The 51106-nt window shown below is 74.2% G+C and carries 51 protein-coding genes and 2 pseudogenes; 32 read left to right on the top strand and 21 right to left on the bottom strand.

Annotated features, from left to right (window positions below; all coding sequences use genetic code 11):
• Positions 1-93: 93 nt before the first annotated feature.
• The gene (locus ACFT41_RS21840) at positions 94-1512 is read right to left on the bottom strand and encodes a glycosyltransferase family 4 protein (RefSeq protein ID WP_377613963.1); all 1419 of its coding nucleotides are present in this window, start codon (positions 1510-1512) and stop codon (positions 94-96) included.
• Between the two features lie 219 nt (positions 1513-1731).
• On the opposite strand from ACFT41_RS21840, the gene ACFT41_RS21835 reads away from it, so the two are divergent.
• Both ACFT41_RS21835 and treZ read left to right on the top strand, forming a co-directional pair.
• Complete coding sequence (locus tag ACFT41_RS21835; protein WP_377589546.1) at positions 1732-1908, top strand: hypothetical protein; 177 nt, start codon at positions 1732-1734, stop codon at positions 1906-1908.
• Positions 1905-3638: a malto-oligosyltrehalose trehalohydrolase gene (gene treZ / locus ACFT41_RS21830; RefSeq protein ID WP_377589545.1), complete on the top strand. Its 1734-nt coding sequence runs from the start codon at positions 1905-1907 to the stop codon at positions 3636-3638. Before ACFT41_RS21835 ends, treZ begins: the two co-directional genes overlap by 4 nt.
• Positions 3639-4010: 372 nt before the next feature.
• On the opposite strand, the gene ACFT41_RS21825 is transcribed toward treZ, so the two are convergent.
• Together ACFT41_RS21825 and ACFT41_RS21820 are read right to left on the bottom strand one after the other, a co-directional pair.
• Entirely contained in the window at positions 4011-4361 is a 351-nt protein-coding gene (locus tag ACFT41_RS21825; protein ID WP_377589544.1) for a hypothetical protein, read from the bottom strand.
• Between the two features lie 175 nt (positions 4362-4536).
• Positions 4537-4773: a GntR family transcriptional regulator gene (locus ACFT41_RS21820; protein WP_377589543.1), complete on the bottom strand. Its 237-nt coding sequence runs from the start codon at positions 4771-4773 to the stop codon at positions 4537-4539.
• A gap of 317 nt (positions 4774-5090) precedes the next feature.
• Here ACFT41_RS21820 and ACFT41_RS21815 point away from each other — a divergent pair, with 317 nt between their 5' ends.
• The 6 genes and pseudogenes from ACFT41_RS21815 (at position 5091) to ACFT41_RS21790 (ending at position 9638) form a co-directional block, all read left to right on the top strand.
• Entirely contained in the window at positions 5091-5255 is a 165-nt protein-coding gene (locus tag ACFT41_RS21815) for a hypothetical protein (RefSeq protein ID WP_377589542.1), read from the top strand.
• A complete protein-coding gene (locus ACFT41_RS21810; protein WP_377589541.1) occupies positions 5242-6456 on the top strand; it encodes a helix-turn-helix domain-containing protein in 1215 nt (404 codons plus the stop codon). The genes ACFT41_RS21815 and ACFT41_RS21810 overlap by 14 nt, the downstream gene beginning before the upstream one ends.
• Positions 6453-7378, top strand: a pseudogene (gene bla / locus ACFT41_RS21805) (class A beta-lactamase). Before ACFT41_RS21810 ends, bla begins: the two are co-directional and overlap by 4 nt.
• Positions 7379-7496: 118 nt before the next feature.
• Complete coding sequence (locus tag ACFT41_RS21800; RefSeq protein ID WP_377589540.1) at positions 7497-7877, top strand: VOC family protein; 381 nt, start codon at positions 7497-7499, stop codon at positions 7875-7877.
• Between the two features lie 10 nt (positions 7878-7887).
• Positions 7888-8634, top strand: coding sequence for an alpha-L-fucosidase (locus ACFT41_RS21795; RefSeq protein ID WP_377589539.1), 747 nt, complete (start codon positions 7888-7890; stop codon positions 8632-8634).
• Entirely contained in the window at positions 8601-9638 is a 1038-nt protein-coding gene (locus ACFT41_RS21790; RefSeq protein ID WP_377589538.1) for an RICIN domain-containing protein, read from the top strand. The genes ACFT41_RS21795 and ACFT41_RS21790 overlap by 34 nt, the downstream gene beginning before the upstream one ends.
• Positions 9639-9693: 55 nt before the next feature.
• Here the strand turns inward: ACFT41_RS21790 and ACFT41_RS21785 are convergent, their stop codons facing one another.
• Entirely contained in the window at positions 9694-11172 is a 1479-nt protein-coding gene (locus tag ACFT41_RS21785; RefSeq protein WP_377589537.1) for a glutamate--cysteine ligase, read from the bottom strand.
• Between the two features lie 182 nt (positions 11173-11354).
• Here ACFT41_RS21785 and ACFT41_RS21780 point away from each other — a divergent pair, with 182 nt between their 5' ends.
• Entirely contained in the window at positions 11355-11693 is a 339-nt protein-coding gene (locus ACFT41_RS21780; protein ID WP_377589536.1) for a DUF3817 domain-containing protein, read from the top strand.
• Positions 11694-11729: 36 nt separating this feature from the next.
• Here the strand turns inward: ACFT41_RS21780 and ACFT41_RS21775 are convergent, their stop codons facing one another.
• On the bottom strand, positions 11730-12266 hold the full coding sequence (locus ACFT41_RS21775) for a hypothetical protein (protein WP_377589535.1): 537 nt from the start codon (positions 12264-12266) through the stop codon (positions 11730-11732).
• 212 nt (positions 12267-12478) lie between these two features.
• On the opposite strand from ACFT41_RS21775, the gene ACFT41_RS21770 reads away from it, so the two are divergent.
• The 4 genes from ACFT41_RS21770 (at position 12479) to ACFT41_RS21755 (ending at position 18087) form a co-directional block, all read left to right on the top strand.
• Positions 12479-13603 carry a Vms1/Ankzf1 family peptidyl-tRNA hydrolase gene (locus ACFT41_RS21770; protein ID WP_377589534.1) on the top strand — a complete coding sequence of 375 codons (1125 nt, stop codon included), beginning with the start codon at positions 12479-12481 and terminating at the stop codon, positions 13601-13603.
• Positions 13596-15356 carry a thiamine pyrophosphate-binding protein gene (locus ACFT41_RS21765; RefSeq protein ID WP_377589533.1) on the top strand — a complete coding sequence of 587 codons (1761 nt, stop codon included), beginning with the start codon at positions 13596-13598 and terminating at the stop codon, positions 15354-15356. Before ACFT41_RS21770 ends, ACFT41_RS21765 begins: the two co-directional genes overlap by 8 nt.
• A 242-nt stretch (positions 15357-15598) precedes the next feature.
• Entirely contained in the window at positions 15599-16951 is a 1353-nt protein-coding gene (locus ACFT41_RS21760; RefSeq protein ID WP_377588605.1) for a hypothetical protein, read from the top strand.
• 278 nt (positions 16952-17229) lie between these two features.
• Entirely contained in the window at positions 17230-18087 is an 858-nt protein-coding gene (locus ACFT41_RS21755; RefSeq protein ID WP_377588601.1) for a SigB/SigF/SigG family RNA polymerase sigma factor, read from the top strand.
• A gap of 18 nt (positions 18088-18105) precedes the next feature.
• Here ACFT41_RS21755 and ctaD read toward each other — a convergent pair whose 3' ends face one another.
• The 4 genes from ctaD to ACFT41_RS21735 all read right to left on the bottom strand — a co-directional run bounded on the left by ctaD (position 18106) and on the right by ACFT41_RS21735 (position 23217).
• A complete protein-coding gene (gene ctaD, locus ACFT41_RS21750; protein WP_377588600.1) occupies positions 18106-20112 on the bottom strand; it encodes a cytochrome c oxidase subunit I in 2007 nt (668 codons plus the stop codon).
• A gap of 283 nt (positions 20113-20395) precedes the next feature.
• On the bottom strand, positions 20396-20860 hold the full coding sequence (locus ACFT41_RS21745; protein WP_377588599.1) for a DUF4383 domain-containing protein: 465 nt from the start codon (positions 20858-20860) through the stop codon (positions 20396-20398).
• A 94-nt stretch (positions 20861-20954) separates the two neighbouring features.
• A complete protein-coding gene (locus ACFT41_RS21740; protein ID WP_377588598.1) occupies positions 20955-22184 on the bottom strand; it encodes a glycosyltransferase in 1230 nt (409 codons plus the stop codon).
• Between the two features lie 52 nt (positions 22185-22236).
• A complete protein-coding gene (locus ACFT41_RS21735; RefSeq protein WP_377588604.1) occupies positions 22237-23217 on the bottom strand; it encodes a glucosyl-3-phosphoglycerate synthase in 981 nt (326 codons plus the stop codon).
• A 419-nt stretch (positions 23218-23636) separates the two neighbouring features.
• Here ACFT41_RS21735 and secA2 point away from each other — a divergent pair, with 419 nt between their 5' ends.
• The 4 genes from secA2 (at position 23637) to ACFT41_RS21715 (ending at position 28236) form a co-directional block, all read left to right on the top strand.
• Entirely contained in the window at positions 23637-25931 is a 2295-nt protein-coding gene (secA2, locus tag ACFT41_RS21730) for an accessory Sec system translocase SecA2 (protein WP_377588597.1), read from the top strand.
• A gap of 203 nt (positions 25932-26134) precedes the next feature.
• Positions 26135-26815, top strand: coding sequence for an ANTAR domain-containing protein (locus tag ACFT41_RS21725; protein ID WP_377588603.1), 681 nt, complete (start codon positions 26135-26137; stop codon positions 26813-26815).
• A gap of 115 nt (positions 26816-26930) precedes the next feature.
• Positions 26931-27431 (top strand): DUF2231 domain-containing protein, encoded by a 501-nt coding sequence (locus ACFT41_RS21720; protein WP_377588596.1) that lies wholly within the window; start codon positions 26931-26933, stop codon positions 27429-27431.
• Between the two features lie 43 nt (positions 27432-27474).
• A complete protein-coding gene (locus ACFT41_RS21715) occupies positions 27475-28236 on the top strand; it encodes a class I SAM-dependent methyltransferase (RefSeq protein ID WP_377588595.1) in 762 nt (253 codons plus the stop codon).
• Positions 28237-28445: 209 nt separating this feature from the next.
• On the opposite strand, the gene ACFT41_RS21710 is transcribed toward ACFT41_RS21715, so the two are convergent.
• Complete coding sequence (locus ACFT41_RS21710) at positions 28446-29396, bottom strand: DUF3500 domain-containing protein (protein WP_377588594.1); 951 nt, start codon at positions 29394-29396, stop codon at positions 28446-28448.
• A 100-nt stretch (positions 29397-29496) separates the two neighbouring features.
• On the opposite strand from ACFT41_RS21710, the gene ACFT41_RS21705 reads away from it, so the two are divergent.
• The 8 genes and pseudogenes from ACFT41_RS21705 to ACFT41_RS21670 all read left to right on the top strand — a co-directional run.
• Positions 29497-29880: a signal peptidase I gene (locus tag ACFT41_RS21705; protein WP_377588593.1), complete on the top strand. Its 384-nt coding sequence runs from the start codon at positions 29497-29499 to the stop codon at positions 29878-29880.
• Between the two features lie 111 nt (positions 29881-29991).
• Positions 29992-30354, top strand: a complete 363-nt coding sequence (locus ACFT41_RS21700; protein ID WP_377588592.1) for a cysteine dioxygenase — start codon at positions 29992-29994, stop codon at positions 30352-30354.
• An 86-nt stretch (positions 30355-30440) separates the two neighbouring features.
• Positions 30441-30938, top strand: a complete 498-nt coding sequence (locus ACFT41_RS21695) for a rhodanese-like domain-containing protein (protein ID WP_377588591.1) — start codon at positions 30441-30443, stop codon at positions 30936-30938.
• A gap of 191 nt (positions 30939-31129) precedes the next feature.
• A complete protein-coding gene (locus tag ACFT41_RS21690; RefSeq protein ID WP_377588602.1) occupies positions 31130-31687 on the top strand; it encodes a winged helix-turn-helix domain-containing protein in 558 nt (185 codons plus the stop codon).
• Positions 31688-32009: 322 nt separating this feature from the next.
• The gene (locus ACFT41_RS21685; RefSeq protein ID WP_043968732.1) at positions 32010-32615 is read left to right on the top strand and encodes a winged helix-turn-helix domain-containing protein; all 606 of its coding nucleotides are present in this window, start codon (positions 32010-32012) and stop codon (positions 32613-32615) included.
• Positions 32616-32638: 23 nt separating this feature from the next.
• On the top strand, positions 32639-33277 hold the full coding sequence (locus ACFT41_RS21680) for a uridine kinase (protein ID WP_377588590.1): 639 nt from the start codon (positions 32639-32641) through the stop codon (positions 33275-33277).
• A gap of 187 nt (positions 33278-33464) precedes the next feature.
• Positions 33465-33863 carry a TraR/DksA family transcriptional regulator gene (locus ACFT41_RS21675; RefSeq protein ID WP_377588589.1) on the top strand — a complete coding sequence of 133 codons (399 nt, stop codon included), beginning with the start codon at positions 33465-33467 and terminating at the stop codon, positions 33861-33863.
• Positions 33864-33913: 50 nt separating this feature from the next.
• Positions 33914-34271 (top strand): annotated as a pseudogene (locus ACFT41_RS21670) (DUF72 domain-containing protein); the annotation flags it as partial.
• Here the strand turns inward: ACFT41_RS21670 and ACFT41_RS21665 are convergent.
• Positions 34258-34512 (bottom strand): hypothetical protein, encoded by a 255-nt coding sequence (locus ACFT41_RS21665; RefSeq protein ID WP_377588588.1) that lies wholly within the window; start codon positions 34510-34512, stop codon positions 34258-34260. The pseudogene ACFT41_RS21670 and the gene ACFT41_RS21665 overlap by 14 nt on opposite strands.
• Positions 34513-34548: 36 nt before the next feature.
• Between ACFT41_RS21665 and ACFT41_RS21660 the strand changes: the two genes are divergently transcribed.
• A complete protein-coding gene (locus tag ACFT41_RS21660; protein ID WP_377588587.1) occupies positions 34549-34953 on the top strand; it encodes a hypothetical protein in 405 nt (134 codons plus the stop codon).
• A gap of 10 nt (positions 34954-34963) precedes the next feature.
• On the opposite strand, the gene ACFT41_RS21655 is transcribed toward ACFT41_RS21660, so the two are convergent.
• From ACFT41_RS21655 to ACFT41_RS21640, 4 genes are read right to left on the bottom strand one after another with little or no spacing between them, the layout of a single operon-like run.
• Positions 34964-35674 (bottom strand): ABC transporter permease subunit, encoded by a 711-nt coding sequence (locus ACFT41_RS21655; RefSeq protein ID WP_377588586.1) that lies wholly within the window; start codon positions 35672-35674, stop codon positions 34964-34966.
• 5 nt (positions 35675-35679) lie between these two features.
• Positions 35680-36639, bottom strand: coding sequence for an ABC transporter ATP-binding protein (locus ACFT41_RS21650; RefSeq protein ID WP_377588585.1), 960 nt, complete (start codon positions 36637-36639; stop codon positions 35680-35682).
• Positions 36636-37514, bottom strand: a complete 879-nt coding sequence (locus tag ACFT41_RS21645) for an ABC transporter permease subunit (protein ID WP_377588584.1) — start codon at positions 37512-37514, stop codon at positions 36636-36638. Before ACFT41_RS21645 ends, ACFT41_RS21650 begins: the two co-directional genes overlap by 4 nt.
• Positions 37507-38421: an ABC transporter ATP-binding protein gene (locus tag ACFT41_RS21640; RefSeq protein ID WP_377588583.1), complete on the bottom strand. Its 915-nt coding sequence runs from the start codon at positions 38419-38421 to the stop codon at positions 37507-37509. Before ACFT41_RS21640 ends, ACFT41_RS21645 begins: the two co-directional genes overlap by 8 nt.
• A gap of 185 nt (positions 38422-38606) precedes the next feature.
• On the opposite strand from ACFT41_RS21640, the gene ACFT41_RS21635 reads away from it, so the two are divergent.
• The gene (locus ACFT41_RS21635; RefSeq protein WP_377588582.1) at positions 38607-39284 is read left to right on the top strand and encodes a hypothetical protein; all 678 of its coding nucleotides are present in this window, start codon (positions 38607-38609) and stop codon (positions 39282-39284) included.
• Between the two features lie 458 nt (positions 39285-39742).
• Entirely contained in the window at positions 39743-40171 is a 429-nt protein-coding gene (locus tag ACFT41_RS21630; RefSeq protein WP_377613962.1) for a DUF2267 domain-containing protein, read from the top strand.
• Here ACFT41_RS21630 and ACFT41_RS21625 read toward each other — a convergent pair.
• Positions 40156-41478 (bottom strand): MFS transporter, encoded by a 1323-nt coding sequence (locus ACFT41_RS21625; protein WP_377613961.1) that lies wholly within the window; start codon positions 41476-41478, stop codon positions 40156-40158. The two genes, ACFT41_RS21630 and ACFT41_RS21625, sit on opposite strands and share 16 nt — an antisense overlap.
• Before the next feature lie 223 nt (positions 41479-41701).
• On the opposite strand from ACFT41_RS21625, the gene ACFT41_RS21620 reads away from it, so the two are divergent.
• From ACFT41_RS21620 to ACFT41_RS21605, 4 genes are all read left to right on the top strand, one after another.
• Positions 41702-43168, top strand: a complete 1467-nt coding sequence (locus tag ACFT41_RS21620) for an endo-1,4-beta-xylanase (protein ID WP_377589454.1) — start codon at positions 41702-41704, stop codon at positions 43166-43168.
• Positions 43169-43323: 155 nt separating this feature from the next.
• Entirely contained in the window at positions 43324-43566 is a 243-nt protein-coding gene (locus ACFT41_RS21615) for a hypothetical protein (protein ID WP_377613960.1), read from the top strand.
• 9 nt (positions 43567-43575) lie between these two features.
• Positions 43576-44868 (top strand): cupin domain-containing protein, encoded by a 1293-nt coding sequence (locus ACFT41_RS21610; RefSeq protein ID WP_377589455.1) that lies wholly within the window; start codon positions 43576-43578, stop codon positions 44866-44868.
• A gap of 54 nt (positions 44869-44922) precedes the next feature.
• Positions 44923-45756 (top strand): hypothetical protein, encoded by an 834-nt coding sequence (locus ACFT41_RS21605; protein WP_377589456.1) that lies wholly within the window; start codon positions 44923-44925, stop codon positions 45754-45756.
• Between the two features lie 37 nt (positions 45757-45793).
• On the opposite strand, the gene ACFT41_RS21600 is transcribed toward ACFT41_RS21605, so the two are convergent.
• The 5 genes from ACFT41_RS21600 to ACFT41_RS21580 form a co-directional block, all read right to left on the bottom strand.
• Complete coding sequence (locus ACFT41_RS21600) at positions 45794-46459, bottom strand: hypothetical protein (RefSeq protein WP_377589457.1); 666 nt, start codon at positions 46457-46459, stop codon at positions 45794-45796.
• Positions 46456-49140 carry an FtsK/SpoIIIE domain-containing protein gene (locus ACFT41_RS21595; RefSeq protein WP_377589458.1) on the bottom strand — a complete coding sequence of 895 codons (2685 nt, stop codon included), beginning with the start codon at positions 49138-49140 and terminating at the stop codon, positions 46456-46458. The genes ACFT41_RS21600 and ACFT41_RS21595 overlap by 4 nt, the downstream gene beginning before the upstream one ends.
• The gene (locus tag ACFT41_RS21590; protein WP_377589459.1) at positions 49133-50179 is read right to left on the bottom strand and encodes a hypothetical protein; all 1047 of its coding nucleotides are present in this window, start codon (positions 50177-50179) and stop codon (positions 49133-49135) included. The genes ACFT41_RS21595 and ACFT41_RS21590 overlap by 8 nt, the downstream gene beginning before the upstream one ends.
• Before the next feature lie 9 nt (positions 50180-50188).
• Entirely contained in the window at positions 50189-50449 is a 261-nt protein-coding gene (locus ACFT41_RS21585) for a hypothetical protein (protein WP_007076395.1), read from the bottom strand.
• A gap of 204 nt (positions 50450-50653) precedes the next feature.
• Positions 50654-51031, bottom strand: a complete 378-nt coding sequence (locus ACFT41_RS21580) for a hypothetical protein (RefSeq protein WP_377589460.1) — start codon at positions 51029-51031, stop codon at positions 50654-50656.
• Positions 51032-51106 lie beyond the last annotated feature (75 nt).

The raw sequence follows: 51106 nt of genomic DNA, 5'->3' as shown, positions 1-51106 counted from the left end.
TGTTTACGCATTCGGTAGAGCAGGGGCCCCTTCTTGACAACGGCTGACGTGCGGCCGGGCGCAGCGGCACGGGCCGTCCCGAGCGGGAGGGGGTCAGCGCAGGCCGGCGGCGGCGAGCAGGTTGCCCTCGGCGACCCGCAGCGGGCCGCCGCCTCCGCTCATCCGCCGCTCGGCGCGCTCGGCGGTGAACGCCGGGGCCTTGGCGATCGCCGAGGCGTACGCGCCGGCCGTGCGGCGCGCGATGGCCGCCCAGCCGTACTGCTCGTGCACCATGGTCCGCGCCCGGCGGGCGAGCGCCCGGGCGCGCTCGGTGTCCGACAGCAGGGCGTGCACCGCCTCGGTCAGCGCGTCCGGGTCGTGTGGCCGGAAGGTCATCCCGGTGACGCCCGGCTCGACGATCTCGGCCAGGCCGCCCGTCGAGGCGACCGCCAGGGGCGCGCCGGCCGCGGCGGCCTCCAGGGCGACCATGCCGAACGGCTCGTAGATGCTCGGCACCGCGAAGCAGTCCGAGGCGGCCATCACCGCCGGCAGGTCGGTGCCGCCGAGGAAGCCCGGCATGCTGACCGTGCCGCCGAGGCCGAGCCGGTGCACCTCGGCCTCCAGGGCCGACTTGTACGGACCGTCGCCGACGATCACCGCGCGCAGCCCGGGGTGCCGCTCCCGCAGCCGGGGCAGCCCGGCGAGCAGGTGCTGCACGCCCTTCTCGTAGACCAGCCGGCCGGCGAAGGTGACCAGCGGACCGTCGCCGGCGAACCGGGCCCGTGCCGAGGCGACCGCCGACGTCGGCACCTTCCAACGGTGCGGCTCCACCCCGTTGGGCACCACGTCGACCCGGGCGGCCGGCACGTCGAACAGCGCGCCGATCTCGTCGCGCATGTATCCCGAGCAGACGATCACCCGGTTGGACTCGGCGCTGATCCAGTGCTCGACGCCGTGGATGGTGCGGTTCATCTCCTCGGGCAGCCAGCCCTGGTGCCGGCCGGCCTCCGTGGCGTGGATCGTGCTGACCAGCGGGATGTCGAGGTGGTCCCGCAGGGTGATCGCGGTGTGCGCGACGAGCCAGTCGTGGGCGTGGATGACGTCGTAGGTGCCGGATTCGGTGGCGCGTAGGGCGGCGCGGGTGAGGGTGTGGTTGAAGGCCATGGTCCAGGCGAGGAGGCTGCCGGTGGACAGGGGGAAGGTGACGGGGTCCTCGGCGGCGCGCAGGATGCGGACGCCGTCGGCGTACTCCTCCAGGGGTGCGCCCTCGGTGTGGCGGGTGACGACGGTGACCTCGTGGCCGGCGGCGGCGAGGGCGACGGAGAGGGCGTGTACGTGGCGGCCGAGGCCGCCGACGAGCACCGGCGGATACTCCCAGGAGAGCATGAGGATGCGGCGGGTCTGCGGGGGCACCCCGGACCCGGCGGGCTGCGGGAGCTGAGGCTGCGGGGTCTGGGACCGTGAGGTGGTGCTGGGCCGGCAGGGCCGGTCCGTGGCGGTGGCGGTCTGCTCGCCGGCCCGCAGGGTCGTCACATCGAACTCCGTCCGTGCAGGGTGGAACGCGCCGGCGACGATGGCGGCGTGACAGGGCATGGTGGGGTGGCCGAGGGCCGAGCGGGAACGCGTGCTTGCGCACGCCCCCGCATCAAGGAAAGGGCATCCGGGCCCGAACCGCATCCTGAGAGGGCCCAAGGTGACGGACACCACCCAAAGGTCCAGTCGGTATCAGGTGGGTGGGAACGGCGGCTGCCGGTGCGGCTGGCCCGCGCCGGCGGCTGGCGCACCCGGCTGGCGCTGCCCGGCAACAGTGTTACCGACGTGTTCACCGGGCAGGTCTACAGTGGGGCTGAGCTGCTGTTGGACGATCTGCTCGACACTCTTCCCGTCGCCCTCCTCGCACCCACCGCCCCCGTGGAGGCTGCCGCATGACCGAGTTCACCGTGTGGGCACCCGAGGCCGCCCGGGTCCGGCTGCGGCTGGCCGGCGACACCGACCACGAGATGCGCCCCGGGACGGGCGGCTGGTGGCGGGTCGAGGTGCCCGGCGCCGGCCCCGGCACCGACTACGCGTTCGTCCTCGGCGACGACGGCCGGGCCCTGCCCGACCCCCGCTCGGCGTGGCAGCCCGCCGGGGTGCACGGGCCGAGCCGGCGCTACGACCACGCCGCCCACCGCTGGGGCGACGCCGGCTGGACCGGCCGGCAGCTGCCCGGCAGCATCCTCTACGAGCTGCACATCGGCACGTTCACCCCCGAGGGCACCTTCGACGCGGCGATCGAGCGCCTCGACCACCTCGTCGACCTCGGCGTCGACCTGGTCGAGCTGCTGCCGGTCAACGCCTTCAACGGCGAACACAACTGGGGGTACGACGGGGTCTGCTGGTTCGCCCCGCACGAACCGTACGGCGGCCCCGACGGGCTGAAACGGTTCGTCGACGCCGCCCACGCCAAGGGCCTGGGGGTGATCCTCGACGTCGTCCACCACCATTTCGGGCCCTCCGGGGCCTACGCGCCGATGTTCGCGCCGTACCTGACCGAGCGGAGCAACACCTGGGGCCGCGCCGTCAACCTCGACGGCCCGCACTCCGACGAGGTACGCCGCTACATCGTCGACAGCATCGTGATGTGGCTGCGCGACTACCACGTCGACGGCCTGCGCCTCGACGCCGTGCACGCCATGCCCGACACCCGCGCCACCCACCTGCTGGAGGAGATCGCGGTGGCGGTGGAGGCCCTGTCGACCCGCCTGGGCCGGCCGCTGTCGCTGATCGCCGAGTCCGACCTCAACGACCCGAGGCTGGTCACGCCCCGCGAGGCCGGCGGCTACGGCCTGCACGCCCAGTGGAACGACGACGCCCACCACGCCCTGCACACCCTGCTCACCGGGGAACGGCAGGGCTACTACGCCGACTTCGGCTCCCTGGAGTGCCTGGCGCAGGTGCTGACCGGCGCGTTCTTCCACGCCGGCACCTGGTCCAGCTTCCGCGAACGCAGCCACGGCCGACCCGTCGACCGGCAGCGCGTGCCGGGGCACCGCTTCGTGGCGTACCTGCAAAATCATGACCAGATCGGCAACCGGGCCACCGGCGACCGGATCTCCGCGACGCTCACCCCGGCACTGCTGCGGGTCGGCGCGACGCTGCTGCTCACCGGCCCGTTCACCCCGATGCTGTTCATGGGGGAGGAGTGGGCGGCCAGCACCCCGTGGCAGTTCTTCACCAGCCACCCGGAGCCGGAGTTGGCCACCGCCGTGGCCACCGGGCGCAGGCGCGAGTTCGCGGCGCACGGCTGGCCGCCCGGCGACGTCCCGGACCCGCAGGACCGGCAGACGTTCGTCCGCTCCCGGCTCGACTGGGCCGAGCTGGACAAACCCGAACACCGCCGGATGTACGACTTCCACCGGCGGCTCATCGCCCTGCGCAAGAGCGACCCCGACCTGTCCGACCCCCGGCTGGACGCCGTGGACGTCCGGCACGGCGACCAGTTCCTGGTGATGCGCCGGGGCGAGCGGATGGTGGTGGCGAACCTGGCCGGCAGGCCGCAGCGGATCACCCTGCCCGGGGTGGCGCGGCGGGTGCTGCTGGCGACGGGCCAGGGCGTCTCGGTGACCCGCGACCGCATCGAACTCCCGCCGGAATCGGCGGCGGTGGTGGCGCTGTGACGGGAGCGGGCCGGTGCTCCATCCCGGTGGAGCTGGGCGCTCGGTGCTTCACCGGTCGGCACCTCGGCCTGTCCGGACCGAGGTGACGATGTGCTGGCTGAGCGTGATCGCTTGATGATCTGTGAGACGACACGCCGGGCGGGTTTTCCATAAACAGCACACGATCACGGATGCCAACCCGGAACGCTTCGGGACCCAGTAGATCTTGGTACCAAATGGCCCTTCTGGGGGCCTAAATCTACCAAGATCTACTGGGTCTCCGTTTATCGTCAGGACGGCAGTCGGTTCTGCGTCGGTGGCGATCACGTTCGCCTGCCGCCAGGCACGTTGCCGTGCGTCTCCCGCACTTCGACACATGGCTCAAATCGGGCATTAGGCGGCGGTCGCGACCTGACGCAGCACCGGATGGTGGTCCTCCCATGCGCGGCGTACACCGCGCGGCAGGTAGAGATCGTTCCACACCCGGATCAGGGTTGGACCGTCCAGCCAGGCGCACAGCTCGTCAACGTGCACCGCCTCGGTCAGCACGGTCTCGTACATCGCGGTGAGCGCCCACTCGTGATCAAGGTCGACCTGTCGGTCGGGGCGCCAGAGTAGACGGTGGGGCAGCTCCACGACGCCGTGGGTCGGCCCGCTCAGGGCGGCGAGGTCATCGGCGACCAGGGCGCTGCGTCCCGGTCGGCTCTGATGCCGCCGGGCGGCGCGGATCGGCGTGCCTCCCACGCGCTCAGCCTAGCCCTTTGAACGCAGACTGCCAGGCAGGACACCCGCAGGGTGGCCTGGTGATACTTGGCTACGAGGACCCCTGCGCCCGGAAGCGTCTCGGGCATGCCCTTGATCCGTAGCACCTGCATCGTACGGTCGATCACCGGCTCGGTGACCCCGTAGTGCTCGAAAGTCAGGAGCCCTCCGGCAGTTTTCCGGTTACGTAGGTTCCTTTACCTTGTCGACCCTGAAGCTCTCCGGTGATTTGAAGATGTTCGATCGCACGTCTTACTGTTCCGATGGAACAATCGTACTTTTCCGCTAGTTCCGGCAGGGAGGGGAGCTTGTCTCCCTCTTTGAGTTGCCCCGAAGCTATCGACTTCCTGATGTCGTTGATGACGACTCGGAAGGTCGGGATGTAGCCGCTCATCAGCCTAGTAGATCAGTCTGCACCGATAGCCATGTCCAGTATGTCACTTCTTTCAACAGTGCTCACTCTGCTTACTTTGTCAGTAGAGTGAGCTGCGCCAGGGATGGATGCTCAACAAGGAGCGGCATGTCCAGATGGAAGTGGTACCAGCGTCCGGGTAGGCCCGTTGACTACGTGGCAGGTGAACCGAGTGCCAAAGGGCAGTCGGGCGACCCCCGACCGGCGCGACGAGGCCAGCCCCTGCCGCGTGCTCAGGCACGTGAGGGCCGCAACCAGAGGTGGGCCGTGGTGCCGCCCTTCTGTCGATGGAGGCACCTATGCGCGGTGACGAACCAGCGGTGAGCCGGGGCGAACAGGCCGAGGAGGCGGAGCGGGAGGCGGCCAGGCAGCGGCTGCTCGCCATGGCCGAGGCGGAACGCGTACCCGTGGAGGACTCCACGCGGGCGGTCCCGGACCGGCGGTGGCGGCGTGACCAGCGTTGACGAGCCGATCGGTCGTCGGGTCGCCCGCTGGCGGGTGCGGCGGCGGCTTACCCAGCAGATGTTCGCCGACCGGCTCGGCCGGTCGAAGAGTTGGGTTGACAAGGTTGAGCGGGGCGTGCGCGCGCTGGACCGGTACGCGGTGATCCAGCAGGTCGCCGAGGTGTTGCGGGTCGATCCGCTGGTGCTGCTCGGCGAGCGCCGCACGCCGCAGTCGACCAGGGTGGGCCGGCTGGACGGGGTGGACGGGATCCGGGCGGCTCTCGCCCGCTACGACGTGCCGCACCCGATGGCGTCGGCGGCGGAGACGGGCCGGCACGTGGCGCACGCCTGGCTGACCTACCAGCACGGGCACTACGCGCAGGTGGTGCGGCTGCTGCCGGGGCTGCTGTCCGCCGCGCAGGGCGTGCGGGCGGCGGAGCCGGGGCTGCTGGTGCAGGCGTACCGGATCGCGTCGTCGGTGCTGGTGAAGCTCGGCGAGGCCGACCTCGGCTGGCTGGCCGCCGACCGGGCGGTGGCCGTGGCCGGCGGCGACCGCGTGCTGGCCGGGGCGGCGACCGTCTCGGCCGCCCAGGCGCTGCGCGCGCTGGGCTACGACCGGTTGGCGCTGGTGGCGGCGGTGGCCGCCGTGCACCGCATCGCACCCGCACCCGGGCCGGAGGCGGCGTCGGCGGGGTCGGCGGTGTCGGAGGCGGCGACGGCGGTCCACGGGGCGCTGCTGCTCCAGGCCGCACTCGCCGCCGCCGGCTGCGGCGACGCCCACCGGGCCGGGGAGCTGACCGACCGGGCCGACGGCGTCGCCGCCCGGGTCGCCGCCGACGACCCGCACCGCACCGGCTTCGGGCCGGTCGCCGTCGAGTTTGCTCGGGTGGTGACGGCGGTCGAGCTGGGCGACGCCCGGGCGGCCGTGGCCCGGCACGAGCAGGTGGTACGGCGGGACGCGTGGCTGTTGCTGCCCGCCGAGCACCGCGCAGCGTACCTGGTGGACGCCGCGCGGGCGTACCTTCAGGTTGGCGATCAGGGTGGGGCCGGGCGGGCGCTGGTCGACGCGGACCGCGTCGCGCCGGCCGAGGTCCGGTGCCGGCCGGCGGCGCGTACGGTGCTCGCCGAGGTCGCGTCGGCGCACCCGGCACCGGCCGGCGTGGCCCGCCTGGCGACGCTGGTCGGCCTGTCCCGCGAGGGAGATGGGGGGAGCGGTTCGTGATCGGGTTCTTCCGGCGGTCGGTCGTGGTGGCGGTGCTCGTGCTTGCACCCGGGCCCCTGGCGGGCTGCCCGGCGGGCGAGGTTCCTGCCGCCGACGGGCCGACCTCCCCCGCGCCGTCCACCCCGACGGAGTCCACCCCGACCTCGGCGTTCGCCGCCCTGGAGCGGCGGTTCGACGCGCGGCTCGGCGTGTACGCGGTCGACACGGGCACCGGGCGCACGCTCGCCCACCGGGCCGACGAGCGGTTCGCGTACGCGTCGACGTTCAAGGCCCTCGCGGCCGGCGCGCTGCTCGCCGCCACGTGGACGCGGAGCTGGACCGTGTTGTCCGCTACGCGCGGGCCGACCTGGTGCCGCACTCCCCGGTCACGCAGCGGCACGTCACGGGCGGGATGACCCTGCGCGCGGTCGCCGACGCGGCGGTGCGCCACAGCGACAACACCGCCGCCAACCTGATGCTCGCCGAACTCGGCGGCCCCGCCGGGTTCGCGCGGGCGCTGCGCGGCATCGGCGACACCGTCACCGACCCGGCGCGCACCGAGCCGAGCCTCAACGAGGCCGCGCCGGGCGACGTCCGCGACACCAGCACGCCCCGCGCCATGGCCACCTCCCTGCGGGCGTACGCGCTAGGCGACGCGCTGTCCGCCGCCGACCGGAGCGTGCTGGTCGACTGGCTCCGGCGCAACACCACCGGGGCGACGCTGATCCGGGCCGGCGTGCCGGCCGGCTGGCGGGTCGGCGACAAGACCGGGGCTGGCGGGTACGGCATCCGCAACGACATCGCCGTGCTGTGGCCACCCGACGGTGCCCCGATCGTGCTCGCCGTCATGTCCCGCCGCGACGCGAAGGACGCGGAGCCCGACGACGCGCTGATCGCCGAGGCAACCCGGGTGACGGTCGGCGCGCTGCGCGGTGCCGGCTGAAACTGCTTCGCCCGCGCCCACCTCGCCCCGGTACGATCGCCGGATCGTTTCGCCGCCCGGGCCTTGAGATCCGCGGTGGCCTCCCCGGCAGGTCCCCGGCTGAGAGAAGGTCTCGTCAATGGCATGTCGTATCGGTGAGCTCGTGCTCGGGTGCCGCGACCCGGAGCTGCTGGCGCGGTTCTGGTGCGAGGTCCTGGACTTCGTCGTGCTCGATCGCCAGGACGGCGACTACGTGGAGATCGGGCCGCGTGAAGGTTTCGGCGGTCCACAGCCGACGCTCTTCCTCGTTCGCAGGGACGAGCCGGAGCGGGGGAAGTCCCGGCTGCACATCGACGTCAACCCCACCGACCGCGATCAGGCTGCCGAACTCGAACGCCTGCTGAAGCTCGGTGCCCGCCCGGCCGACATCGGCCAGCCGGGCGAGGCGCAGTGGCATGTCCTGGCCGACCCCGAAGGCAACGAGTTCTGCCTGCTCAAGGCCCGCCTCGACCCACTCTGATCCGGAACTCGTGCTGTCTGCGGCGGGAGTCACGGCGGCGACCGCGGCGACCGTGGCGTTGCCCGGGGCGGCGGAACAGGCGGCGTGGGCGGGGTCCCCGGGCCGGGAGTCGACCGACGCCGCGCAGCGGCGCCTGCGGGACGTGGCGCGGCTGCGGTTCGGCATGTTCAACCACATCAGCCTGGGCACCTTCACCGACGAGGAGTGGGCGCGGCCGCACCAGTCCCCGGCCCTGTTCGTGCCGCCGCAGGTCGACTGCGAGCAGTGGGTGGACGCCGCCGTGGCGGCGAAGATGAGCTACGGCGTGCTGACCACCAAGCACCACGACGGGTTCTGCCTGTGGCCGTCGAAGTTCACCGACAACACCGTCGCCAACAGCGGCTACCGGCACGACATCGTGGACCAGTACGTGACGGCGTTCCGCTCGCGCGGGCTCAAGGTGGGGATCTACTTCTCCATCTGGGACCGCAGCCACGGCGTGGAGGCGTACGACACCCGGCACGGCGTCGGGGCAGGCGAGGTGATCCAGCCCGGCGACGTCACCTACATCCTCGGCCAGATCCGGGAGCTGCTGACCGGCTACGGGCCGATCGACATGTTCATCACCGACGGGTACGCCTGGCAGATGGGCCAGCAGGCGGTGTCGTACCAGCAGGTCCGGAACCTGGTGAAGTCCCTGCAACCGAACATCGTCATGATCGACCACGGCGGGCTGTCCCAGCCGTGGCGGACCTGGAACCCAAGTGGACGTCGCTGATCCTCAACTGCCCGCCCAACCGCGACGGTCGCCTCGACGACAACATCGTCGCCCGGCTCGCCGAGGTGGGCGCGGCCTGGCGGCCCAAGGACCGCCCGAGCCTGCCGGCGCAGCCGAGGCGCTGCGAGCACCCGGTCACCCCGGTCAACGCGTACGCCACCGGCTCCTTCGGCAACGAGGGGCCGCTGCGCGCCATCGACGGGCTCAGCGACAAGGGATTCGAGACCTGCTGGTCGACGTGGCGCCTGCCGCTGCCGCAGGCCGTCACCGTCGACCTCGGCGGAGTGTGGAGCAACGTCTCCACCCTGGAGTACCTGCCCAAGCAGTGGAACCGCAACTATCTGACCGACGGTGACATCACCTCGTACACGATCTCCACCAGTGTCGACGGGATCACCTTCACCGAGGCGGCCCGCGGCACCTGGGCCGGCGACCTGCCCACCAAGATCGCCGAGTGGTCGCCGCGCAAGGTCGGCTTCGTGCGGCTGGAGGCACACTCCGGCACCGACGACTACGTGAACGTCAGCGGCCTGCACATCGGCGGCCGGCGTAACCGGCCCGCCCTGATCTCCCGGCTGCCGCTGACCACGGGGACCTACCGGATCGAGGCCCGGCACAGCGGCCGGGTCGCCGAGGTCGCCGGCACGGGCGACGGCGCGAACATCGCACAGGCCACCTGGCGTGATGCGGACAGCCAGCGGTGGACCTTCACCGCCACCGGCGACGGCTACTTCAAGATTCGCAGCGTGGCCGCCGACAAGCTCATGGAGGTGGCGGGGCTGTCGCGCGCAGACGGAGGCAACGTCGCACTGTGGGCGGACGACGACGTCTTCCAGCAGCACTGGGCGATCACCCCGGTCGCCACCGGCACGTACCTGGTGACCAACCGGCTCAGCGCCCTCGCCCTCGGCGTCGCCGCCGCCGGCACGGCCGACGGGGCGAACATCGTCCAGGGGGCGTACGCCGCGGCGGCCCACCAACAGTGGCTGATCACCGCGTCGTGACGCTTGCGTGGGCCGGTGCCCGGCCGAGGCAGGGCCGGGCGCCGGGCCCGCGAGGTCAGGGGATCGGCCACTCGTGGACCGGCCGGTTGCTGTGCATCAGCTCCACGTAGTGCCGGACGACCTCGCGCAGCGCCTCCGGCCGGTCCAGGTGGTCGGCGGACTCCAGCCGGTGCAGCGTCTCCACCTGCCAGGTCGCGCCGTTTCGGCCGGTCAGGCAGCGCTGCTCGATGATCCCGAGCAGCCGGTCCCGCTCGGCCGGGTCCAGCCCCCAGCGGTCCAGGCCGTGATGGGCCAGCGGGAGCAGCCGGCGCAGCACCAGCTCGGTGACCGGCAGGTAGCCGAGGCCGGGCCAGTACACCTGGGCGTCGATGCCGTGCCGGGCGCAGCTGGTGAAGTTCTCCTCGGCGGCGCTGAACGACATCTGCGACCACAGCGGCCGGTCCGACTCGGCGAGGGCCCGGACCAGCCCGAAGTAGAACGCGCCGTTGGCGACGGTGTCGAGCACGGTCGGGCCGGCGGGCAGCACCCGGTTTTCCACCCGCAGGTGGGGGCGGCCCTTGTACACGTCGTACACCGGTCGGTTCCAGCGGTAGACGGTGCCGTTGTGCAGCCGCAACTCGGCGAGCTTCGGCACGTCGCCCCGGGCCAGCGCCTCCGCCGGGTCCTCCGGGTCACACACCGGCAACAGCGCCGGGAAGTAGCGCACGTTCTCCTCGAACAGGTCGAACACGCTGGTGATCCAGCGCTCGCCGAACCACACCCGGGGGCGTACCCCCTGGGCCTTGATCTCCTCCGCCCGGGTGTCGGTGGCCTGCTGGAACAGCGGGATGCGGGTCTCGCGCCACAGCTCCCGGCCGAACAGCAGCGGCGAGTTCGCGCCGAGGGCGACCTGGATGCCGGCGACCGCCTGGGCGGCGTTCCAGTGGTCGGCGAACTGCGCCGGGCTGACCTGGAGGTGGAACTGGGTGCTGGTGCAGGCCGCCTCCGGGGTGATGGTGTCGGCGGTGACCGCGAGCCGCTCCACCCCGCTGATGGAGATCCGCAGGTCCTCGCCCCGCGCGGCGAAGATCTGCTCGTTGAGCAGTTGGTAGCGCGGGTTGGCCGACAGCGTCTCGGCGGTCAGGTGCTCAGGGCGCAGCGTCGGCAGGATGCCGATCATGACCATGTGCGCGCCGACGCCCCGGGCCTTGGTCTCGGCGGCGTTGAGGCTGGCCCGCACATGTTCCTCGAACGCGGCGGTGCCCGCGCCGGCCAGCCGGCGCGGCGCGACGTTGATCTCCACGTTGAACTGCCCCAGCTCGGTCTGGAAGCTGGGGTCGGCGATGGCGGCGAGCACGTCGGCGTTGCGCATCGCCGGCATGGACTCCTCGTCGACGAGGTTCAGCTCGATCTCCAGCCCGGTCATCGGCCGCTCGACGTCGAACCGGGACTCCCGGAGCATCTCGGCGAAGACGTCCAGGCACCGGTGCACCTTCTCCCGGTAGCGGGCCCGGTCCTCCCGACTGAAGGTGCGCGCCCCGACTTCCTCGCCCATGGTCACCGCCCTGTCACCGTTGGTTCCCCCAACCTCGCACGCCTCGGCGGCCCGGGGGAAGACCCGAAGGTCCTGCTACGTACCCACCTGCGGCCCGCGTGATCCCCGTCGCCTCGGCCTCCCGCCCCGCTGGGGCACGGGCGGGCTGGCTAGCATGGCCGGCAACCGGTGGGGGAGTGGCGATGCGCGAGAAGATCACGAAGTTGTTCGTCGCGGCGGCGATCGCCGAGGCGTGCTCCTGGCTGGCGCTGCTGGTCGGCATGGCCGTCAAGTACGGGCCGCCGGGCAACGAGATCGGCGTGCAGATCTTCGGCCCGATCCACGGCGGCCTCTTCGTCGCGTACGGCGTGCTGGTGCTGGTCGTGGCCCGGCTGCACCGGTGGCGGACGTGGCCGACCCTCGTGGCGCTGGCCTGTTCCGTGCCGCCGTTCGCCACCCTGGTCTTCGAGCGCTGGGCCGCGAGGCGGGGCATGCTGCGCACCGCGCCCGAAACCGACCGCCCCCTCACCCCGGTCGGCTGACCGGCGCCGGCGCTTCGTGCCGGCTGCCGCAGAGCCTCAGGTGAGCAGGACGACCGCGCCGACCACAAGGACCAGCAGCGCGCCCAGCACCGCCTGGAGCAGCAGTGGCGGCCCGAGGTGGGTCCACACGGTGGCGTGGCGGGGGCGCAGCAGTTGCCCGGTGGTGAGGTTGACGATCTGCTCGACCCGGGGCGGCAGGTCGGGATCCTGTGGCTTCAGCGTGATCTGCACCCAGTCGGCCGGGTGCAGCGCGCTCTGCGGCAGGTGACCGTGCAGCTCCACCTCGCACAGCTGCTCGTTGGAGTCGCGCAATCGCAGCGGGGTGACCAGGAACTCCGGCCCCTTGCGCAGCTCCTTCCAGGTGCGCCGGGCACCGCCACCGCCGCTGGACAGCAGCGAGCGGAACGCCAACAGCAGCAGCCCCATCACGCTGGCGGCTGTCACCACGGCGACGAGCACGGGCTGGCCGATCTTCAGCTCACGCGGGTAGCCGTCGAGCAACCGGACGACGCGGCCGGTGACGATCCGCTGCGTCGGGCGAGCGATCCGCCGATAGTCGAGGTCGCTGTCCATTGTCCACCACCGAGAGTCGTTCACCACGGAGAGTCCGATTTCCTACACCGATCGTATCGGGAGATGCCGCCGAACGACATGAATGAACGCGAGTCACGTCCGTGGCGAGTCCGGCGGAGAGGCGGGGCCGCCGGCAGGAGCAGGGCCGCCGGGTCAGGTGACAAGGCGACCGGCGCGGGTAAGCGGGGGGCCGAGTCGGAAAGGGGTCGAGCATGCAGCTGTCCTTCCTGCGCCCGCTCTACGACCGTCCCGGGCCGTGGTGCTCGGTCTACCTGGACGCCTCCCGGGACACCCACGACGCCCGCCCCGCGCTGGACCTGCGCTGGCGGGCCCTCAGGGGGCGACTGCTGGAGCAGGGCGCCGACGCGCCGACCGTGGACGCCGTCGAACGGGTCGTCCGCGGTCACGACCCGATGCCGGGCGACTACGGCATCGCCGTGTTCGCCACCCGGGGCCGGGCGGTGCTCACCGAATACCTGACCGCGCCGCCGCTGCGGGACCTGGCGGCCGTGACGGAGCTGCCGCACACCATGCCGCTGCTCGCCCAGCGCGGCGAACAGGTCGCCTGGGTGCGGGTGCTGGCCGACCGTAGCGGCGCCGACGCCGTGGCCGTCAGCGCCGGCGGGGTGCCCCGCCGCGCCCACGTCACCGGCCGGGAGGACTTCCTGCTGCGCCGCGTCAACTCGGGCGGCTGGTCGCAGTCGCGCTACCAGCGGGCCGCCGTGGAGGCCTGGCACCACAACGCCGGTGACGCGGCGGCGGCCACCGTGGAACTGGCCGAGAAGGTCGGCGCGGAGGTGGTGGTGGTCGCCGGTGACGTGCGGGCCACCGGCATGATCGCCGCCCAGCTGCCGGAGCGCTGGCAGGACGTGCTGGTGCGCACGGACGCCGGGTCGCGGCACGCCGGGGCGGACCAGGCGTTGATGGACGACATCACCGTGCAGACCATCGCCGAGGTGGCCGACCAGCGGGTCACCGCCACGCTGGACCGCTTCGGCGTGCAGACCGACGTCGGGGCGGGCCTCGACGCCGTCGTGTCGGCGCTGCGCCGCAACCAGGTCGACACGATGCTGATCGTGGACGACCCGTCGTCGACGGCGCAGCTGTGGATCGGCCCCGAACCGACCGACATCGCCACCGACCCGGGCCAGCTCACCGCCGTGTCGGTGGCCGACCCCCAGCGGGTACGCGCCGACGCGGCCCTGGTCCGGGCGCTCGTCGGCACCGATGCGGAGCTGACCGTGCTGGCCCCCGACGAGGCGCCCGAGCTGACCGACGGGGTGGGCGCGGTGCTGCGCTACGTCGACGCCGCCACCCCCGGCCGGTCAGATGGCTGAGCGTACGGTCGCCGACCTGGTGGTGGAGCGGCTGCGGGCCTGGCGGGTGCCGCGCGCCTTCGGATGTCCGGGCGCCGCCGTCGCCCCGGTCGTCGCCGCCCTGGACCGCGCGGGCGGGGACCCGGAGTTCGTCCCCGCCCGGCACGAGGAGACGGCCTCGTTCATGGCCAGCGGGCACGCCAAGTTCACCGGCGAGATCGGGGTCTGCCTGGCCACCCAGGGCCCCAGCGCGGTGCACCTGCTCAACGGCCTGTACGACGCCAAGCTGGACAGCAAACCGGTGGTGGCGATCGTCGGCGAGGACATCGGCGGCCCGCTCGGCGGCGCCCACGAGGAGATCGGCCTGAGCCGCCTCTTCGGCGACGTCTGCAACCAGTTCGTCCGCTACGGGCGCACACCCGGGCAGGTGCCCGCCGTGTTGGACCAGGCGTTCCGCACCGCCGCCGCGACCCGCAGCCCCACCTGTGTGGTGCTGCCCCGCGAGGTGCAGGTGGCCCCGGTGCCCGACCTGGTCCCGCAGTTCGCCGGGGTGATGTCGGCGACGCCGGGGGAGCCCCTGGCGCGGGTGCTGCCGCACGACGCCGACCTGGCCGCCGCCGCGTCGCTGCTCGGCGTCGGCGACCGGGTGGCGATCCTCGTCGGGCAGGGCGGTCACGGCGCGGCCGCCGAGATCGTGGCGCTGGCCGACCGGCTCGGCGCCGGGGTGGCCGCCAGCCTGCTCGGCAAGCCGGTGCTCGACGAGCGGCTGGCCTTCCACACCGGGGTGCTCGGCGAGGTGGGCACCACCGCCGCAGCCCAGCTGATGGGCGGCTGCGACACCCTGCTGCTGGTCGGCACCAACGACCCGTGGACCGACTACTACCCGCTGCCCGGCCAGGTCCGCACCGTCCAGATCGACATCGACGGCCGCCGGATCGGCAACCGTTACCCGGTGGACGTGCCGCTGGTCGGCGACGCCACCGAGACGCTGCGGGCCCTGCTGGCCCGCGTACCGGACCGGCCCCGGCGGGCGTGGCGGGAGACGGTGCAGGCGTCGGTGGACCGGTGGCGGCAGGCGGCCGTGGCCCGCGCCGCCGAACCCGCGCAGCCGGTGAACCCGCAGCTCGTGCTGCACGAACTCTCCGCCCGGCTGCCCCGCGAGGCGGCCGTCGCCGTCGACGTCGGCTCGATCGTCTACTGGTACGCCCGGCACCTGGAGCTGCCGCCCGGCGTCACCGCCCACCTCTGTGGGACCCTCGGCTCGACCGGCTGCGCCCTGCCGTACGCGGTGGCGGCGAAACTCGCCCGCCCCGACCGGCCGGTGCTGGCCCTCGCCGGCGACGGCGCGATGCAGCTCAACGGGCTGGCCGAGCTGATCACCGTGGCCCACCACTGGCGGGAGTGGTCCGACCCCCGGCTGGTCGTGCTGGTGCTCAACGACCGCGACAACTCGGGCGTGGGCGACGGCCGCCCGCCCGCCGGGGTGGCCGACCGGCGCCCCGACGTCCCGTACGCCGGATGGGCCCGCCTGCTCGGCCTGCACGGCGTCCGGGTGGACCGGCCGGACCTGGTCGGCGCGGCGTGGGACGAGGCCCTCGCGGCGGACCGGCCGAGCGTGCTGGAGGCCGTGGTCGATCCGACCGTCGCGCTGCGCCCCCCGGAACCGGCCCTGGCGGACCTGCGCGGCCTCTTCGCCGGCGGCGACGCGGCCCGGCGGGTCCGCGAGCGGATGCTCGACAACCAGGTCGCCGTCGAGGCGGAGGACCTGGTCTAGCCGGTCCAGCGGGGTTCGGGGCCGCGTGTCGGACGCAGGGGACACCGCCCCCTGCGTCCGACACGCGGTCGGGGTGCGGACGACCCGCCCAGCGGGCACGTCCGGTGGCGGATGCCCCGTTTAGACCCCATCGGGACGGGAAGCCGGGCCGCGTGGTGAGCGAACGAGGCGGGTCGGGACCGGCGCACACGGTGCGCCCGGACCTCACGGCGGACGGGGCGGGACTGGCCGGCGACCGGGTGATGGCGGCGGACAGCACGGGACGGACCATGCTCGCCGCCGCGGTGCGGGCCCTGCGCGGGGAGGACTGCGCCGACCTGAGAAACCCCGGCGCGCCGTCCCGCTTCACGGGCGCGCCCGAACCGGTGCGCCGGGTCGCGGCGGTGCGGGCGGCCGAGCGGGTCGCGCTCACCCCCGGCCAGGCGGCCGAGGTCGATGCCGCCCGGGTCGCCCGGTGGATCGTCGACCAGTACCCGCGCCGGAGCTATCCGGGCGTGGTGCTCGGCTCGGCGCACGGCGCGGCCGTGCACCTGGCGGTCGCCCTCGGGGTGCCCTGGCTGCCCGCCGCGTTCGAGACGACGGTGCACTGGACCGGGGGCGCGGTCGACCGACCCGGTGCCGCCCTCGACCACGGTGCCGCCCTCGCCGCCCGGCTGCTCGCGGGCAACCCGGACGTGCACGTGCGCCAGGTGCACTGCCCGGCCAGCCGGGGCCCGCTGTCCGGGGCGACCATCTCCCTCACGGCGCGCTGGCAGTCGCTGCCGGCGGCGTACGCCCGGTTCCTGGCCGACCGCCTCGCGCCCGACGCCCCGGTGCTGCTGCTGCGCGACGCCCGCACCTGGCCGGTGTACGACGCCGGGCACGGGCACAGCTTCCAGGCCGGCTCCCCGGCCAGCGGCCTCGACCCGGTGGACTTCCATCCGGACTCGCACGCCCTGCGCCAGGTGCTCCGTTCCGCCGGCGGCGACGGGGCCCACTGGCAGCCACCGGAGGCCCCCTGCCCGCAGGGCTACGCCGAACACGGCGTGGAGCCCGGTTTCGAACTCGCCGTCCGGGAGTGGGCCGGCCGGCGCGGGCACCAGGTGCACCGGGTGCTCTTCCCCCGGCCCGAGGCGCTCAGCGCCGCCGTCGCCGACCTGTACCGGGGATGGCTGCGGCGGGCCGGCAAGACGGGCGACCGCCTCGTCGTGGAGTGCGGGCGGCTGCTCGACCCGTGGCAGGTGGTGCGGGCGGGCCTGGTGCCGTACTGGTGCGAGAACGCCACCCGGCGCAGCGTCGACGCCGCCGAGTGGTGGCTGGCCGGCAGCGAGCCGTTCAGCTCCGTGGACGTGCTCCCGGAGTCGCCGGGGATGCGCTCACCGGCCCTCGCGGGCCTGCCGCAGTGGCTGGCCGTGGCCGCGTTCGGCCGCCGGCGGCGGGCCCTGGACCGTACGGCCGCCCGGGGCTACCCGGTCGCGACGGTGCCCACCCGCCGCGCCACCGAGGTGCTCCGCGCCCAGCCGTACGACCTGCCGGCCCCGCCGCCGCTGCCCGCCGCGACCGCCGTCGAGGCGTTCCGGACCGGCGGCGCCCGGCAGGGCCTGGTGGTCTGCTGACCGGTCCGCCGCCGTGCGCCGCACCCGGCCTGAGCGGTGCGCCGCAGTCGGTCGCACCAGCCGGCCGAAACATCCTCGCGAACCCGCGCCGGCGTGATTGAGTACCTACGGAGCGGGAACACCGCTGGCTGCGGCGGCCGGGCAAGGCTGCGCAGCCCACGGTCGCCGATCCTCGACGAATCCCGTCATGTGACCCACTTCCGGCCCGGTGCGTGGCTCGACCACGCGCACGTCCGGTTTCCCGACCCGGGCGGGGGACCTTCCTGAGGGAGGCGCGGATGTTCGGACAGCCCAGCACGACCACAGCACCACCGCCCACCGACCGAGGGCTGGAGGACCTCGACGCGGCGGCGCTGGCGTACGCGGCGCGGATCGAGGGCCTGCCCCCCGAACGGCGACAGGAGGCCCGCGACGACCTGGTGCGCTTCGCGCTGCCGTTCGCCGGCCGGCTCGCCCGCCGCTACCGGGGACGGGGCGAGCCGCTGGAGGACCTGGAACAGGTGGCCCGCCTCGGGCTGGTCAACGCGGTCGACCGGTACGACCCGGAGCGGGGCTCGTTCACCGCGTACGCGGCGATCACGATCGTCGGGGAGATCAAGCGCCACTTCCGGGACCGGACCTGGGGCGTGCACGTGCCCCGTCGGCTGCGCGACCTGATCCTCGAGGTGGGCCAGGCCACCGCCGCGTTGACCAGCGAGCTGTCCCGGGCCCCCACCGTGGCCGAGCTGGCCGAGCGGCTGGAGACCCCGCAGGCGGAGATCCTCGCGGCCCTGGAGTCGGCGGCCGGCTACAGCCCGGCCTCGCTCAACGCGCCCGTCGGCGGGGAGAGTTCCGCCGAGTTCGGCGACCTGGTCGGCGAGAGCGACAACGCGCTGGAGTCGGTCGACGACCGGGTGACCGTCAGCGGGCTGCTGCACCGGCTGCCCTGGCGGGAACGGCGGATCCTGGCCATGCGCTTCTACGGCAACCAGACCCAGGCCGAGATCGCCGCCCGGTTCGGCATCTCCCAGATGCACGTCTCCCGGCTGCTGTCGCGGGCACTGACCTGGCTGCGGCAGGCGATGCTGGCCGACGCAGTCCCGCCGCCGTGGCAGAACGGCCCCGCCGAGACGGAACCGGCGACGAAGCGCGGCTGAGGTGCAAGCCGGGCGCTGTCAGTGCTCCGTCGAGTCGCCGCGGCTGTGCGGGTGGCGCCACCGCTCGTTCTCCTGCGGCGCCCGCCGCCCCGCGTCCGGCCCGCCCGGCTCCGGGGCGTCGGACTCGTCGAAGCTGGGCCGGCGGACGTCCTCCGGCTCTGGCACGTCCACCGGCCGCGCGCCCGACTGCGGCGCCGGGTGGTACTCGACGGCCTCCCGGGCACCGTGCGCGCCCTCGGCCGCTGGCGACTCGGGCGCGTGCCGCTCGTGGTGCAGCTCCGAGGCGAAGCTCTGCGGCGGCTTCGTGGCGCGCTGCGGCAGGTCCCGGCCCAGGTCGGCGACGAGGTGGCCGTATTTGGCGTCGAAGGCGGGGCGCTCGGAGCGGATCCGGGGCATCCGGTCGAAGTTGCGCAGCGGGGGCGGGCAGGTCGTCGCCCACTCCAGGGAGTTGCCGAAGCCCCACGGGTCGTCCACCGACACCATCGCCCCGTACCGCCAGGACTTCCACACGTTGTAGACGAAGAACAACGTGGACGCGCCGAGCACGAACGACCCGACGGTGGAGATCATGTTGAGCGTGGTGAAGCCGTCGCCGGGCAGGTAGTCGGCGTACCGGCGGGGCATGCCCTCGTCGCCGAGCCAGTGCTGCACGAGGAACGTGGCGTGGAAGCCGACGAACATCGTCCAGAAGTGCAGCTTGCCCAGCCGCTCGTCGAGCAGCCGTCCGGTCATCTTCGGGAACCAGAAGTAGACCCCGCCGAACGCGGCGAAGACGATGGTGCCGAAGAGCACGTAGTGGAAGTGCGCCACCACGAAGTACGAGTCGGTGACGTGGAAGTCGACCGGCGGGCTGGCCAGCAGGACCCCGGTGAGCCCGCCGAGCAGGAAGGTGACCAGGAAGCCGACGGCGAACAGCATCGGCGTCTCGAAGGTGATCTGTCCCTTCCACATGGTGCCGATCCAGTTGAAGAACTTCACGCCGGTGGGCACCGCGATCAGGTAGCTGAGGATGCTGAAGAACGGCAGCAGCACCTGACCGGTGGCGAACATGTGGTGCGCCCAGACGCTCACCGACAGCACGGTGATCGCGACGGTGGCCAGCACCAGGCCGGTGTAGCCGAAGATCGGCTTGCGGGAGAAGACCGGGATGATCTCGGTGATGATGCCGAAGAACGGCAACGCCACGATGTAGACCTCGGGATGGCCGAAGAACCAGAACAGGTGCTGCCACAACAGCGTCCCGCCGGTGGCGGGGTCGAAGACGTGCGCGCCGAGCAGCCGGTCCGCGGCCAGGGCGAACAGCGCGGCGGCCAGCAGCGGGAAGACCAGGAGCACCAGGACGCTGGTGAGCAGCATGTTCCAGGTGAAGATCGGCATCCGGAACATGGTCATGCCGGGGGCGCGCAGGGTCAGGATGGTGGTGATCAGGTTGACCGCGCCGAGGATGGTGCCGAGGCCGGAGATGGCCAGGCCGACGATCCACATGTTCCCGCCGACGCCGGGGGAGTGCTCCATCCGGCTCAACGGCGTGTACGCGGTCCAGCCGAAGTCGGCGGCGCCGCCCGGGGTGGCGTAGCCGCCCACGACCAGGGTCCCGCCGAACAGGTAGAGCCAGTACGCGAAGGCGTTGAGCCGGGGGAACGCCACGTCCGGCGCGCCGATCTGCAACGGGACGATGTAGTTGCCGAACGCGAACACCAGCGGCGTCGCGAACAGCAGCAGCATGATCGTGCCGTGCATGGTGAACGCCTGGTTGTACTGCTCCGGGGAGAGGAACTGCATCTGCGGCCTGGCCAGCTCGGCCCGCAGCAGCAGGGCCAGCACCCCGCCGATGAGGAAGAAGACGAACGAGGTGACCAGGTAGAGCAGGCCGATCTGCTTGGCGTCGGTGGTGCCGATCAACTTGAGCAGCTTGGCCCCGGGCAGGGCCGGGCGGACCGGGCCGGGAAAGCCGCCGAAACGGGCCGGCGCGAGGATCGCGGGCCCCTGGTCTCGGGCAGGCTCCGTGGTTACCCGCTTGGGCATGCTTCTCACCCCGTCATGGCGACAGAAAGGGACAGGCGTGCCTACCCGCCCTTCTCTCTATGTAACCAGGCGAGAGCGGTAATTTCGGTCAATTCGGGGGCAGCGGGTCGGTGGCGGGTCAGGTGGCGGGTCAGGTGGCGGGCAGCACCGCCCAGAGCACCTTGCCGTCGACGGCCGGCGCGCTGCCCCAGCGCTGGGTCAGCTCCCGGACCAGCAGCAGGCCCCGGCCACCCTCGGTCCGCAGGTCCGGCGGGTCGCCGCGTGAAACGGGACGAGGAGTGCCTCAGCGGTGCCGGCGGTCACGCGTGGTGAGCACGCCCAGCGCGATCATGCCGGCGCCGAGGACGAGGTGCAGCCAGTCGTCGGCGTTGTTGACGGGGATGAAGTTGGCGCTGCTGGCGTGGTCGACGACCAGGCCGTAGAGCCACAGCACGAGGTAGAACGCCCCGCCGCCGATCAGGAACGTCCGCGCCCCGGACCACGTGCGCGACAGCACCAGGCCGGCAAACCCGAAGATCAGATGTACGGCGTTGTGCAGCACCGAGACCTGGAACGCCCCGAGCAGCTCCGCCCCGGAGCCGTGCCCGGCGAAGCGCAGGTCGCCGAAGTCGCTGGTGATCCCCGGGACGAAGCCGAGCGCCCCGACCAGGAGGAAGACCACGCCGACGGTGGCCGCGGCGCGCCGCACCGGGGCCCGGCCGTCGGCCGGGTTGCGTCGGGCCCGCGCGTGGGCCAGCGGACCGGTCACCGCGACCCCCTCACCGCGACCTCGTCGTCATCACCGCCGGGTGGAGGACCCGGCCGGGCCGCGGGTTCCCGCCGCCGCCCAGCGCAAACGCGAATCAGGCGGCGGTGGTGTCAACAGGGGCCCCTGCTATGCCGAAAGCGTTAACGAGGTGCCCCTTCTTGCACACTGTCAGGCGGGTTGCAGGGGGGCGGGCCGCGGTTTGGCGAACCGTCTCGTACAGCTCGACGTACCGCTGCGCCATCGCCGCCGGGGTGAACCGGGTCGCGGCCTCCCGCCGACACTCGTCGCCGTCCAGCACGCTCGCGGCCAGCAGCAGGTCGGCCAGCTCGTCCTCGTCGTCGGTGAGCAGCCCGGTGCGGCCGTGCTCGATCAGCTCCGGTAGGCAGCCCCGGGCCGTCGCCACGACCGGGGTGCCCAGCGCCAGGGACTCGACGACGGCTGTACCGCCGGGCTCCTCCCAGCGCAGCGGGAACAGCGACGCGCGGGCCCCGGCCAGCAGGTCGTCGCGTTCCTGACCGGCGACCGTGCCGACCCAGCGGACCAGGTCGCCGTCGACGTGCGGGGCCACGTCGTCGTAGAAGAACCGCACGTCCGGGTTCTGCCGGGCCTCGTCGCCCGCCGCGGCCAGGTCCTGCGGCCGGTGGTACGGCCCGACCGGTCCCGCGAGCACCAGCGGCACGCCGACCCGCCGCGCCAGCCGGGCGCCGACGTCCTGGCCCTTGCCCGGGTTGATCCGGCCCAGGATGATCAGGTAGTCGCCCTTGCCGGGCCGGGGTCGCCGGTCGGCGTCGACCGCGTGCGGGGTGGACAGGTGCACGTGGCCGACGGAGTGCTCCCGCAGCGCCCGGGGGGCGCGGGCCAGCTGCGCGGCGGACACGCCGTTGACCCGGATCCGGTCGCCGCCGTCGAGGTTGCCGTACAGGTCGGGATGCTTGGCCAGGTCCCAGTGCAGGGTGTGCAGCACCGGCGGGGCGTCCGGGCCCATCGCCGCGAGGGTGGCCAGGCCCACGGCCTCCACGTGGTCGTGCACCAGGTCGATGTCGTCGCGGGCGTGCAGCGCGCGCACCACGCCGCCAAGGTGCGCCTGGGAGATGCCACAGACCTGGTTGTACGGCCGTTGCAGGGCGTGGAACTGGCCGTCGCCGAACACGGCGATCTTCTCGTCCACGGGCAGGGTGCTGCTGTCCACGGAGGCGAGGACCACTCGCACGCCCAGCCTGCGCAGTTCCGGCACGAGGGTGGCGATCACGTTCTCGATCCCGCCGTAGCCGGGCGGCGGTACGGACAGCCACGGGCCGGCGTTCATCAGGACGGTGAGGCTCATGCGGGATTCCTTCCCTCGGCGGGGCCGTCGGGTCACACCGACGAACGTCTCCTCACGCCGGGACCCGGCGCCGTGGCACCCGGTGCCGCAGCTCCGCCAGGGGCGGGCGCTCCTCGACCGAGACGTCGTTGACGACGATCTCCCGGTCGAGGTTCGGCAGCGCGTCGGAGCCGCCCCGCCGGAACTGGGTCAGCATGGCGGCCGGCACGGTGCCGGGATTGGCCCAGCCCCGCCGCTGCAACCGCGACCAGGCGGTCAGCATGATCTGCGCCGACATCCGGCCCAGCGCCGCGGTGTCCTGGTGGCGGTGCCGGCGCTCGCCCAGGTCCACCTGGGCCAGCGCGTCCAGGCCGACCAGGTCGAGCAGGTCGATCAGCATCGCGGTCTCCACCCCGTAACCGGAGACGAACGGCACCCGTTCCAGCACGTCGCGGCGGCCCGCGTACTCGCCGGCGAGGGGCTGGACGAAGCCGGCCAGCTCCGGCCAGAACAGGTTGAGCAGGGGGCGGGCCATCAGTTCGGTGACCCGGCCGCCGCCGTCGGCCTCCACACTGGCCGTCCCCACCAGCGGCCGGTGGTAGAAGCCCTTGACGAAGTCGACCGACGGGTCGGTCAGCAGCGGCCCGATCAGGCCGGTGACGAAGTGCGGCCGGAACTCGTGCAGGTCGGCGTCGACGAACGCGACCACGTCGCCCTCGGCCGCCGCCAGCCCGGCCCACAGGGCGTCGCCCTTGCCGGTCAGCCGGGGCAGCCCCCGGGTCATCTCGTCCTGGCCGACCACCTGTGCCCCGGCGGCGCGCGCCACCTGCGCGGTCCGGTCGGTCGACCGGGAGTCGACCACGATCAGCTCGTCGACCAGGGCCAGCCGGTCCATGAGGTGCTCGCGGATGGTCGCCACGATCGCGCCAACGGTCGCCTCCTCGTTGCGCGCCGGCAGCACCACACTGACCCGGCTGTCGCCCTTGGCGCGCAGCAGCCGCCGCGGCGTCCACTCGGCCGCCGAGGTGGTCCGATATGTCGCCCATGCCTCCACCACCGGTGAGACACTCGCATCTGTATCCCGCACTGACACACCCCCAGATCGTGGCGGAAAACGCGGCACGGAGATTTCCCGATTCCGCCCGCGCGCTAACCGGATTGTCGCTAACAGCTTGATCACGGGCCGCGCCCCTGCCGGTTCCCGGCGCGTGAACGTTTGATTGCGCGCCCCACCGGGGAGTGTGCGCCCCGGGAAAAGTGAAAGCCTGGCGAAAGGGATTGTCGATGCGTTCGTGCCGGGTGGGACTGGTCGGGGCGGGTCGAACGCACCCATCTCGTGTCGGCGGTGGTGCCCTTCGATCAGGCCCCTGCGCTGGTCCGACCTGCCGCAACGCCGCCGACACGAACTTCAGGTGGCGCTGACCGGCTGACCGGGCCGCACGATCGGGCCCGGGTCGCGTACCGTTGCGGCTCATGGGTGTGTCGCAACGGTTCAAGAGCAGGTTCCGTCGGTTCCTCCAGCGCCCCGGCACCACGGTCGACCTGGGCCCGCTGGAGAAGCTGCTGCCGGCCATCGAGGCCCGCGAGGAGGAGCTGTCGGCGCTGACCGACGCCGAGCTCACCGAGGCCGCCGGCTCCGCCACCGGCTACGGGGAGATCTGCGCGATCGGCCGCGAGGCCGCCCGGCGCGGGCTGGACCAGCGGCCGTACGACGTGCAGCTGCTCGGCGCGATGGCCCTGCTCTCCGGCAAGGTCGCCGAGATGGCCACCGGCGAGGGCAAGACCCTGACCGCCGCGATCGCCGCGTACGGGCACGTCCGGCTCGGCAACGGGCCGGTGCACGTGCTCACCGTCAACGACTACCTGGCCCGCCGCGACGCCCGCTGGATGGAGCCGGTCTACGCCCTGCTCGGGCTGAGCGTCGGCTGGGTCAACGAGGCCTCCACCCCGCAGGAGCGGCGCGAGGCGTACGACTGCGACGTCACGTACGTCTCGGTCAGCGAGGCCGGCTTCGACTACCTGCGCGACCAGCTCGTCACCGACCTCGACGACCGGGTGCAGCCGGCGCTGCGCACGGCGATCGTCGACGAGGCCGACTCCATCCTCATCGACGAAGCCCGGGTGCCGATGGTCCTCGCGGGTGCGGTCGGCGGCGAGCAGGACCCGGTGCACGCCGCCGCGGCGCTGGTGCGCGGCCTGCGCAAGGGCAAGCACTACACCGCCGCCGAGGACGGCCGCAGCGTCGCCTTCACCTCCGCCGGCCTGGCCGCCGTGGAGGCCAAGCTCGGCGGCATCGACCTGTACGACACCGAGCACGTCGGGCAGCTCTCCGCCGTCAACGTGGCCCTGCACGCGCACGCCCTGCTGCACCGCGACGTCGACTACATCGTGCGGGACGGCTCGGTGGAGCTGATCGATGAGATGCGCGGCCGGGTGGCCCAGCGCCGCCGCTGGCCCGACGGTCTCCAGGCGGCCGTCGAGGCGAAGGAGGGCCTCGACGCCACCGCCGAGGGCGAGGTGCTGGGCACCATCGCCGTGCAGGCGTACATCGCGCTCTACCCGAAGGTGTGCGGCATGACCGCCACGGCGGTGCTGGTCGGCGACCAGCTGCGCGAGTTCTTCGGCCTGGAGGTGGCGGTGATCCCGCCGAACACCCCCTGCGTGCGTCAGGACGAGCCGGACCGGATCTACGCCACCCGGGCAGAGAAGGACGAGGCGCTGGTCGACGAGATCAGGCGCTGCCACGACGCCGGCCGCCCGGTGCTGGTCGGCACCCTCGACGTCAAGGAGTCCGAGCAGCTCGCCGTCGGCCTGGAGGCGGCCGGGGTGCCCTGCGTGGTGCTCAACGCCAAGAACGACGACGACGAGGCGGCGATCATCGCCGAGGCCGGCGCGTACGGCGCGGTCACCGTCTCCACCCAGATGGCCGGCCGGGGTGTCGACATCCGGCTCGGCGGCAGCGACTCGGCCGACGCGGAGCGGGTCGCCGAGCTGGGCGGCCTCTACGTCATCGGCAGCGGCCGGCACGACAGCCGCCGCGTCGACGACCAGCTGCGCGGCCGGGCCGGGCGGCAGGGCGACCCGGGCGGCTCGGTGTTCTTCGTCAGCCTGGAGGACGACCTGGTGGTCCGGCACGCCGGCGACGCGGTCCCGGCCTCGCCCCGGATGAACGCCGACGGCCTGGTCACCGACCCGCAGGTCGACTACGCGGTGGAGCACGCCCAGCGGGTCGCCGAGGGTGTCAACCACGAGATCCACCGCAACACCTGGCGCTACAGCGTGGTGATCGAGCAGCAGCGCAAGGCCCTCGCCGAGCGGCGGGAGCGGCTGCTGACCAGCGACATCGCCGCGTTGATGCTGCTGGAGCGGGTGCCGGAGAAGGCCGAGGAGATGGACGAGGACCTGCTCGCCCGGGCGGCCCGGTCGATCGCCCTCTACCATCTCGACCGGCTGTGGGCCGAGCACCTCGCCGAGCTGTCCGAGGTGCGCGAGGGCGTACACCTGCGCGCCCTGGGCCGGCTCGACCCGCTCGACGAGTTCCACCGGGCAGCCGTGCCGGCGTTCAACGCGCTGGTCCCGGAGATCGAGGCCCGCACCATCGCCACGTTCACCGAGACCGAGTTCGACGAGGACTGGGAGCCGGACACCTCGACGCTGGTGCGGCCCTCCGCGACGTGGACGTACCTCGTCCACGACAACCCGTTCGGTTCGGAGCTGGACCGGCTCATCGCCTCGGTGGGGCGTCGGCTCAGCGCCGCCCCGCGCTGAGGTGCGACTTTTCGGCCGTTTCGACCCGGCTTGCCGGGGGTACTAGCACGCGTCGAGTGAATCGGGAGAGCGCAGACGATGAGACAGCGCAGGGGCGGTACGGGGCGCCGGTGGCCGGCCTTCCCGGCGGGGGCAGTGGCTCGGTGAACCTGGAGACGCAGGTCGGCGGCACCGAGACCCTGGGCGTGCTGGAGACGGCGGCGATGCTGCGGGAACTCACCGCCGGCCTGATCGAGGTGACGGACTTCGACGCGGCGTTGGTCCAGTTGGTCGGGATCGCCCAGGCGGCCGTCGCCGGGGTCGCCTGGTGCGGCTTCACGGCGCTGCGGGCTGGCGAGCCGGCCGGGGTGGCCGCCTCCGACCCGGCCCTCGCGGGCCTGGACGACCTGAGCGACGGCCCCGACACGCCGGCGATGAGCGCCATCCACCGCCGCGAGATGATCCTCGCTGAGGACCTCGGGCGGGAGTCGCGCTGGCCGGTCTGGACGGCCCGGGCCCGCCAGTCGGGGGTGCGCGGCGTCATCTCCGCACCGGTCGACGTCGACGATCAGGTCATCGGCGCGATCAACCTGTACGCCTCGACGCCGGACGCGCTGACCACCCGCCACCAGCTCACCGCGATGCTCCTCGCCGAGCACGCCGGGCTGCTGCTCGCCGCCGTCCGGGGCCGGGAGCGGCGGGCCGCCGAGGCCACCGAGCGGGACGCCGCCCTGCTCGGCGAAGGGGTGGTCGGGCAAGCGATCGGCGTCATCATGACCCAGCGCGGCTGTCCCGCCCCGGAGGCCCTGGAGGTGCTGCGCAGCGCGGCGACGTCGCTGGCCATCCCGCTGCGCGAGGTCGCCGAACGGCTGGTGGCCACAGTCGCCCGCCCCCGGGAGAGTTAGCTCCGGGGCCGTTCGGCCACCAGCCTGTCGGCGATCCGACGGCCGTCCGTTTTCCTGCGGCGACCGGCGGGTAGCACCCTGGACTGGTGAGCTGAAGCGACCAGGGGAGGGCATGATGGAGAGCCGACTGCGGGTGCACGGGCATCCCATCCAACCGATGCTGGTGACGTTCCCGTTCGGGCTCTTCGTCAGCGCCACCGTCTTCGACCTGGCCGACGTCGTCGGCGGTCCCGCCTTCCTCGGCGAGGTCGGCTACTGGACCTCGGTCGCCGCCCTGGTGGCCGCAGCGCTGTCCACCGTGGCCGGGATGGTCGACCTGTGGGACGCCGCGGGCGACCGGACCCGCCGCACCAAGATAACCTTCAATCTGGTCAACGCGGCGATGGCCGCGTTGTTCCTGCTGACCTGTCTGATCCGGGCGGACTCGCCGCAGCGTGGCGCGACCGGCGTCATGCTCGCCGCCGAGCTGGTCGCGCTCGGGCTGGGCGGGGCCGGCGTGGGGCTCGGCGCCCGCCTGATGCGCCAGTTCGAGGCCGGCCGAGCCGAGCCGGGCACCCTCGACGCGCTGGGCCCGGTGGCGGGCTCCACGGTGGAGATCGTCCGGCCCCGCGTCTGAAAATCGGTTGTCCAGGCGGCCTGGCGGCGGCGAGGCTTCCCGGATGGGCGGGGAGCGGGAATTCGAGGAGCTGGTCGCCGAGGGCGCGTCCGTGCCCGTGCGGGGCTGGGACTTCTCCTGGCTGCACGGGCGGGCCAGCGAGGAACGGCCGCCGTGGGGCTACGCCCGCCTCGTGGCCGACCGGATGGCCCGGGCCGACGCGGCGCTGGACGTCGACACCGGCGGCGGGGAGGTCCTCGCCGAGGTCCCCCGCCCGCCCCGGGTCCTGCTGGCCACCGAGGCCTGGCCGCCCAACGTCGAGGTGGCCCGACGCAACCTGCGCGTGGTCGGCGCGACGGTACTCCAGGTCGCCGAGGGCGGCGACCTGCCAGTAGGCGACGCCGCGCTGGACCTCGTGGTGAGCCGCCACCCCGTGCGCACCCACTGGGACGAGGTCGTGCGGGTGTTGCGCCCCGGCGGGACGTTCCTGTCCCAGCAGATCCGCGGCGGCACCGTCCGGGAGCTGAGCGAGGCGATGCTGGGCCCGCTGCCCCCGCCCCGGCGGCAGCTCCCCGACCAGGCGGTCGCCGCCGCCGAGGCGGCCGGGCTGACGGTGCTCGACCTGCGCGAGGCGACCCTGCGTACCGTCTTCCACGACGTCGCGGCGGTGGTCTACTTCCTGCGCAAGGTGGTCTGGACGGTGCCCGGGTTCACCGTCGAGCGGTACCGGCCCCAGCTCGCCCGCCTGCACGACCGGATCGAGGCCGACGGGCTGTTCGTGGCCCACGCCCGGCGATTCCTGATCGAGGCGGTCCGGCCCGTCTGAATTGGCCCGGTCGGCCTGCGACCGGCCTCGCCTTCGCGCTCCTAGGGAGCTGCCCCGTTCGTGCTACCGGGGTACCGGGCCCTGCGGGCGCACCAACGGGGCAGCTCCCTAGGGCCCAACTGATGTGCCCACCCGCGACCGCCGCAGCTACCCGCCTTCGCAGCCCGCAGCCCGCACCCGGGGGCCCGCGACCCGGGGGTCGGGTCCGGTCAGCCGTGCGCCTCGGCGTGGTGGGCGGCGAGCACGTCCGTGCCGAAGTCGCTGGCCGGGCGGCGCAGCACGGTGTGGGCGTGGTTGCCGTCGTCGGCGGTGTTGTCGTACTCGATCAGCAGGTCGTCTCCCTGCACCCGGTAGTAGTGACGCTGCCCGGGCCCGGTCGGACCGGCCCAGGCGAAGTGCACCGCCCCGCCGGTGAGCCGGCGGGCCTCCCGGGTGGCCAGCTCCGGCGGCAGCCGGTCCAGGTACACGGCGACGAGTTGGTCCAGCATGGCCCGGCCGGTGGGGCCGAGCCGGTCGGCCGGCACCCCCAGCGGCGCGATCTGCCCGGCGACCCGCGGGCGGGTGGCGCTGATGATGTCGGCGGGAGCCTCGTCGGCGACGACCGCCGCCGCCCGTCCCGCCGGCCCCATGGCGTCGAGGAGGGCCCGGCCCAGGTCCTCCTCGACCCCGAGTGGCCGGGACACCGGATGCCCGGCGTGCCGGACGGCGGCCGGGTTCGCGCCGAGGAAGACGGGGGCGGGAGAGACCTGGTCGTCGACCACGGTCATGCTCACCGACAGGTGATGCCCCTCGAACCGCCAGGCCCACCGGTCGTCGCGGGCCGGGTCGCCGAAGACCGCCACCCAGTAGTCGCCGCTGTGCCGCCCGCGCCGCCAGCCTTCGGCCCGGTCGAGCACCTCCTCCAGCGCGACGACGGCCATCGCCTGCGCGTACGCCGCGGGGCTCAGGGCCGTGGCCAGCAGCCGGTGCGCGGCCTTGCGGCCCGCCCGGTCGAGGTCGGCCAGACAGACCCCGGGGCGGGGCCGGGGACGGTACTCCAGCCACCGCCGGGCCGCGTCGTCGTCGAACCGGTGCGTCGCGCGGGCGCGTGCCGATTCGTCCAGCGTGCCGAGCAGGGCGGTGCCGGCCGTGCGCATCTGTTCGGGTAGGGGATCATCCACCGCCCCTGTATACCCCGACGGCCGGCGGCGCGCGGTCAGCGTGCCGCGAGCAGGGCCGGTGCGCCGCCTGGTAGCTTGCCGGGCCGACGGGGGAGGGGCGATGGGCGACGACAGGGTGTACGTGGGCAAGGCGGACGTGGACGGCCCACGGGAGGGCGGCTGGCTGCTGGGCCACTTCATGCCGGTCGGCGATCTGCGGCGCAGTGGTGACGTGGAGGTGAAGTGGGGCGTGCACGCGGCGGGGGAGACTCGGTCGCGGTGGGCCACCGGTGAACGGCGTACCGCGCTGCTGGTGCTGGTCAGCGGCGGCCGGTTCCGGGTCGAGCTGCCGGACCGTACGGTGCTGCTCGCCGAGCCGGGTGACTACGTGGTGTGGGGCCGGGGCGTGGACCACTCCTGGTACGCCGAGCGCGAGTCGGTGCTGTTGACCGTGCGCTGGCCGTCGGTGCCGGGCTACCAGGTGGAGCCACCGGTGTGCCGCTGAGGCGGATGCCAGCTCCACCAGCCTCCCAGCATATGGTATTACCTACTAAATCTATAGGGTTTGCCTTCTATGCTGTCGGGGCACGCTCCGCCCGATCCCGTGAGGTTCCGCATGGTAGCCAGCCGTCGCCCCGAGGTCGACCTGCTCGCCGTCGCCGCCCGGTACGCCGCCGACCAGGCCGGCTGGCCGGTCCCGCTCCGCTTCGACCCCGAGCAGCGGTGGTACGCCCGCCTCGCGGTCGCCGCCGACCACGAGGTCTGGGCGCTGAGCTGGCTTCCCGGCCAGGGCACCGACCTGCACGACCACGGCGGTTCCTCCGGCGCCCGCCACGTGCACGTGGTCACCAACCGCGACGACCAGCCGGCGGTCAGCGTGCACGTCTACCGGCCCGGGTTGACCCGGATGACCCGCTACCGGCTCGTCGGCGGGCTGCTGCGGGCGGCCGAGGTCGCCGAGGCCGGCGTCGCGTGGTGACACCCTTGACGACGACTCCGACGACTCCGACGACACCGACTTCGACCGGACGGGCATCCGCCCGGCGCCCCTGGAAGGACCCGAGAATGCCGCACGACCCTGCCCGCGCCCAGGGCTGTCCCGTTTCCGTGCCGCCCCCCGGCTCCCGGGGCATCGACGAGATCCTCGCCGAGGCGCGGTCCCGGCTGAGGCGGCTCGACCCCGAGCAGGCGCACATGGCGTACCGCGAGGGTGCGCTGCTGGTCGACATCCGGCCGGCCGCGCAGCGGGCCGCGCACGGCACGGTGCCCGGTGCCCTGGCGATCGAGCGCAACGTGCTCGAGTGGCGCTTCGACCCCCGCTGCACGGCCCGGCTGCCCCAGGCCGTCGGCTACGAGGTGCCCGTGGTGGTGCTCTGCCAGGAGGGCTACACCTCCTCGCTCGCCGCCGCCGCGCTCCAGGACATCGGCCTGCACCGCGCCACCGACGTCGTCGGCGGCTTCGCCGCCTGGCGCATCGCCGGACTGCCCACGCTCGGCCCCACGCCCCCGCTCCGTTCCCCGTCCGTCGCGCCGCCGGTGACCGCCGGTCGGGCGCACCACTGACCATCGCGCCTCACCGGACGCGGCGGTCGGCACCGTCATCCCCAGGAGGCACCATGTCCGTCGTCGCCATCCCCACGCGTCCGCACTCGGCGGGCCGGGCCGAGCGGGCCCCCCAGTGCCGCCCCGACCGGGCGCCGGCGGGCCGGGCCGAGCGGGTCCCGTTGCCGGGACACTCCCGCTCCGGACCGACACTGACCGTCACCGTCGAGCTCGCCCCCGGACAGCTGACGCCCCGCCTCGCCCGCCTCATCGAGTTGCTGGGGGAGTTGGCCGAATCGGGGGAGGGCACGCTGCTGGCCGGTCCGCCGGAGCAGCACGACCGGGCGGCGGCGGAGCCGTGGGGCGCCTCGCTGCGCCGGCCCCGCCCGGTCGAGGCAGCCCCGGCGGAGTCGCGTCCGGTCGTGCCCCGGGTCCTCGCCGCGGCCCCGCCGCCCCCCGAGGATCCCTACGAGGTACGCATCCTGGCGGCCTCCCGGATGGTGCGGCAGGGCACGCGGGAGATCCCGCTGACCCGCATCGAATTCGACCTGCTGCACTTCCTGGCGACGCACCCCCGCCGCGTCTTCACCCGCCTCCAACTGCTCGGCAACGTCTGGGGCTACGAGCATGCCGTGGCCCGCACCGTCGACGTGCACGTGCGCCGGCTGCGGGCGAAACTCGGCGCGGGCACCCCGGTGGTGACCACCGTCTACGGCGTCGGCTACCGGCTCGCCGACGAGGCGCGGGTCAGCGTCGACCCGCACCGCTGAGCCGGCCGCGACGCGGCGCATCCCGGTTTCGGGGTGCGCCGCGTCCGCGTGTCGGACGCGCGCGCCGCCTGGCCGGGCGCCCCACAGCCCCGACCGGGCCGGGGTGGGTCACACGGGTACCCCCCCCGTCTCCCACGATCATGGTGACTCTGCTGTAATCATCAGGCCTCGTACGCAGAGCGAGCATCCGGCTCCGATGTGTTCGTCAATTGTCACATTCATGCAACGTAGCCGCCCCTTGACCGTCAGGTGGGTGCCGGGAAGCATCGATGCAGCGGCGTCCCGGGCCGTGGGGAGATACCCGGACCAGCCAAGGAGGACCATGTCGGTCAGCCCCGCATCGCCGCGCGCCGGATGGCATACGTCCCAACCCGCGGTCCCCGGTCGGCCCCCCGGCGGCCAGCGCCGTCCCGTCAACGGCACCACGCCCGTGCTCACCGTGACCCTCAGCATCCCGCTGGTGGCCGAGGAGACCCTGACCCCGGCGGCCCGCCGCCTGCTCGACGCGGCCCGGGAGATGCTGGAGCGGGGTGAGGGGGTCGTCACCGCCGGTCCCGCCCCCGAGCGGCGGCCCGACCAGGTTCCCGCCGGGCGCACGCCGCCCCGCCCTCTGGCCCCGACCATCCCGGCGCTGCACATCCTGGCATCGTCCCGGTCGGTGCTGCGCGACAACGAGCCGCTGCCCCTGACCCGGCTGGAGTTCGACCTCCTGCTGCACCTGGTCGCCCACCCCCGGCGGGTGTTCACCCGGCTGCAACTGCTCAACGCCGTCTGGGGCTACGAACACGCCGGGGTCCGCACCGTCGACGTGCACGTGCGTCGGCTGCGCGGCAAGGTCGGCGTGGACGTGCCGCTGGTCACCACCGTCTACGGCGTCGGCTACCGGCTCGCCGACGACGCCCGGGTGACCATCGACCGCAGCGGCTGACCGCGACCGGGCACGATGGGCGGATGCGCGTACGACCCATCTCCCCCGAGCGGCTCGTCACCGAGCTGACCGAGCGGCTCGTCGCCGCCGACGCACCCGGCCGGCTCCGCGTCGCGGTGGACGGTGCCCCGGCGGCTGCCCCCGACGCACTGGCCGGCGCGCTGGTCGACCCGCTGCGCGCCCTCGGCCGCCCGGTGCTGCACGTGCGGGCCGAGGACTTCCTCCGCCCGGCCTCCGTGCGGCTGGAGTTCGGCCGGACCAACCCCGACGCCTACTACGAGGGTTGGGTCGACGAGCCCGGCCTGCGCCGCGAGGTCCTCGACCCGGCGGGGCACGGCGGCTCGGGCCGGATCCTCCCCGCCCTCTGGGACCGGCGCACCGACCGGGCCAGCCGGGCCGGCTACGTCACGCTGCCGCCCCACGGCGTCGTCCTGGTCAGCGGGGCGCTCCTGCTCGGCGGCGGGCTCCCCGTCGACCTCGCCGTGCACCTGGAGCTCTCCCCGGCAGCCCTGGCCCGACGCACCGTTCCCGCGCTGCGTTGGACCCTGCCGGCCTTCGCCCGATACGCCGCGGAGGTCGCCCCGGCCAGCTTCGCCGACGTGGTGGTCCGCGTCGACGACCCCCGTCACCCCGCTCTCGTGGAGCCGGACGCCGCCCGGTGACACCGGGCCGTACGGCCTCGGGGTGCCCCCCAGGGACGCGGGCCGGAGATTCCAGAACTCGGTGGTTTGGCGCGGCCGAACCGAGGGTAATCGCCCGGCTCACAGAGCGCGAGTGATCTCCACCGCGTCACACCGCGACCGGGCCGGGCACCACCCCGGCGCACCAGGCCAGGAAAGGCAGGCAGCGATGCTCGTCCACGACACGGTAGCCACCGGCCGATCGCAGGCGGACACCGACCAGATCCGGGCGTCCCTGCGGGTCCGCTACGACGAGCTCTCCGCCGAGTACGAGCAGGCGGTGCTGCAGAGCCAGGTGCTGCGCCTGGTGGAGGTCGGCGACACCGCCGGCGACGACCAGGCCGACAGCGGCACCAAGACGGCCGAGCGGGACACCGCGCAGTCGCTACTGCGGACGATTCTCGACCGCCGGGCGCAGTTCGAGCGCGCACTGAGCCGGCTCGACGAGGGCACGTACGGCTTCTGCGAGGGCTGCACGGTGCCGATCCCGGTGGAGCGGCTGGAGATATTCCCCTCCGCCACCGCCTGCGTCACCTGCAAGCAGAACCGGGAGCGGCGGGCCGGCTGAGGCGGCCCGCCCCGGCTGTCGGTCGGTAGTGGACGCGGTGAACTCCACCCATGGGTGAGAACAAGGTGGGCACCGCGTCCTGGACCGACCGGACCCTGCTCGACTCCGGGTGGTATCCGCAGACGGCGGGCACCCCGCAGAAGAGCGCACCCGGCCGGGTTCACCTTCAACGTCAAGGCGTTCAGCCTGCTGACCGGGCACCCGACGCGGGTCTCCGCGCTCCACGAGGACCTGCGGCCGGACACCGACAAGCGCAACGTCTACCCCGGCGACCTGCCCGCGCAGGCGTACGAGGAGGTCTGGACGCGCGCCCCTCAAGATTCGCCCGGCCCCGGCTTGCCGCCGTGGTTCCGGCGCGCGTTCAAGGGCAACCGGGTAGGGAGCCCTGAGCGGGTCAGCCCGCTTCGACGCCGCCGGCCCGGAGGATCTGCCTGACCCGCTCGCGGGTGTAGCCGGTGGCCCGGACGATGTCGACTTGGCGCATGCCGTTGCGGGCTGCCTCGACGATGGCTCCTGCGAGGCGGGACCGCGCCGTGGCGATCTCGCCCCTGGCCTCGGCGACAATCCGGTCGGCCTCGGCCTGTGCATCGGTCATTGCTGCCCGCGCCTCTTCGTAGGCCCGAACCGCTGCTGCCAGGTCGTCTGCCACGGCCTAATAGTCCCACGGTGGTACCCGACCGGCGGGTTGGCCGACCCGCCCGGCGACGCCCATCCCCGCTGGTGCGACCGGGACGGCTGCACGCTGCGGCGACGGCACCGCTCGGCGCGGCTCCCGCTGACGCCGCGCTCGCCGGCCCCGCCCGCCGGCCCGCTGACCGCCGACGGTCCGGCCGCCGAAGGCCCGGCCATCGAAGCCCTGCCCGCCGAACCCACCGCCGACGTGGCGCTGGCGCAGACGCTCGTCCCCGGCGCGGGGCCGGTGCTCGTGGTCGCCGTGGGCGGGGCCGAGCCCGGCGAGCTGATGCTCACCCTCGACCAGGGGCGGGTGCTGTCCTATCGGCTCCGCCGCCTGCTCGACCTGGCCGCCGCGACCCACGCCCGCCGGCCCCACCCCGGAGTCCGCCCCCGCAACCGGCGCGGCTACCCCTGACCGGGCGGGGTCAGCTCGTCTCGCCGGCCACGCTGAACGAGCGGAGCCGGTCGATGGCCAGCACGGTGAAGCCCACGCTGATGAGCGCGCTCATCACCGCCGCCACCGGCACCGACACGTCACCCAGCAACAGCTCCGTGGGGGCGATCCGGTCGGCGAGGGTGATCACGTACTGCTGGATGGAGAGCACCCGTGTGCCGCTCACGACGCTGCCGAGCAACCCCTCCCAGATCAGCACGTAGACCAGGCCGAGCAGCACCGGCCGGCGGGTGAGCAGGCTGAGCGCCAGGAACAGCGCCGAGTACGCCAGCGCGCCGACCGCCGACGCGGCGGCGAGGGCCAGTCCGAGGCGTACGGAGTCGGCCAGCAGGCCGGCGGCGTAGAGCGGCACGGCGACGGTGACCGCGGTGACGCCGGTGGCCACCGCCAGCTTGGGCAGCACGATCTGCCAGCGGGGCAGCGGCTTGGTCAGGATGTGCACGACCGTGCCGTCGTCGATCTCGGCACCGAGCACGCCGGTGCCGACGATCAGGGCGACGACCGGGAGCACGACGGCCAGGCCGAGACCGACCAGCACCGGTGGGCCCCAGTCGCGCGGGGTGACCCCGAGCGACCGGGAGAGCACCGCCAGGAGGATCAGCACCACGGGCAGCGGCAGCAGCAGGAGGAAGCGGCGACGCCCGAACAGCCCGCGCAGGGTGAGCCAGGAAACGGTAGACATGGGGTTCAGGCCTCCACCAGGTAGGAGAAGACGCTCTCCAGGGACTCGTCCTCGGGTACCAGTTGGCGCACCCGGACGCCCTCCCGCAGCGCGATCTTCGGCAGCACGCGGGTGAACGCGCCGTAGTCGCCGGCGCGCACCGTCAATCCGGCGCGGCCCAGCTCGACGCCCGCCACCGACGCCTCGGCCATCAGCGCCACGGCGAGCGCCCGGTCGTCGGTGGAGCGCACGGTGAACACGTGCGGCCGGTTGGTCATCAGCCGGCGGATGGTGCGGAAGTCACCGGAGGCGGCCAGCCGGCCGGCGACCATGACCTGGACCGTGCCGGAGACCTGCTCGACCTCCTCCAGGATGTGCGAGCTGAACAGAATGGTGCGGCCGGCGTCGCCGAGGCGGTGCAGCAGCTCCATCATGTGCAGCCGCTGCCGCGGGTCCATCCCGTTGAACGGCTCGTCGAGCAGCAGCACCTGTGGCTCGTGCACCAGCGCGGCGGCCACCCGGGCCCGCTGCCGCATGCCCTTGGAGTACGTGCCGATCCGGCGGTCCTGCGCGCCCTCCAGCTCCACCTGGGCGATCGCCCGGCGGGCCGCCGCCGTCGGGTCCGCCAGCCGGTGCAGCTTCGCGCTGGTCAGCACGAACTCGTACGCGGTGAGGAAGGTGTGCACCGCCTCCCGCTCGCTGACCAGGCCGAGCCGGCGGTAGGCCTCGGGGTTGCGCCAGGTGGGCCGGCCGTCCAGGGTCACCACCCCGCGCGATGGGGCCAGGAAGCCCGCCATCATGTGCAGCAGGGTCGTCTTGCCCGCGCCGTTGGGGCCGAGCAACCCGGTGACCCCGGAGCCGAGGCTCATGCTGACGTCGTTGACGGCCACCACGTTGCCGTACCAGCGGGAGACGCCCGCGAGGTCGAGGGTGCTGGTGACGGCGGCGGGTGCCCCCGCCGTCTGGTCGGCGCTGATCGTGGTCATCGCGCGGCCACCTTCCGGTATCGACGCAGCAGCAGGGCGACGCAGCCGGCCACGAGCAGCGCGGCGGCGACCGCGTAGACGGGACCGAAGCCGCCGATCGGGACTCCACTCTGGCCCTCGGACGTCAGCAGGTCACCGAGCGCCCAGGTGCCCACGCCACCCACCAGCGTCGACGGTGAGGCGAGGAAGGCCAGCTCGTTGACCGTCTGCGAAGGCATGATCGACAGGGTGCCGACGATCGGCGTGGTCATCAGGAACACGGCCACGATCCCACCGGCCGCGAACGCCCGCTTGCCGCTGAGGGAGGCGATCAGCAGCCCGACCGAGGCGAAGACCGCCGCCCACAGCCCGGCGTAGAGCAGGCTCGGCAGCAGGTCGAGCAGTTCGTCCCAGACGCCCCGCATGCCGTCGCTCGTGAATGCGGCACCCAGGAACATCACGAACTGCGGCCCGCCGAGCAGCAACCACAGCGCGGTCGCCAGCGCCAGCAGCTTGGCCAGCGGGTAGTCCGCGCGCGGCAGCGGCCGGGAGAAGTAGAGCGGCAGCACCCCGCTGTGCAGGTCACGGGAGACCAGCTCGGGCGCGGCCACCGCGACGAAGAAGATGACCAGCCAGCTCATGTTGTCGGCGAACTGGGCGTACGTCATCACCGCCTCGCCGATCTGGGCGCGGACGGCGGTGAGGGCGGCGGCGACCGCCGTGACGATGCCGACCACCAGCCAGGGGAAGATCTTGGCCTTCGCGCTGCGCCCCAGCCCGAACGCGGTCCGCAGGCCGTGCAGGTAGAGCGCGCCGAAGACGGCCCGGCGACCCAGCCGGGGGCCGGTGTAACGCTGGTAGCCGATGTCGTGGATGACGCCGGTCGGCTCAGGCATGGCTGGGCTCCCTCGTGGCGAAGAGTTCGGCCACCCGGTGCCGGCGCTGGTCCAGCCGGTGCAGCGGCAGGTCCAGTTCGGCGACCGCGCCGAGGATCAGGTCGTAGGTGGCGTCGTCGACGAGCTCGACGAGCAGCAGCCGGCCGTCCCGGCGCACCGGCAGGCCGAGCGCGGCCAGCCGGGCGGCCAACTCCTCCGTGCCCTCGCTGACCTCGACGGCGAGCACGTCGGTGGCGGAGGTCATGGCGGAGATGTGGTCGGCGCGCAGCAGCCGCCCACCGTCGATGGCGACGAGGGTGTCGCAGATCCGTTCCACCTCGCCCAGCAGGTGCGAGCAGACCAGCACGGAGATGCCGAACTCGGTGCCGATGCGGTGCACCAGCGCCAGCATCGCGTCCCGGCCGGCCGGGTCGAGGCCGTTGGTCGGCTCGTCGAGCAGCAGCAGGTCGGGGTCGTGCACGAGGGCCTGGGCGAGTTTGACCCGCTGCTTCATGCCGGTGGAGTAGCCGCCGACCGGGCGGTAGCGCTCCTCGTAGAGTCCGACGTGCCGCAGCGCCTCGGAGGCCCGCTCCCGGGCGACCGTGCGCGGCAGGCCGCTGATCCGGCCGAGGTGGGTGACCAGCTCCGCGGCGGAGAGGTCCGGTGGCAGGGCGTCGTGCTCGGGCATGTAGCCGACCCGGGCGCGGACCCGGGCGGAGTCGGTGGTCGGGTCGAGGCCGAGCACCCGGGCCCGGCCGCTGGTCGGGGCGAGGAGGCCGAGCAGGATCTTGATCAGGGTGGACTTGCCGGCGCCGTTCGCGCCGACCAGCCCGATGATGCCCGGTTCGACCGCGACGGTCAGGTCGGCCAACGCCGTGACCCCACCCCCGTACGTCTTGGTCAGCGACTCGGTCGCGATGAGTGTCACGCCGTACAGCGTAGGGACCGGGGGTCGCCGGTGGACGGTGGGCGGCCCCGGGCGGATCCCTGATCTTCCTGGCCGGGTTCCCCTAGGGTCCCGGGACTGCCACCACGTCGCGCAGCGGACTATCGACTAATACCAGCGGAGAAAGCTAGGCTTCGACCGAACTTTCGTCGGCCAGAGGAGAAGTCGTGTCGCGCCGTACCGGCAAGCCCTCCTACCTGCTCGCGGCGCCCGACCCGAGCCGCCGCCGTAAGGCGCGCCTGGCCGTCATCGTGGCGGCGATCGGGCTCGCGGCTGTTCTCGTGGGCGGCGCCACCGGCTACACGGCCAGCCGACCGGACGGCGTCGAATCGGCTGTGGCGGACATGCGCAAGGCCGAGGTGGAGCGTGACACCCAGCAGGTGGCCGAGCTGACGACGACGGCCCGACGCCTCCGTGACGAGATCTCTCCCATTCTCGGCGCCATCCGGGCGGCTCCGTCGGACAGTGGGCAGCCGGGCCCCGAGCAGGCCCGCCAGTGGCGACAGACCCTGCTCCGGGCAGCGGAGCCGTTCGCCAACCCGCCGTCGGGCACCACCGCCACCAACGTGGCGCGCGCGGGGCTGCACGGCGCTGTGGAGCAGGCGTCCCTGGCTGTCGAGTCGTATCTCCTCGCTGTCACCGGGCCGCCGACCCAGCGGGGCGCCCTGACGGAGCTGGCGAAACGACAGGCGGCGCAGGCGGTGGCCGCCTGGTCGGTCGCGGCCACCCAGCTTGATCAGGTCAACATCGACACCGGTCAGGGTCACCAGCATGTCTACCTGGACGCCGGTCCGGGTGGCGGCGCCTTCACCCCCGACGGCGCTGCGGAGGGCTCCGGCGGGTGACCTGTCGCCCGCGCCCTGCGAGCTGCCCGGCCGTGCCCCGGCGGACGCCCTCCTGATCCACGCCGTGTCGGCGACGTGGCGGTGTCCCGAGGGCTCTGATGCCGCCACGTCGCCGACATCGTGCCCGGCCTTCCTCGGTGGGGGCGCGGTCTCACCCCCACGGGGTGAGGCGGCCTCACCCGGGCGGGGCGCAGGGTGGGCCGTGTGTGTGGCCCGTGGCGGGCCACCCGAGCTGGCTGGGGGTGCGCGGGATGACGGTTCGGGACACGGCGGTTCGGCGGCGTGGCCGCGTGCTGCACGTGGTCGGGTCACCCGGTGGCCCCCGCCGCGCAGTGGTGCGGCCCGGCCGGGTCAGCCCCACCCGGCAGTGGCGGGGCCCGGCCGGGCCGCCGCGCCGCGAGGACGACCGACGGTGAAGGCCACCGGAATGGACGTGACCGACCTACGGGGGTGGGCAGATGGCTGAGCAGTTGATCTCGGCGTTCGAGAGCTCGCTGGACAAGACCAACCTGATCCTGAAGGACATCGAGGCGGCGTACGGCTGGCCGAAGGAGCAGCGCAACCAGTCGTACGCGGCCCTGCGCACGGTGCTGCACCTGCTGCGCGACCGGCTGCCGGTGCAGGAGAGCGCGGAGTTCGCTGCGCAGTTGCCGGTGCTGCTGCGGGGCATCTACTTCGACGGTTGGCAGCCGTCGAACGTGCCGATCAAGCTGAACCGGGACGACTTCCTCTACGAGGCCCGCCAGGGCTTCCCGTACGACGTCGAGGGCGGCCCGGAGCGCGTGGTCCAGGTGGTGCTGGACACCCTGCGTCGGCACGTCACCCAGGGGGAGTGGGAGGACGTCCGCTCCACCATGCCCCGGGACCTGGCTCAGCTCATTCCCTGACGCCCGGACGCCGGCCGGCCGATCCCGACAGCGGTCGGCCGGCCGGCCGCCTCGGGCCCGGCGAGGGCGTCCGCGTCGGGTGGGCGGGTGGACAGGTGGGCGCCGACGGTGAGGCCGTGCAGCACCGCTACGGCGGCGAGCGGGAACAGGGCGGCGACGGCGAACCCCGGCCCGAAGCCCAGCCCCGCGACGGCCAGCCCGAACAGGGGCGGGGTGGCCGTCGCGGCCACGTTCTGCACCACGGTCTGGGTGCTGGTGGCCCGTCCCGCCCAGCTCGCGGGGGCCACGTCCGCGACCGCCGCGTACGCGACGCCGTGCCAGCTCACCGTGGCGACGAGGGCGACCAGCAGCAGTGGGGCCGCCGGCGGGGCGTGCAGGGCCTCGGCGAGCGCCAGCGCCCCCAGGGCGGCGGCCGTGCCGGCGGCGACGACCCGCAGTGGCCGGAGCCGCTGGGCGGACCGGTCGGACCAGTGGCCGGCGAGCACCCGCGCCGCCGCCGCGACGAGCTGCGCCCCCGCGATCAACGGCCCGGCCGTACGCACCGGCCAGCCGCGTTCGGTGACGAGATAGTCCAGGGCGTACGCGCCGACGGCGAACTGCGCCACGACCAGCAGGGCGCTCGCCCCGTGCACCCGCCACAGCGTCGGCGACCGGTACGGCGACCGTGCGCGCGCCGCGCCGGTGCCGGCGTCGGGCACGCCGGGCGTGGCGGGTGAGGTGGGCGAGTCGGGCGAGCCGGTGCCGGGCCTCGGCGCGTCGACCAGCAGCAGGGCGGCCACGATCCCGGTCAGCGCGGAGACCGCGGCGGCGACCAGCAACGCCAGCCGGGGGCCGCCGGAGTCGGCCAGCACCGGCAGGACCGCCGAGGCCGCCGCCACGCCCAGCGGCTGCGACGTCTGCCGGATGCCCATCGCCAGGCCCCGCTCGCCGGGCGCGAACCACCCGGTCACCACCCGGCCGCTGGCGGCGTACACGGCCGAGCCGGCGGCCCCGGCGAGGGCCAGCAGCCCGAACAGGGCCGGCCCTGCGGCGAGGGCGGCGCCGGCCAGGAATGCCGCCCCGACCGTCAGGCCCAGGCCGATGACGAGGCGCTCGCCGCGACGGTCGGCCACGACGCCCCAGCCGATGAGGGCGAGCACCATGCCAAGGCTGGGGCAGGCCACCAGCAGGCCCAGCTCCCACAGCGGCAGGCCGGTGGCGCGGCGTAGCGCGGGCAGCAGGAACGGCAGCCCGTACAGGTAGAGGGTGCCCGCGGTCTGCGCGGCGGTGCCGATGCCGAGCATGACCCACCGGCGGGAGTCGGCCACGGCCCGAGACTAACCCTCGTCCCGCCATTAGAGACGCGCTTCCTATTATTCGGGAACGAACGGCATGGGGCCCGAAGTGCAGGATCGCGGAATGGGGGTGGGGGTGGGGCGTGAGGAGTGGAGGTCGGTTGACGATCGTTGTCGATGCTGCCAGGATGTCGAGAGCGCTCCCATCGTCTCGTCGTCGCCGTGGTTGGCGACCCATCCGAAGGACAGGGAACGCATGCGCATCCACCACCTCACCCGTCGGCGCACCCGGTCGGGCCTGTTGGCCGGCCTGCTCGCCGCCGCGAGCACGCTCGCCGTGGGCATCACCGTCGCCCAGCCCGGCACCGCCGAGGCCGCCGCCAGCCTGAGGAGCCTCGCCGACGCCAAGGGCCGCGACATCGGCTTCGCCCTGGACCCCAACCGGCTCTCCGAGAGCCCGTACAAGCAGATCGGCGATGCCGAGTTCAACCTCGTCGTCGCCGAGAACGCGATGAAGTGGGACGCCACCGAACCCAACCGGAACCAGTTCTCCTTCGGCCAGGGCGACGCGGTCGTCAACTACGCCGCGAGCAGCGACAAGAAGGTGTACGGCCACACCCTGGTCTGGCACAACCAGATGCCCGGCTGGACGGCGAACCTCTCCGGCTCCGACCTGCTCGCCGCGATGAAGAACCACATCGCCGGGGTGGCCGGTCACTTCAAGGGCAAGGTCTTCGCCTGGGACGTGGTCAACGAGGCGTTCGCCGACGGCGGCTCCGGCGGGCGCCGGGACAGCATCCTCCAGCAGCGCATCGGCAACAGCTGGATCGAGGAGGCGTTCCACGCCGCCCGCGCCGCCGACCCGGGCGCGAAGCTGTGCATCAACGACTACAGCACCGACGGGATCAACGCCAAGAGCACCGCGATCTACAACCTGGTGAGGGACTTCAAGGCGCGGGGTGTGCCGATCGACTGCGTCGGCTTCCAGGCGCACCTGATCATCGGGCAGGTTCCCGGCGACATGCAGGCCAACCTCCAGCGCTTCGCCGACCTCGGCGTCGACGTGCGGATCACCGAGCTGGACATCCGGATGTCCACCCCGGCGAACGCCACCAAGCTGGCCACGCAGGCCGCCGACTACAAGAAGGTCGTCAACATCTGCCTCGCCGTGGCCCGATGCGCAGGCGTGACGGTCTGGGGCATCACCGACAAGTACTCCTGGATTCCGGGAACCTTCCCGGGGGAGGGCGCCGCGTTGATCTGGGACGAGAACTACGCGCCGAAGCCCGCGTACCAGGCGGTGGCCGACGCCCTCGGCAGCGGCACCACCACCCCCACCCCGACCACGCCCGCCCCGACCACCCCGGCACCCACCACCCCGGCACCCACCACGCCCGCCCCGACCAACGGCTGCACGGTCACCTACGTGCCGAACTCCTGGGGCAACGGCTTCACCGCCGAGATCCGGATCCGCAACGACGGCCCCGACGCCGTCAACGCCTGGACCTTCGGCTTCTACTTCACCGCCGGTCAGCAGGTCACCAACGCCTGGAACGCCACCGTCACCCAGTCCGGCACCCAGGTCAACGCCCGTAACGCGAGCTACAACGGCGCGGTGCCCGTCGGCGGCACGGTGAGCTTCGGCTTCCAGGGCACCCACACCGGGTCCAACCCGTCGCCCGCCAGCTTCACCTTCAACGGCACCGTCTGCCGCAACGGCTGACCGCCCGCGTCCCGCCGGCACACCGGGCGAACCGGACGTGCCGGCGGGACCCGCCGTCTACGGTGTGGTTAGAGAGGATCGTGCCGGGGGTACCACCCGTCGCACGACGTACCCCCGTCGCGCGGCGGGGCGGGAACCTGGCGAGGGAGCACCGCATGGCACTCAACGACGACGACATCCAGACGACCAGCGGCGGCGGCCCGGAGGGCCCGGCCGACGGCGGGGCCACGCCCGGTCAGCAGGACGGCGGGGCGGACGGCGGGGCCGAGGGCCCGGCCGACGGTGGCGCGACTCCGGGTAAGCAGGACGGCGGCGCCGACGGTGGCGCGGAGGGCCCGGCCGACGGTGGCGCGACTCCGGGTAAGCAGGACGGCGGCGCCGACGGCAGCGCCGGCTGACGCCTCGCGATGACGATCACCGACCCGCCGGGTGGCCACGGTCGCCCGGCGGTTCCGCCCGAAGCCACCCGCGCCCTCGCGCGCTGCGTCGCCGTGGAACCGGGCAAGTTCGCCGCCGCCCACTGGGGCCGGGCGCCGCTGCTGTCCCGCGCCGCCGAGCTGCCCAACTCCGACGGCTTCACCGACCTGCTCAGCCCCGCCGACGCCGACGAGCTGCTCAGCCGGCGCGGGCTGCGTACCCCGTTCCTGCGCGTCGCCCAGGACGGCCAGCTCGTGCCGGCGGCGCGCTGGACCGGCGGCGGCGGCGCGGGCGCCGAGATCGGCGACCAGGTCCTCGACGAGCGGGTGCTGGACCTGTACGCCTCCGGCGCGACCCTGGTGCTCCAGGGCCTGCACCGCACCTGGCCCGCCCTGATCGACCTCGCCCGCGACCTCGGCACCGCCCTGGCGCAGCCGTTGCAGGTCAACGCATACCTGACCCCGGCCGGCAGCCAGGGCTTCGCCACCCACTACGACACCCACGACGTCCTCGTGCTCCAGGTCGACGGGCGCAAACACTGGCTCGTCCACCCGCCGGTGCTGCCCGACCCCCTCGAACGCCAGCCCTGGGGTGGCCGGGCCGACGAGGTCTCCGCCACCGCCCAGGGGCCCGCCGCGCTCGACGTGGTCCTCGAACCGGGCGACGCGCTCTACCTGCCGCGCGGCTGGCTGCACAGCGCCCAGGCCCAGGAGAGCAGCTCCCTGCACCTGACCGTCGGCATCCGGGCGCTGACCCGGTACGCCATCGTCGAGGAGTTGCTCGCCCTCGCCGCCGCCGACGCCCGGCTGCGCGCCGGCCTGCCGTTCGGCACCGACGTGGCCGACCCCGACGCGATCGAGCCGGAGCTGACCGAGACCGTCGAGGCGCTGCGGGACTGGCTGTTGCGCGCCGACCCCGCAGCCGTGGCCGCCCGGCTGCGGGAACGGGCCTGGCCGGCCGCCCGGCCCGCCCCGATCCGGCCCCTGGCCCAGGCCGCCGCGCTCGCCGCCGTCGCCGCCGACACCCGGCTCGCGCCCCGGCCGGGGCTGCGCTGGCGGCTCGACCCGACCGGGGACGGCAAGGTCGCGCTGCGCCTGTTCGATCGGGTGCTGACCCTGCCCGCCGGCTGCGAGCCCGCGCTGCGCGCGCTGCTCACCGGCGCGGTGAGCCGGGTCGGCGACCTGCCCGGCCTCGACGACGACGCCGACCGGGTCGTCCTGGCCCGCCGCCTGCTGCGCGAGGCCGTCGCCGTCCCCGCCGAGGGACAGCCGCCGCCGCGCTGACGGGAACCTCTCGGCCGCCGGCTGCGTCGCAGTGCCATGACATACCTTCGACGCATGCGGGTGGCGGTCGTACCGCTGCTCCTGCTGACCGGGGCCTGCGCCCAGCAGGACACCCCGTCCGGCGCCGGTGAGCCCGCCGCCGCATATCCCGGCGACGTGCCGGTGGTCCGGATGGCGTACACGGGCGGGTTCGTGCCGCCGATCCTGCTGGCGACCCGGCTGCCCGCCGTCAGCGTGTACGGCGACGGCAGGGTCATCGCCGAGGGGCCGGTCCCCGCCATCTATCCGGGACCGGCCCTGCCCAACGTCCAGGTGGCGAAGATCGGCGCCGAGGCGGTGGCGGAGCTGGTCGCGCAGGCCCGCGCGGCAGGGGTGGGCACCGCCCCGGACCTCGGCACCCCGCTGGTCACCGACGTGGCCTCGACCCGGTTCACCGTTCGCGGTCCCGTCGGCACCGAGGAACTGGAGGTCTACGCCCTCGCCGAGGCGATCAGCCCCGAGTCCGGCCTGAGCGCCGAGCAGCGGGCGGCCCGGGACCGGCTGCGCGCCTTCGCCGAACGGCTGACCGGCCTGTCCGACACGGACACCCAGCCGTACCAGCCGACCGCCGTCGTGGCCGTCGCCCAGAAGTGGACCGCCGGTGGGGAGGCCGGCAAGCAGACGGAGGTAGCCTGGCCCGGCCCCGAGCTGCCCGGCGAAGCGGTCGGCGACGGCCTCGGTCTGAGCTGCGTGACGGTGACCGGCGCGGCGGTGCGACAGCTGCTCGACGCCGCCGGCACGGCCAACACGGCGACCCCGTGGACCTCCGGCGGGAAGCGTTGGACGGTCGCGCTGCGGCCACTGCTGCCCGACGAGACCGGCTGCGGCGACCTGGCCTCGCGCGGCTGAGCCGAACCCGGCCGGGGCGGACCGCCCCGGCCGGCTCTCAGCGGGCCAGGACCAGCAGCCCGGCGGTGGTGACCAGGCCGGCCACCAGGACGACCGTGACCGGCCGCGGCGACAGCACCGTGTGCCGGCGGTCCGCGAGCCGCTTGGCCGGGGCCAACCCGACCAGCGGGCCGAGCAGGGTCACCACCAGCGCCAGCACCGGCAGGCCCACCGCCAGATCGCCGCCGTTGCGGGCCCCCAGCGCCCGGGCACCCGCGCCGAGGGCGAACATCAGCGCCGCGCCCAGCACCCCGCACAGCGCCAGCAGCGGGTTCGCCGAGGCGGGCAGCTCGCCGGGCTGCCGGGTCCGGTCCAGCAGCCCGCGTACCCCGTGCAGCAGCAGCAGCGGGTCGCCCGAGGCGTCCCGGGCGGGGCCGGGCGGGTCGCCGAGCCGGCGGGCACCCGCGCCCAGCCGGGCCCGGAGCTGCTGCCACAGGTGGGCCGCCTCGGCGTCCACCCGCTCCACCAGCTCCCGCGCGTCGGCCGCCTCCCGCTCGGCGTCGCGCAGCTGCTCGGTGGCTTCGGCGACGGCCCGCTCGGCGGCGGCGCACTGCTGGTCGTGCCAGGCGCGGGCCTCGGCGCGCTGGGTGCGCACCTGGTCGGTCAGCTCGGCCAGCCGCCGCACCTGCGCCGCGTACGTCTCGCTGGTCACCGGTTCGTTCATGCCGCCGGTCCGTAGGGGATGATGACCTGGCCGGTGCGGTGCGCGGCCCGGTCGAAGAAGAGCCCCCGCCACGGCCGGGGATACCAGTCGGGGCCGCCGCTGCCCGGGTAGAGCGACGAGCCCAGCTCGCCGCCCTGCACGTCGAGGGCCACCCACGCGCCGATCTGGTCGGTGCGGGCGGCGGGCCCGCCGAGGTCCACCCGCATCCGGGCCACGCCGCGCCACCAGGCCAGCACGTGGGTACGCCGCTCCGGACCGTCGTGCAGGACGCGCCGCAGGTGCTCCAGCCCGGTCCGCCCGCCGGCCCGCGCGGCCAGCCGGCCGGCCGCCGCGTCGACCGCGTACAGCAGCAGGTAGTGCGGGGTGGCGGGGGTGCCCGGCCGGTCCAGGGCCGTCGCCGTCTCGGCCATCAGCTCCGGTACGGTCTCGTCGTCGTACCAGGCGGCATCGTCGGCCAGGTCGGCGTAGAGCTCCCGGGCGGCCGGGTCGGCGTCGGGGTCGAGGCAGGCGATGGAGAACCGGGCGGTGCCGGGGCGGTGCTGGCGGGCCAGCGACCGGGCGGCGGCGTCCAGCACGGCGCACGCCTCGTCGACCCGGGTGCCCAGCACGGCGAGGTTGCGCCCGGGGGCCCGGGGCAGCCGCAGCGCCGCCGAGCGGGACTGTACGTCGATGATCTCCCCGAGCAGGGCCACCGGGCTGCGCGGCGCGGCGGCGCCCTCGGGCGGGGTGAGCGCCCGGAAGTCCGGGGCGTCGGCGAGCCGGGGGATCGCGTCGCCGTCGAAGAGCCGGGCGGGCCGGGCGTCGGCCGGGCGCATCCGCCACAGCCGGTGCTGCAGCTCGCTCCAGGCGTCCCAGTCGCTGGCCGACGGGATGCGGGCCACCTCGTTGCCCTCGACGAGGCCCGACTCGGCGTTGACCACCGCGTGGTGGCGGGGCAGGGACTGGGCGGCGTCGTTGCGTTCGGCGAGGATGCGCAGCGCCTTGGGCAGCGCGATGCGCAGGGTGAACTGGGCGACCAGCGCAGGCCGCCCCCACAGCGCCTCGATGCCGCGCACGTCCTGCGAGGCCAGCACCAGGTGGATGCCCTGGGAGCGGCCCCGGCGGGCCAGGTCCTCCAGCAGGTCGGCGGCCTCCCGGGCGACCACGTCCCGGCCGGCCAGCAGCGCCTGGAACTCGTCGACCACGGCGACGATGCGGGGCCAGTGCCCGGCCGGGTCGACCGCCCGAAGCTCGGCGAGCTTGGTCACCTCGTGCTTCTTCGCCGCGTCGGCCCGCCGGCGCAGCTCCTCGGCGAGGAACCGCAGCAGCGCCAGCCCGAACTCCCGGTCGGTGTTGACGTTGATCCCGACCAGCCGCATGTGCGGCAGCCAGCTCGGGTCCCGCCGGCCCTGCGCGAACCGGGCGAAGGACACCCCCTCCTTGAAGTCGAGCAGGTAGAACTCCAGCTCGGCGGGGGAGTAGCGGGACGCCAGCGCCCCGATCCAGGCGAAGATCAGGTTGGTCTTGCCGGTGCCGGACGGGCCGCCGATCAGCGCGTGCGGCGGGTAGTCGCCGAGGTTGAGCAGGACCGGTCGGCCGTGCGGGCCCTCGCCGATGGGCGCGGTCAGCCCGGTCGAGGAGTCCTCCCGCCACATCTGCTCCGGCGGCGGCAGCAGGTCGGCGAACGGGGCCGGTGGGGGGCCGGCGTTGACCCGGGCGGCGACCTGCCGGCAGGTCTCGGTGACCAGCGTGGCCGGGGGCGGCGGGTCCAGGGCCACCGGCAGGCCGGGCGGGCCGCCGACCCGGGCCCCGTCGGGGCCCACCACGACCCGGGTCACCGTCGGGTCGTCCGGCACCGGCACGCCGCGCACCACCAGGTGCACCCCGCATGCCCCGCCGGTGCGTACCACCCGGTCGAGCTGGCCGCGCTCGTGTCGGGACAGCTCGTCGCCGCCGAGCAGCACCGCCACCCGCCACGGCTCGGGGCGGCGGCCGGTCGCGGCGGCCAGCTCCCGCAGCGAGCGGTATTCCCCGGCGAGCACGGTCTCGTTGATCCGGCGGATCTGCTCCACCAGGTCGTCCAGCAGCCGGCCCAGCCCGCCTGGGCCGACGAAGGTGAGCAGTCCGGCGGTGCCCAGTGGGGCGAAGCCGGCCAGCCCACCGCCGAGGTGCTCCGGGTCGTAGCCGAACAGCCGCACCGCGCCCGGGTCGGCCCGCCCCAGGCTGCGCAGCAGCAGCGCCGGCACCACGGACGCCCCGCCGTCGGCCTCGGCGCCGGCCAGGTGCACGTGCCCGGCGTCGAGCAGCGGCACCAGGGCCGGCACCGGCTCCGCGCCGGGGATGCGCACGGTGCCGACGCGTACGGCGCCGGGGGGCTCGCCGCGACCGGCCGGCGTCGCGGTCCACTGCGCCCAGTCGGCGCTGGCCGCGCCGGGCGCCTCGCGGCGGGCGGCGTCGACGGCCCGGCGGGCCAGCTCGGCGATCCGGGCGGCGTGCCGGGCGTCGATCTCGGCGAGCCGCCGGTCGCGCTGCGCCCCCACCTTCGCCGGTACGGCAGCCGCGGCGCGCTGCACGCGGGCCAGCCGGTCCCGGGCGGCGGCCAGCTCGGCGTCGGCGTCGGCGAGCCGGTGCCGGGTGGCGCCCAGCGCCTCGGAGAGCATGCCCCGCACCCGGGTCACCAGCTGGGTGCGGCGGTCAGCCATCGGAGCCCCGGCGGGCGGCGCCCCCGGCGGGCGGGGCGGGGGGCACGGGAGGCAGGCCCTGCGCGGCCCGCTCCCGGGCCGAGCGCTCGCGGGCCGCGCGTTGCCGCGTCGCCTCGTCCCAGGCGTCCCGCTCGGCCTCGCGGCGCTTCTGCTGCGCGGGCCCGCCCGCCTGGTCGGGCTGCCCGTCGTCGCGGGGCAGGTCCCTGCCGAGGCGAGCCAGCAGCACGGCGGTGACCACGCCGGCGCTCACCGCCGTGTCGGCGGCGTGCGGCTGCTCCTCGCCGCTGCGGCGCGGCGGCGGGGGCATCCGGCAGACCCGGGTCAGCAGCGTCTCCAGCACCGGCGGGGGCAGCCCGGGGAGCAGGTCGCGCACCCGGCCGTCCAGCTCCCGGCGCAGCCGGGGCAGGTCGTCGGCGCGGGGCGGGTGCCCGAGCAGCTCCCCGGCCAGCTCGCGCAGCAGCGGCGGGGCGAGCGCGGCCAGGCCGAGGCCGACGTCGGCGTGCGCGGTGCGCAGCTCGCGGTGCAGCCGGTCCCGGTCGCCGCCACGGACCCCGTCGGCGACCCGGCGCAGCAGCTCCCGGGAGTCGCCGATCCGCTCGTCCGGCTCGTCCGGCGCGCCCTCCCGGCCGCCCGTCAGCTCCGCCACCCGCACCGCCCACCAGCGGCGCAGCACCGGGTTGTCGTCGCGGGCCGGGGGCGGACCGTCACCGGCGGCGGGCGGCGCGTCGCGCGGGGCGTCGTGCACCTGCCGGTCGCCGGCCGGGCGGGCCGGCGGAGCGCCGTCGGGGGCCAGCCCGATGGCCGCGAGGTACGCCGACAACTGTTCCTGGGCCACCCGCAGCGCGTGCCCGGCGGACTCGGCGTGCTCGACGGCGGCGGACAGCTCCGGCACCCCCAGCGGGTTGGCCGACTCCTGCCGCACCCAGCGCAGCCGCTCGGTGGCCTGGCCGAACTTCTCCAGGGCGAGGGCGAGCTGGGCCAGCGGGAACTCCTCCGCGGCGGCCCGCACCTGGGCACCGACGTCCTCGATGATGGACACGCCCGGCCCTTACAGGGTCGAGACGTAGAGTTGCGCCTGCTCCACCGCGACGAGGGTCGCCGCGAGGCACTCCTCCAGCTCCTGGCTGGCCTGGGTCAGTGAGGCCTGCGCCGCCTCGACGGTCTCGTGCCCGCTGCCCTCCAGCGCCCCGGCCAGTGTCTGCTGCGCCTCGGCCAGCTTCTCACCGGCCGCCTGCACCGCGGTCTGCCCGTCACCGATCTGTTGGAGGGCGACATCGATGGCTGCCTTCAGCTCGGCGACGCTCGCCACGGGGACCTCCTGGGGGCGGGGAGATCTCCATTACAACCCATCCCCCGTGGGGAGAGAACATCCGCCCTGTCGGTGTTGCTGCTCGACTGTCCGATTACGCCACTGACGTGCGCAAACCCCGTGCGAATGTCTCGCTCTCGGGTCACCCGATCCCATCAACGGGACCTTCGTCGCCGGATCCGGACGAGGCGAGAGGAGGGCTGGTCAGGTGGGAAGCCAGCGGGGGCCGTGGACTTCTGCGCCCAGCGCGCCGACGCGGGCGCGCAGCTCCCGGTCGGCGGTGACCACCAGCCGGCGGCGGCCCGGGGCGGCCCTGACGAGGTCGACGATCGTGTCGTCGCCCGACCCCGGGGCGGCGACCACCCGCACGCCCGGCACAGCCGGGACGCCCCGCGCCGCGCCCTCCACCACCAGCACCATCTCCGTAGGACCGGTGAGCTGTGGCGGCACCCCGGACTCGGCCAGCGGGACGAGGGCGTCGCGCAGCCGGGTGGTGGCCCCGGCCCGGTCCCGCCACCACCCGTCGGGGCGGGAACCCACCACGTTGGCGGCGTCCACGATCAGCAGCGGCGTCGGCTCCATGACCCCAGCCTGCCACCGCCGTGCGGCCGTCCCCGCCCGCGCCGCCGGGGCCGCCGCCCGCGCCCGGCCCGGCGC

This window comes from Micromonospora sp. NPDC057141, from assembly GCF_042670805.1.
In the GTDB taxonomy this organism is placed as follows: domain Bacteria; phylum Actinomycetota; class Actinomycetes; order Mycobacteriales; family Micromonosporaceae; genus Micromonospora.
This window is presented reverse-complemented; position numbering and strand designations above follow the sequence as displayed.

Bases quoted from the DNA above. Each gene is read 5' to 3' on its own strand.
- treZ (WP_377589545.1), top strand. From the start codon at position 1,905: ATGACCGAGTTCACCGTGTGGGCACCCGAGGCCGCCCGGGTCCGGCTG.
- ACFT41_RS21820 (WP_377589543.1), bottom strand. From the start codon at position 4,773: ATGAGCGGCTACATCCCGACCTTCCGAGTCGTCATCAACGACATCAGG.
- ACFT41_RS21815 (WP_377589542.1), top strand. From the start codon at position 5,091: ATGCGCGGTGACGAACCAGCGGTGAGCCGGGGCGAACAGGCCGAGGAG.
- ACFT41_RS21800 (WP_377589540.1), top strand. From the start codon at position 7,497: ATGGCATGTCGTATCGGTGAGCTCGTGCTCGGGTGCCGCGACCCGGAG.
- ACFT41_RS21785 (WP_377589537.1), bottom strand. From the start codon at position 11,172: ATGGGCGAGGAAGTCGGGGCGCGCACCTTCAGTCGGGAGGACCGGGCC.
- ACFT41_RS21780 (WP_377589536.1), top strand. From the start codon at position 11,355: ATGCGCGAGAAGATCACGAAGTTGTTCGTCGCGGCGGCGATCGCCGAG.
- ACFT41_RS21775 (WP_377589535.1), bottom strand. From the start codon at position 12,266: ATGGACAGCGACCTCGACTATCGGCGGATCGCTCGCCCGACGCAGCGG.
- ACFT41_RS21770 (WP_377589534.1), top strand. From the start codon at position 12,479: ATGCAGCTGTCCTTCCTGCGCCCGCTCTACGACCGTCCCGGGCCGTGG.
- ACFT41_RS21765 (WP_377589533.1), top strand. From the start codon at position 13,596: ATGGCTGAGCGTACGGTCGCCGACCTGGTGGTGGAGCGGCTGCGGGCC.
- ACFT41_RS21760 (WP_377588605.1), top strand. From the start codon at position 15,599: ATGGCGGCGGACAGCACGGGACGGACCATGCTCGCCGCCGCGGTGCGG.
- ACFT41_RS21755 (WP_377588601.1), top strand. From the start codon at position 17,230: ATGTTCGGACAGCCCAGCACGACCACAGCACCACCGCCCACCGACCGA.
- ctaD (WP_377588600.1), bottom strand. From the start codon at position 20,112: ATGCCCAAGCGGGTAACCACGGAGCCTGCCCGAGACCAGGGGCCCGCG.
- ACFT41_RS21740 (WP_377588598.1), bottom strand. From the start codon at position 22,184: ATGAGCCTCACCGTCCTGATGAACGCCGGCCCGTGGCTGTCCGTACCG.
- secA2 (WP_377588597.1), top strand. From the start codon at position 23,637: ATGGGTGTGTCGCAACGGTTCAAGAGCAGGTTCCGTCGGTTCCTCCAG.
- ACFT41_RS21725 (WP_377588603.1), top strand. From the start codon at position 26,135: ATGCTGCGGGAACTCACCGCCGGCCTGATCGAGGTGACGGACTTCGAC.
- ACFT41_RS21720 (WP_377588596.1), top strand. From the start codon at position 26,931: ATGGAGAGCCGACTGCGGGTGCACGGGCATCCCATCCAACCGATGCTG.
- ACFT41_RS21715 (WP_377588595.1), top strand. From the start codon at position 27,475: ATGGGCGGGGAGCGGGAATTCGAGGAGCTGGTCGCCGAGGGCGCGTCC.
- ACFT41_RS21705 (WP_377588593.1), top strand. From the start codon at position 29,497: ATGGGCGACGACAGGGTGTACGTGGGCAAGGCGGACGTGGACGGCCCA.
- ACFT41_RS21700 (WP_377588592.1), top strand. From the start codon at position 29,992: ATGGTAGCCAGCCGTCGCCCCGAGGTCGACCTGCTCGCCGTCGCCGCC.
- ACFT41_RS21695 (WP_377588591.1), top strand. From the start codon at position 30,441: ATGCCGCACGACCCTGCCCGCGCCCAGGGCTGTCCCGTTTCCGTGCCG.
- ACFT41_RS21685 (WP_043968732.1), top strand. From the start codon at position 32,010: ATGTCGGTCAGCCCCGCATCGCCGCGCGCCGGATGGCATACGTCCCAA.
- ACFT41_RS21680 (WP_377588590.1), top strand. From the start codon at position 32,639: ATGCGCGTACGACCCATCTCCCCCGAGCGGCTCGTCACCGAGCTGACC.
- ACFT41_RS21675 (WP_377588589.1), top strand. From the start codon at position 33,465: ATGCTCGTCCACGACACGGTAGCCACCGGCCGATCGCAGGCGGACACC.
- ACFT41_RS21655 (WP_377588586.1), bottom strand. From the start codon at position 35,674: ATGTCTACCGTTTCCTGGCTCACCCTGCGCGGGCTGTTCGGGCGTCGC.
- ACFT41_RS21650 (WP_377588585.1), bottom strand. From the start codon at position 36,639: ATGACCACGATCAGCGCCGACCAGACGGCGGGGGCACCCGCCGCCGTC.
- ACFT41_RS21645 (WP_377588584.1), bottom strand. From the start codon at position 37,514: ATGCCTGAGCCGACCGGCGTCATCCACGACATCGGCTACCAGCGTTAC.
- ACFT41_RS21630 (WP_377613962.1), top strand. From the start codon at position 39,743: ATGGCTGAGCAGTTGATCTCGGCGTTCGAGAGCTCGCTGGACAAGACC.
- ACFT41_RS21620 (WP_377589454.1), top strand. From the start codon at position 41,702: ATGCGCATCCACCACCTCACCCGTCGGCGCACCCGGTCGGGCCTGTTG.
- ACFT41_RS21615 (WP_377613960.1), top strand. From the start codon at position 43,324: ATGGCACTCAACGACGACGACATCCAGACGACCAGCGGCGGCGGCCCG.
- ACFT41_RS21610 (WP_377589455.1), top strand. From the start codon at position 43,576: ATGACGATCACCGACCCGCCGGGTGGCCACGGTCGCCCGGCGGTTCCG.
- ACFT41_RS21605 (WP_377589456.1), top strand. From the start codon at position 44,923: ATGCGGGTGGCGGTCGTACCGCTGCTCCTGCTGACCGGGGCCTGCGCC.
- ACFT41_RS21600 (WP_377589457.1), bottom strand. From the start codon at position 46,459: ATGAACGAACCGGTGACCAGCGAGACGTACGCGGCGCAGGTGCGGCGG.
- ACFT41_RS21595 (WP_377589458.1), bottom strand. From the start codon at position 49,140: ATGGCTGACCGCCGCACCCAGCTGGTGACCCGGGTGCGGGGCATGCTC.
- ACFT41_RS21580 (WP_377589460.1), bottom strand. From the start codon at position 51,031: ATGGAGCCGACGCCGCTGCTGATCGTGGACGCCGCCAACGTGGTGGGT.